The sequence below is a fragment of the Streptomyces sp. TRM68416 genome (genome assembly GCF_014596915.1).
Taxonomy (GTDB): Bacteria; Actinomycetota; Actinomycetes; order Streptomycetales; family Streptomycetaceae; genus Streptomyces.
On record NZ_JACVWU010000010.1, the window covers coordinates 223379 to 280654 of the forward strand.

The window sequence follows — 57276 nt, forward strand, 5'->3', positions numbered from 1 at the left end:
GTTCTCCTCCAGGCCGTAGACGCGGTCGTGGCCGGTGTCGGAGGCGAGGCGGAGCGCGCGGCCCTCGCGACCGTAGGCGCCGGTGTGGGTGTCGACGAGCCCTGAGCGGAGGAAGCCGAAGCCGCCCTCGGGGAGGTGGCCGAGGCGGGTCGCGTCGTCGAAGTAGCCGGGAGCGCTGCCGTCCCTGAGCCCCTCGTACGACTCTCCGCCGGTGACCATGTTGGGGCCCGAGGCGATCTGGGCGCCCGCGGAGGACCCGGCGACGACGGCGCCCCGGGCGAGCTTGGCGCGGATGGCGGCCAGGACCTTGGAGTCCCGGTGCGCGTCGCCGCGCAGCAGGGTGGTGACGTAGCGGTACTGGTCGCCGCCGCCGAAGAAGAAGCCGGTCATGGAGTTGACCTGTGCGACGACGGCGTCCGAGTCGGCGTTGGCGACGTGGTCGATGTCCAGGGGGATCCACTGGGCGTCGGCGGCGCCGTGCCGTTTGAAGACCTCGGCGTAGTACGCGCCGTTGCAGGCGGAGTTGCTGCACCGCTCGGGGTCGCCGGCGTGGGGGTCCTGCCGCTCGGGTACGGAGGCGGCCGTGATGATCCCGATGCGGGCGCCGGGGCCGCCGGCCCGCTTGATGATCTCGCCGTAGACCTGGGTGTTGCTCTCCTTGAGGGCTCCGCCGATCAGGACGAGGGACCCCGCCTGGGTCCGGGCCCGCGGGGCGTCGGCCAGGGCGGAGGAGGAGACCGAGAGGAGGGAGACGGCGAGGGCGCCGGCGAGGACGGTGCGGCGTGCGGGTGCGGAAGGGACGCGCATGGTGCCTCCGTTGAGGGTCGGATGGGTCGCGGGACGGTGCGAGGGGCGGGGCGCGTGGCCGGGGCCCGGGGCGGGCGCCTCCCCGGCGTACCCGGGGCGGAGGGGAGCGGGGCTTGCCTCCGCCGCGCGTCGGGGTCGGCGTCGAGGTGGCACCGGCGTCGTTCAGGTGGTGCCGGCCGTGCCCAGGGAGGCGATCAGATCGGCGAGGAGGGCGATGCGCTGCGGGACGCTGGTGACGTCGAGCCACTCCTGGGGCGTGTGGTCGGCGCCGCCGACCGGGCCCAGGCCGTCGAGAACGGGGATGCCCGCGCCGGCGATGAAGTTGGCGTCCCCCACGCCGCCGGTGGCGGCGGCGCCCAGCTCGATGCCGGCCGCCCGGGCGGCGGCGCGCGCGTGGTCGAACATCCGCCGGGAGGCGGGGGTGTCCTCCATCGGGGGGCACAGGTCGAGTTGCTCGACCTCCACCGTGACCCCGGGGACGCCCGGCTGGTCGGCGGCCTCCCGGATGGCCCGCGTGACGCGCTGGATGTCGGCCGTCGTGGCGGCGCGCACCTCGATGCGCAGTTCCGCACGGGGGCAGACGATGTTGGCGCGGGTCCCGGCCCGGACGACGCCGACATTGACCGTCACGTCGTCCCAGTGGCCGTTGAGGGCCTGGAGGGCGACGGTGAGGTGGGCGGCGGCGAGGGCGGCGTTGGCGCCGCGCTCGGGCTCGATGCCGGCGTGTGCGGCCCGGCCGGTGACGGTGAGGCGGAAGTCGGCGACGCCCTTGCGGGCGATGACGAGGTCACCGTTCTCCCGGGCGCATTCGAGGCCGAGCCCGAAGTGCACGCCGGCGGCCGTCGCCTCGATCAGCGGCCGGCTGGCGGGCGAACCGATCTCCTCGTCGGGGGTGGCGAGCAGGACCAGCTCGTCGTACGCGTCGGCGCCCAGGTCGCAGAGGATCTCCAGGGCCGTGAGTCCGGCGAGCAGGCCGCCCTTGTCGTCGCTGACGCCGGGGCCGTACGCCGTGGAACCGTCGATCCGGAAGGGGCGGGCGGCCGCGGTGCCGTTGTCGAAGACGGTGTCCATGTGGCCGGCGAGGAGGATCCTGCGGCCGCCCTCCGACTCGGGCAGCGTGCCGCGTCGGCGGCCGACGAGGGCGTCGCCGGTCCGGTGTCCGTCGGGGGGCGACGGCAAGCGAACGCGTTCCACGGTGAATCCGATCCGTTCGAGCCTGCGCTCGATCCAGTCGGCGACCTCGTTGACACCTTCGGCGCTGTAGGAGCCGGAGTCGACGGAGACGAGCTCCTCCAGGTCGTGCAGGTAGTCGGCGCCGCGGGCGCGGGCCAGGTCCAGGAGGTCGTCGAGCCTCTCCTGGCGGCGGGTCGGGGCGCTCACAGGACCTTGGACAGGAAGGCGCGGGTGCGCTCCTGCTCCGGGTCAACGAGCACCTGGCGGGGGTCGCCCGCCTCCACCACGACGCCCTCGTCCATGAAGACGGCGGTGTCGCCGACCTCGCGGGCGAAGCCGATCTCGTGGGTGACGACGACCATCGTCATGCCGTCCGCGGCGAGCTGCCGCATGACGTCCAGGACGTCTCCGACGAGTTCGGGGTCCAGGGCGGAGGTCGGCTCGTCGAAGAGCATCAGCTTGGGCTTCATGGCGAGCGCCCGGGCGATCGCCACGCGCTGCTGCTGCCCGCCGGACAGCTCGGCTGGGTAGTGGTGCCCACGGTCGCCGAGACCGACCTGGTCGAGGAGGGCGTGGGCGTGCTCCCGCGCGTCGGCGCGGGAGACGCCCGCGACCTTGACGGGGGCCTCCATCACGTTCTCGACGGCCGTCATGTGCGGGAAGAGGTTGAAGCGCTGGAAGACCATGCCGATGTCGCGGCGGCGGTCGGCGACCTCGCGTTCACGCAGTTCGTGGAGCTTGTTGCCCTGCTGGCGGTAGCCGACGAGCTCCCCGTCGACGGTGAGCCGGCCGCCGTCGACCTTCTCCAGGTGGTTGATGCAGCGCAGGAAGGTGGACTTCCCGGAGCCGGAGGGGCCGAGGAGGCAGCAGACCTGACCGCGCTCCACGGTGAGGTCGATGCCCTTGAGGACCTCCAGCCTCCCGAAGTGCTTGCGTACGCCTTCGGCGCGCACCATGGGGGTGCTCATCGGTTCTGCTCCTTGCTGTTCTTGCCGAGCCGCTCCACCGTTCCGCCGAGGAGGCGCCGGAAGGGCGAGACGTGCCCGGCGCGGGTGGTCCCGCGGCCGTAGCGCCGCTCCAGCCAGGCCTGGGGCACGCTGAGGAGGGTGACGAGGGTCAGGTACCAGATGCTGGCCACGACCAGCATGGGGATGACCTGGTAGTTCTGGGCGTACACGTCCTGGATGTTCGACATCAGGTCGTGGGCGGAGATGACCGAGACGAGCGCGGTCATCTTGAGCATGTTGATGGTCTCGTTGCCCATCGGCGGGATGATCACGCGCATGGCCTGCGGCAGGACGACCCGGCGCATCGTGAGCGCGGGCCGCATGCCCAACGAGTGGGCGGCCTCCGCCTGGCCGGGGTCGACGGACTGGATGCCGGCGCGGACGATCTCCGAGGCGTAGGCCGCCTCGTTCAGGCCGAGGGCCAGGAGGGCCGCGATCGCCGGTGTCAGCAGCGCGTTGGTCTCGGCCTGGAAGAACGTGATGTCGGTGAAGGGGATGCCGATCTTGACGTACTGGTAGAGCGCGGCGGCGTAGCCCCAGAAGATGATCTGGACGAGTAGCGGGGTGCCGCGGAAGACCCAGACGAACGCGTTGGCGAGTCCGTACAGCACGGGGCTGGACGAGAGCCGCATGACGGCGATCAGCGTGCCGAGGGCCAGACCGAGCAGCATGGCGGCGGCGGTGAGCCAGAGCGTCGTCGCAAGACCGTCGAAGATGAGGTCGGCGAAGAGGTAGTCACCGACTACGTCCCAGCGCAGGTTGTCGTTCTTGGCGAGGGAGCCGATCAGTCCGACGAGGGCGAGGACCGAGGCGACGGCCGCGATCCAGCGCGCGTAGTTGCGGACGGGGACGATCTCGAGTTCCCCGGTGGGGGGCTGGTCCGTGGTGGTGGTGCTCTGCGGGACCTTGGTCGTGCCGGCCATCTTCAGTCCACCGCCGCGTTCTTGGTGGCTTCCTTCACCGCGATGGACGGGACGCCGTACTTGTCGTAGATCTTGATCAGGGTGCCGTCGTCGATGAGGGACTGCAGCGCCTTCTGGATGGCGTCCGTCAGCTCGGGCAGCTGCTTGCTGACCGCGATGCCGTTGGGCGAGGCGTTGTAGCCGCCCGGGGCCGCGGGGTCCTCGACGAGGTCGAAGGCCTTGCCGCTGTCGGCCGTCTTGGCGACCCAGCCGGCGGCCGGCTTGGTCAGCACCTGGGCGATCACCTTGCCGGAGCGCAGCGCGAGCTGGGCGTCGGAGTCCTTGGGGAAAGTCTGGATGTCGATCGTGCCCTTGCCCGCGCCGGAACAGGCGGCCTGGTGGGACTTGAGCAGGTCGAGCTGGTTGGTCGCGGCCTGGACGGCGACCTTCCGTCCGCACAGGTCGTCGAGGGTGGTCACCTTCGCAGGGTTGCCGTCGCCGACGAGGATGCCGGAGCCGGACTGGGAGTAGTCGACGAAGTCGACGACCTTCTGGCGCTCCTTGTTGTCCGTGATCGCGGACATCGCCACGTCGAACTTGCCGGCCTGGATGGCGGGGACGATGCCGTCGAACTTCTGGGGGGAGAAGGCGAAGGTCACGCCGAGCTTGGCGCCGAGGGCCTGGCCGAGGTCGTAGTCCAGACCGGTCAGCTCGGTCTCGCCCTCCTTCACGTACATCTCGAAGGGCGGGTACGGCACGTCCGTCGCGACGCGCACCTCGCCGGCCTTCTTGATCTTCTCGGGGAGCAGGTCGTGCAGCTTCTGGTCCTTCACGATCTCCACGCCGCCGATGACGACCTTGCCCGACGGGGCGGCGGGCTCGTCACCGCCGCAGGCCGACAGGGACAGGAGCAGGGTCGCCGCGACGGCGGCGGCCGCGGGGCGCGCGATAGGAGCGTTCATCGCCTGGAACCTCTCGGTGGTTATCTGCCGACGGAGTCTGACCGCCCGGCACTGCTGCGAAATTACAGAGGAACCCATGCGATGGCTAGATGTAAGTCCCATTACGTTCATGTAACGAGAGTTCCGGCCTTGCTACTGGGGTGATTTGGGCATTTTTGACGCACCCTCGTGGCTCAATCCCGGCGGTTGCGGCGCTGCCCCGGACTTACATCTTCCCCATCAAAACCATTACTTGTATGTTCCGCTACCAATCCCGCAGCCCTCGTCCGACGGCCGCGGCATCGGATCAGCCCCTTTCCAGGAGTACACATGACACACCGCCCCTTCACGCCCCCGGCAGCGGCCGCCGTCGTCCTCACCGCGATGGCCTCCGTGCTGATGGCCCATCAGCCGGCGCAGGCGGCGGCCGACCGCATCCGGCTCGGCAGCGCGTCCGACGTCAGCCGCAGCACGTGGAACGGTCCGGCGTTCACGATGAACGGAGCCGGCGGCATCGTGACGGCCTCGATGACCCGGGCCATCGACGAGATCCGCGGCGGCACGGGTAGCCTCGACGTGGTCGTCGTGGCCGGTTCAGCGCCGACGTCGGGCAGCAAGACTCCGGAGTGCGACACGATCACGGGGCTGACCGGCGTCAACTCCTGTACGACGTGGACGCTGACGACGGCGTCCGACGGCAACAACAGCCAGATAAACACCGACGTCCGCAACGCCGAATTCGTCTACTTCGCCGGCGGCGACCAGTGCCGCTACGCCGCCTGGAAGGGCACCGCCCTGGAGGCCTCCGTCGAGTCGGTCGTCGCCAAGGGCGGCGGTTCCGGCGGCGGCAGCGCGGGGCACCACATCAACAGCCCGATCGTCTACGACGCCTGCAACGGCAGCGTCACCAGCGCGGAGGCCCTCGCCAACCCGTACGACCGGTACATCAGCTTCACCACCGGCATGTTCGAGTGGGCGAACTACGGAGCCGTCATCAACGACTCCCACTTCGTGACCCGCGACCGCATGGGCCGCACCATGTCCTTCCTGGCGCGCGCCGTGAAGGACGGCCTCGCACCGGGCGGCTCCGCCTGGGGCGTCGGCGTGGAGGAGGGCGGCGGGTCGCTGTTCCTCGACCGCAACGGCATGGCGACGCAGTACGGCAAGGACGCCTACGTCGTCCTCGCCGACCATCAGCCGGAGCAGGCCGTCGGCAGGAAGCCGCTCACCTACAGCGGCTTCAAGATCTGGCGTCTGAGACCGGGCTCCACCTTCGACTTCAAGAACCGCCCCACCTGCGGCTACTACCTGCGCAGCGTCACGGACGGCGTGACCGACGCCAACCTCTACAACGGGACGCCCCTGACCGACTGCGGCACCCAGGGCGGCGGCGGGTCCACGGTCGCGGAGAGCGAGCCCAACGACACGCGTGACACGGCCGACGACGCCACCGCGCTCGCCTCGCCCGGCACCCTCACGGGCAGCATGAAGTCGACGAGCGACCGCGACTACTTCAAGGTCTCCGTGGCGGCCGGTCAGACCGTCTCGGTGAACTGCGCCGTGCCCACCGCCTACGACGCCGACGTGTACTGGCTCGACGCGAACGGCAGTACCCTGACCCGCTCCGTGAACGACGGGGCGGGCACCGACGAGTCCCTGTCGTTCACCAGGACCGCGACCGGAACGGGCACCGGCACCTACTACCTCGACGTGGAGGCCTACAGGGGCTCCGGCACGGCCACCTACGCCTGCACCCTCACCAGAAGCTGACGCCCCCCGCGGGGCCCCGCCCCGCGGGCATCCCGTTCCGCACCTGACGTACCGCACGTGAGGTCCCGGCCGGGACTCCGCCTCGCCGGACTACCACGTGCGGGCAAGGCGCCACGGGTCGAGCAGCTCGTCGAGTTCTCCTTCGGTCAGCAGCCCGTCACGGGCCGCCAGCTCGCGGACAGGCACCCCCGACGTGCGGCACTCCCTGGCCAGGGCTGTGGACCGCTGGTAGCCGATGACCGGATTCAGCGCGGTGGCGAGGCCGGCGCTCCGCTCCACCAGGGCGCGCAGGCGCTCCTCGTCGGCCTCGATGCCGAGGACGCAGCGCTCGGCCAGGATCCGACAGGCGGCGGTGAGCCGGTTCGCCGAATTGAGCAGGTGGTGGACCATCAGGGGTTCGAAGGCGTTCAGCTGGAGCTGCCCCGCCTGGGCCGCCGCGCAGACGGCGGCGTCCGCGCCGAGGACATCGAAGCAGACCTGGTTCACGGCCTCGGGCATCACCGGATTCACCTTGCCCGGCATGATGCTCGACCCCGCCTGGAGCTCCGGCAGCCGGATCTCGCCGAGGCCCGCCCCGGGACCCGAGGCGAGCAGCCTGAGATCGTTGCAGATCTTGGACAGTCGTACGGCGAACTGGCGGAGGGCGCCGGAGAGCCGGACGAATCCGCCGATGCCCTGCGTGCTCTCCACCAGGTCTCGGGCGGGCCGGACCGGCACGGACGCGACGGTTTCGAGGTGGGTGACGGCCAGCCGGGCGAAGCCCTCGTCCGCGTTGAGCCCGGTGCCGATCGCCGTGCCCCCCAGGTTCACCTCCAGGAGGGAGGCGGCGGCCAGGCCGATGAGGTCGGCGTCGTCCCGTACGGTGAGGGCGAACGCGTCGAACTCCCGGCCCAGCGTCATCGGCACGGCGTCCTGGAGCTGGGTGCGCCCGAGCTTCACCGTCTTCGCGAAGTGCCCGCCCCGGTCGCCGAAGGCGTCGCGCAGCACGGTCATCGCGTCGAGCAGCCGGCCCGCGGAGGCGTACACCGCCAGCTTGGCCGCCGTGGGATACACGTCGTTGGTGCTCTGGGAGCGGTTCACGTCGTCGTTGGGGTGCAGGTGCTCGTAGCGGCCGCGCGGGTGGCCCAGGATTTCGAGTGCCCGGTTGGCGACGACCTCGTTGGCGTTCATGTTGGCCGAGGTGCCCGCGCCGCCCTGGAAGACGTCCACGACGAACTGGTCGTGGAGGCGGCCCGTGCGGATCTCGCGGCATGCCGCCACGACCGCCTGGGCCCGCTCCTCGGGAAGGGCCCCCAGCTCCAGGTGGGCCAGCGCGGACGCCTCCTTCACCGCGGCGAGCGCGACGACGAGTTCGGGGTGCGACGAGAGCGGTATGCCCGTGAGGGGGAAGTTCTCCAGCGCGCGCAGGGTGTGAATGCCCCAGTACACGTCGTCCGGCACTTCTCGCACACCGATGAGATCGCGCTCTTCGCGTCGCATGTCCGCCCCTCACTGTCGGTACAGGCGACTCGCACGCCACCCGCCATGAAGTATCGAGCATTACAGATCAGGCATGCAACCGCTTCTTCGAATCATTTGTTACGACACAAGGCGCACCTCGACGACCGCACCGGGCCGCCGCAGGTCACCCGGCGTAGGTACCCCGGACGAGGCTTTCACCGGAGTGGTCGGGTTTGCCGTTGTACGGCTGGACGGAGACGTCCACGACGGAGTACTCGCGCAAGTCGATGGTGTCCGGGACCGGCAGAACGGCGCGGCCGTCGGGGCCGAGGACACCCATCGAGACGAGTTTCGTGTGGCTGCTGTCCATCAGCCACACCTCGAAGTAGCCGGAATTCTCGGGCAGCCCCTTCACGGTGATCTCAAGGGACCGCCGCCCGCTGTCGTTCGTCAGTCCGGCGAAACCGGCCGAGCCGGTGCGCAAGGTCTGGAGGCGCTTCCCTTCGGCGACGGTGCTCACCCGGGCGGTCTCGCTCCGGGTCATCCACCAGGTGATCGCGCTTCCCGCCGCAGCGCCGAGGAGGGCGGCGCACGCCGCGAGGGCGACGGCGAAGCGGCCGAAGCGCCGTGGCGCCCGGGGGCGGGGTTGGGCCGCAGGGGCGGGCGCGGGCGGGCGCAGGGGGGCGACCGCACGGCTCTGGAGGCGGAGTTCGGCGGCGATGGCGTCCCACGTATCGTCCGGCGGGGCGATCAGCTCACCGTCCGGGGGGACGCCGGGCGACGCGGCGACGACACGGCGCAGGCTCTCGAACTCGCGGCGGCAGGCGTCGCATTCGTTCAGGTGGAGGGAGGCCGAGGGGTCGGTTTCCTCTCCGAGGGCCATCATCGCCAGCGTCTCTTCATCGGTGTGCTTCACCGTCCACCTCCAACCGCTTCTTGAGACGCATCAGACCACGCCGTGTGTGCGTTTTCACCGTTCCGAGCGGAAGTCCGGTGCGCTCGGCGATCTGGGACTGGGACAGGTCCTCGTAGAAGGCCATCCTGAGCACGATTCGCTGGTGGTCGGTGAGTTCTTCCATCTCCCGCGTCAGCACGACGTAGTCCACCACCGACTCGGCCGCGAGGGCCGACGGCTGGGCCGAGCCGGCCAGCGAGGCGAGGGCTTCGATGTCCCGTGCGTCGCGCGAGCGGCGGGTGAGCGCGTCGGCCACCTTCTTGTGGGTGATGCCCAGCAGCCAGGTCTTGAGCGCTCCGCGCCGCGGGTCGAAGTTCTCGCGGCTCCGCCACGCCCCGACGAACACCTGCTGGGTGACGTCCTTCGCCTCCTCCGCGTCCCCGAGCTTGCGCGCAGCGACCGTGTGGACGAGGGCGCCCCATCGGCGGTACGCCTCTTCGAGGGAGGACTCGTCGCCTTCGGCGAACCCTTCGCCGAGTCTGTCCTCCGGCATCGCGGTCGGGGCCGGGGCACCGGCCGGGAGGACCCGGGCTCCGCTCCACCTGGCGGTCATCGGGGCACCTCCACGGCCGTGACGACGAGGTTGTTCTGGTAGCCGCCCCTGTCGGGCAGGTAGGGGCCGGCGCACGTGACGAGGTTCAGTACCGCGGGCCCGTCCCGGTCGAAGACCGCGCTGCTCACCAGGGCCGCCTTGCCGAGGGTGCGGCGAGCGGTGATCTCGTACGTGAGGGTGGTGCCGTCGTCGCGCGCCACCCGCACCCGGTCGCCCTGCCGGACCTCGGTCAAACCGAACAGCACACCGAGGCCCAGGCCCTTCGCGTCGACGTGCCCGACGACGACCGAGGAGCCCCGGTCGGCCCCCGGAGCGGGTGAGTAGCGGTACCAGCCCACCCGGTCCGGATCCTTCGGGACCTCCATCTGCCCGTCGTCGGCGACGCCCACCGGGTCGATCGGGGCCCGGAGGCCCAGCCGGGGGATCACGAGCTCGCGCGGCGCCGGGACGGTGGACGCGGCCGGAGCGGCCGGGCCCGCGGCAGTGCGGGAGGGCGCGGGGCTCGCGGTCTGCTGCGTCTTCGGTGCAGCGGTGGCGGTCGGCGCGGTCCCGAAGTCGCCGGTACCGGCGGCACGGTCGGCCCGGGCACCGGCCAGGAGGAGCGCCGCCACGGCGAGGACGATGCCGAAGAGAGCCATGACGGCACCGAGGAAGGTGCGGCGTTGCGCGCGGGCCGTGCCCATGTCCGGCCTTTCCGGTGAGGCGGTCGTCCGGTGCGGTCAGCCACACGGGCTGACCGCACCGGACAACCGACGGGAGTCGGGGCAGGTACTACCGGCTCAGGCGGCTTCGTGGCGGCGGCGCAGCAGGTAGCCGGAGGCGCCCAGCGCGACAAGTGCGCCCAGGGACAGGGCGCCCAGCACGCCTTCGTTGTGTGCGACCGCGGCCTCTCCGGTCTCCCCGGCGGGTACGCCGCTGGGCGCGGAGTGCATGCCGGTGATGCTCTGGGTCTTGAGCGCGAGGTTCTTGTCGGTGGCGCTGCCCCAGGCGTAGACGACGGTGTTGCCGCCCTCGGCCAGGTCCAGGGTCGCCGGACCGATCGCCACCGTGTCCGTACCGGCCAGGACGACGTCGGCGGAGACCGACCCGGCCGCCACCTCCCCCTTCGCCTCCTTCGGGTTCTCCAGGTTCTTGAAGACCGCGGTGCCGTCGGCGCGGACGTCCACCGCGGGGGCGGCGGCGACGTGGCGGACGGTCACCCGGGCCTTGCCGGCGGGAACCTTGGACGTGTCGTTGACGAAGGCGTCGAGTGCGGGCTTGCCGTCGGCGGTCAGATGGGCGACCAGCGTGGCGTCGGCCCCGGCGGGGACCTCGACCGTCTTCTCGATGGCCGGGGTGCCCTTCGGGCCCTCGCCGTCCTTGAAGACCTTGATGTCGTAGGAGCCCGGGTCCAGCTTCAGCGGGTCGGTGAGCGTGCCCGGGGCGAAGTCGGGGAGCAACTCCTTGTCACCCGCGTAGACGTCCACGGTCAGGCCGGGAACACCGTGGAACACCGACACCGTGGCCTGCTCTCCGGCAGCCTGCGGCTGGGCGAACGCGGTAGCGGCGGCGGTGGCGGTCAGGGCGACGGCGATGCCGGCGGAGAGAACGGCACCAGCAGAACGAGTGTTCATGACGTTGATTCCGATCGTCCGGTCGAGAAGGGTCTCGATCCCTCTGGGTGAGGAGGTATTCCGCCGACTCCTCCCGATCGGTTTCACCCGCACTCGAATCCCGTCGCGGAAACGGGCCGCCCACCCCCTGACGGCGGCACGCCCGTCCGCACGGCTTTCACCCTCCGTAAGGAACTTTCACCTGGTTGTCGCAGGTCGCGGTAGTGACGGAAGGTGTGGAAGCCTCTGCTCATGGTCACGGGAGAGCCGTCGGCCAGGATCGTCCGCCATCCGGTCGGGCGGTCTCACGGGGGGCCACCCCCTCGTACACGGTGTCGCGCGCGCCTCGCTCGGCAGGCGCAAGAAGGATCGGGGATCACACCAAGGACGATCCTGATCGGCTCGATCAGCCCAGAAAGCTCAACCGCACCTGACGGTTGGCATTGTCTTTATTGGTGTCGACCAGGCACACCGACTGCCACGTCCCCAGCTCCAGCCGTCCGCTCACCACCGGCAGCGTTGCGTGCGGGGGAACGATCGCGGGGAGGACGTGGTCGCGGCCGTGGCCGGGGCTGCCGTGGCGGTGCTGCCAGCGGTCGTCGGCGGGGAGGAGGGTGTGCAGGGCGGCGAGGAGGTCGTCGTCGCTGCCGGCGCCCGTTTCGATGATGGCGATTCCGGCTGTGGCGTGGGGGACGAAGACGTTGAGCAGGCCGTCGCGGCCGGAGGCCGCCTCCCGCAGGAATGCCTCGCAGTCGTGGGTGAGGTCGACGATCCTCTCCGTGTTGCCGGAGGCGATGTTCAGAACTCGGGTGGTGAAGGTGTCTGACATGTCCTCCATCCTCGCCTATCCGGCCGTCGCGGGGCGCGAGCCGCCGCCCGGAGTGTGACGCGCGCGTGAAGTTCGGCGAAGGGGCGTTGACCAGGGGAAGGGCGCCTCGTTACGTTCGGCCGCATGTTGCGTTCAGCCCTGCTCACCACGCGCGGTCACATCGACCTGCTGCGGGTGGTCTCCGCCGCGTGTCGTCGCGGCCGCTGACGCCTTTCCCCCTTCTCTCGTGCGCGCGCCGAGGCGCGTTTCCCTCCTGATCGGCCGCTCGCCGCCTCCGTGGAGTACCCATGAGCATCAGTCATGCCCCGCCCAGCTCTCCCAGGCCGGATATGTCCCTGAAGTACGGCACTGAGGAAGCCATCGATCTCGTTCCGCTGCGTCCCGCTTCCTCCCGTCGCGCTTCCCTCCCCCGCTGGCTGCGCCGCACCGCCGGCCCGCTGCTGCTGCTCGCGCTGTGGCAAGTCCTCAGCGGTACGGGTCTGTTGGCCGCGGACGCCCTCGCCTCGCCCGGGCGGATCGCCGAGGTGGGGTGGGGCCTGGTCGCCGACGGGTCGCTGACCTCCGCCATGGGCACCTCGCTGCGGCGCGTGGCCGCCGGGCCGTCGCCTTCCAGGCGCCGCGGCTGATGCCGTGGAAGAAGGTGTGGCGCAATGTCGTGCTCGGACTGCCCGGAAGGCCCGAACGCGCCCTCGCCGAGCGGGCGCTGGAGGAGGTCGGCCTCGGGCACCGGTCGGCCGCCTGGCCCCGGACGCTCTCCGGCGGCGAGGCCCAACGCGCCTCCCTGGCACGGGCATTGGTGCGCGAGCCCGATCTGCTGCTGCTCGACGAGCCGTTCGGCGCGCTGGACGCGCTGACCCGTATCAAGGCCCAGCGTCTCGTGGGCGAGTTGTGGCGGCGGCGCGGCTGCGCGGTCCTGCTCGTCACGCATGACGTGGAGGAGGCCGTACTGCTCGCCGACCGCGTGCTCGTGATGGACCGCGGTGCGATCGCGCACGAGCAGCCGATCGACCTCGACCGACCCCGTGACATCACCGATCCCCGGTTCGCCGAGCTGCGCGCCGAGCTGCTGGAACGGCTCGGTGTCGACACCGCCGCCGAAGCCGCCTGAAGCCACCTGAAGCCGCCTGAACCCTCCGCGAGACCCGAGAACGGCCCCCTCATGCGACGACGCCTCGTCCCCGCCGCCCTGCTGCTCCCCCTCGCCCTGCTCCTCACCGCGTGCGGCGGGAGCCCGGCCGCCCGGAGCTCCTCGGACACCGACGGCCGGGGCTCCCTCACCCTCAACGTCGGTGATCAGAAGGGCGGTTCGGAGGCCGTCCTGCGTGCCGCGGGAGAGTTGAAGAACCTCGACTACAGGATCAAGTGGTCCACCTTCACCTCCGGCCCGCCGCTGCTGGAGGCGGTCAACGCGGGGGCCGTCGACATCGGTGGCGTGGGCAACACCCCGCCCGTCTTCGCGGCCGGGGCCGACTCGAAGATCACGGTGGTGGCCGCCTGGCACGGCACGAGCAAGGGCGACGCCATCCTCGTACCGGAGGGCTCGCCGTTGAAGGAGCCCGGGCAGTTGAAGGGCAGGTCCGTGGCCGTGGCGCAGGGTTCGTCGGCGCACTACCAGTTGGTCGCCTCGTTGAGGAAGGCCGGGCTGGGGCTGGGGGACGTGCGGGTGAAGTACCTTCAGCCGGCCGACGTGCTCGCCGCGTTCACCTCCGGCCAGGTCGACGCGTGGGCGGTGTGGGACCCGTACACCTCGCAGGTGCTCCGGGCGAAGCAGGGGCGGGTGCTGACGACCGGGGAGGGGGTGACCAACGGGCTGACCTTCCAGGTGGCGGCGCCCTCCGCGCTGAAGGACCGGAGGAAGGCCGCGGCGATCGAGGACTACCTGGAGCGGCTGCGGCGCGCCGACGACTGGGTGCACGGGCATCAGCGGGAGTGGGCGCGGGTGTGGACCGAGGAGACCGGGCTGCCGTACGAGGTGGCGCTGGCCGCGGTGGGGCGCTCCTACGCCTCCCGCGTGCCGGTCGCGGTCGACGCGCCGCTGATCGCGTCCGAGCAGGAGATCGCGGACACGTTCACCGCGCTGAGGCTCATCCCGCGCAAGGTCGACTTCGCGAGGTTCGCCGACCCCGCGTTCAACGGGAGTCTGCCGCCCTCCACGACCGCGCCCCGCACCTCCTGGGGCGGGAAGATCCACGGCCTCGGTGCGGTTAGTAGAAGCGTGAACAACATCGAGGTAGTCGTCATCGGTGCCGGTCAGGCCGGACTGGCCGGTGCCTATCACCTGCGCCGGACCGGGTTCGAGCCGGAGCGCGACTTCGTCGTCCTCGACCACTCCCCCGGGCCGGGCGGCGCCTGGCAGTTCCGGTGGCCGTCGCTGACGTACGGCAAGGTGCACGGCATGCACGCGCTGCCCGGGATGGAGCTGACCGGCGCCGATCCGGCGCGGCCGTCCGCCGAGGTGATCGCCGAGTACTTCGACACCTACGAGCGGACCTTCGACCTGCGGGTACGGCGACCGGTGGACGTGCGGGCCGTACGGGAGGGCACGGACGGGCGGCTGCTCGTCGAGACCTCGGCCGGGGTCTGGTCGACGCGGGCGCTGATCAACGCGACCGGCACCTGGGACCGGCCGTTCTGGCCGCGCTACCCGGGGCAGGAGACCTTCCGCGGACGCCAGCTGCACACCGCGCAGTACCCCGGACCCGAGGAGTTCGCCGGACTGCGGGTCGTGGTGGTGGGCGGGGGTGCCTCGGGGACGCAGCACCTGCTGGAGATCGCCCCGTTCGCGGCCGCCACCACCTGGGTCACCCGGCGGCCTCCGGTCTTCCGCGAGGGGCCCTTCGACGAGGAGGCGGGCCGGGCGGCGGTCGCGCTCGTCGAGGAGCGGGTGAGGCGAGGGCTGCCGCCGAAGAGCGTGGTGTCGGTGACCGGGCTGCCGCTCAACGACGCGGTACGGCAGGGGATCGCGGACGGCGTCCTGGACCGGCGGCCGATGTTCGACCGGATCACCCCGGACGGCGTGGCCTGGGACGACGGCCGCCGGGTGGACGCCGACGTCATCCTGTGGGCGACCGGGTTCCGGGCGGCCGTCGACCATCTGGCGCCGCTGCGGCTGCGCGAGCCGGGCGGCGGCATCCGGGTCGAGGGGACGCGGGCGGTCGCCGATCCGCGGGTCCACCTCGTCGGCTACGGGCCGTCGGCGAGCACCATCGGCGCCAACCGCGCGGGGCGCGCGGCCGTTCGGGACATCAGGCGGCTGCTGGCCGGGGAGCCGGTCGCCGCGTGATGTCCCGCCCGGCTACTTGGCCTTCTGCTCTGCTTGCTGGTTGCGGTTGAACTCGGCGACGTTGCGCTGGTGTTCCTCGTAGTCCGCCGTGAAGCGGGTGTCGCCGGGCTTGACGGTGACGAAGTACAGCCAGTTGCCCGGGGTGGGGTTGATCGCGGCGCGCATCGCGTCCTCGCCCGGGTTGTCGATGGGGGTCGGCGGCAGTCCCATGCGCTGGTACGAGTTGTAGGGGCTGTCGATGCGGGTGTCGGCGTCCGTCGTCCGCAGTGTGGAGCGGTTCAGCGCGTAGTTGATGGTGGAGTCCATCTGGAGCGGCATGCCGCGCTCCAGCCGGTTGAAGACGACCCGGGCCACCTTGCCCATGTCGGCCTTGGTGGCGGCCTCGGCCTGGACGATGCTCGCGATGGTGACGGCCTGGTAGACGTTCATGGCGTTGCGCTGGGCGCCGGCCGCGATCGGCGCCCCGTTGAACTTCTTGTTGGCGGTGTCGACCATGTACGACAGCAGCGACTCGGGCGTCGCCTTCTTGCCGTTGTGTTCGAGCGGGTAGGTGGCGGGGAAGAGGTAGCCCTCCGGGTTGCCCTCGGCATCGTTCGGCAGCTTCAGATCGGCCTTGCCCAGGGACTTCTTGGTCGTGCCCGGCGGCAGGGCGAGGCTCTTGTCGACGGCTTCGTAGACCTGGCCGGCGCGCCAGCCCTCCGGGATGAGCAGGGTGGTGGGCTTCTTCTCCTCCTCGCTCTGCAGGCTCAGCAGCGGCACCGCCACGGCGGTGCCCGCCACGACGGCCCCGGTCGCGATGAGGACGAGACGGCCCCGGCGCGTCAGACGAATCGCGCTCCGTGGCGGAGTGTTCATGTGCATGCGGGCACGTTAACCCGTAAATCATCCTAATCCCGGCATATCGTCATCTTGTCGGCTCCAGTCGGGCGTCCCGGCGGACCAGGGCCGCGTAGCGGCCGTCCCGCTCCAGCAGCTCCTCGTGCGTACCGCGTTCGACGGCCCGCCCGGAGTCCAGGACCACGATCTGGTCGGCGCCCCGGACGGTGGACAGGCGGTGCGCGATGGTGAGCGTGGTCCGGTCGGCCGAGAGCGCGTCGATGGCCTCCTGCACCGCGCGTTCCGTACGGGTGTCCAGAGCGCTGGTCGCCTCGTCCAGGACGAGCACCGGCGGGTCCCGCAGGATGGTGCGGGCGATGGCCAGGCGCTGCTTCTCGCCGCCGGAGAACCGGTGGCCGCGCTCGCCCACGACCGTGTCGTAGCCGTCCGGCAGGGCGGCGATGTGGTCGTGGATCTGGGCCGCCTTCGCCGCCTCGTGCAGTTCCTCGTCGGTGGCGTCCGGCTTGGCGAAGCGCAGATTGTCAGCGACCGAGGCGTGGAAGAGGTACGTCTCCTGCGAGACGACGCCGACCGCGCGGGCGAGGGTGTCGAAGTCGAGGTCGCGGACGTCGACGCCGTCGAGGGTGACGCGGCCGCCGGTCACGTCGTACAGGCGTGGCACGAGGTGGCCGAGTGTGGACTTGCCCGCGCCGGTCGGGCCGACGATCGCGAGGCTGCCGCCCGCGGGGACGGTGATGTCGATGCCGTCGAGGATGGGGGCGCCCTGGCCGTCGTAGCCGAACTCGACCTTCTCGAAGCGGACCTCGCCCTTGACCCGGTCCAGGTGGACGGGGTTGTCGCGCTCGGTGATGTCGATCGGCAGGTCGAGGTACTCGAAGATGCGCTGGAAGAGCGCCAGCGAGGCCTGGATCTGGACGCCGGTGCCGAGCAGGCTGACGGCCGGGCGGAACAGGCCCTGTTGGAGGGAGACGAAGGCGACGATCGTGCCGATCGAGACCTGCGGGCCGCCGAGTTGGAGGGCCAGGCCCGCGGTCCAGTAGATGACGGCCGGCATGGCCGCCATGACGATCGTGATGACGGCCATGCGCCAGCGGCCCGCCATGTTCGAGCGCACCTCCAGGCCGACGAGCTGCTCGGACTCCGCGGCGAAGGCGCGGGTGAGCGAGTCGGAGCGGCCCATGGTGCGGCCGAGCAGGATGCCGCTGACCGAGAGCGACTCGGTCACGGTGGCGGCCATCGCGGCCATCTGCTTCTGGCGCTGGGTGGTGATCTTCCTGCGCTCGTTGCCGACGCGGCGGCTGATCCACACGAAGACCGGGAGCAGCAGGAGCGAGACGACGGTCAGGCGCCAGTCCAGGGCGATCATCGCGGCGATCGTGGCGACCACGCTGGTGAAGTTGGCGACGAGCGAGGTGGCGGTGGAGGTGACGGTGGCCTGCATGCCGCCGATGTCGTTGGCGATGCGGGACTGGACCTCGCCGGTGCGGGTCCGGGTGAAGAAGGCCAGCGACATGCGCTGGAGGCGGCCGTAGACGGCGGTGCGCAGATCGTGCATGACCCGTTGGCCGACGGTGGTCGAGATCAGGGTCTGCAGCACGCCGAAGACGCTGGTCAGGACGGCGCCGACGATCATGCCGAGCGCGAGCAGGCTGAGCAGGCCGGTGCGGCCCTCGGGGATCGCGACGTCGAGGATCTCCTTCAGCAGGAAGGGGGTCGCGACGGAGACGAGGGAGGAGGCGGCGACGAGCAGGCCGACGACGGCCAGGCGTCCGCGATAGGGGCGGAACAGGCGCAGGATGCGGCGCACCTGCCGGGGTTCTTCCTTGGTGTCTTCCGGCGGTGTCCAGTCGGGGGTGTGATCGGGATGCATGGGCTCCTACGGGGAGGTGAGGCTTCTACGGAGAGGTGAGGCTTTTACGGGGATGCGGCTTCTACGGGGGTGCGGCTGAAGAAGGGCTGACGGAGCTTAGCTCATTGTTACCTATGCTCACAATGAACATCATCCTGATATTGTTCCCGCATGACCACCCCCGATCCCGACGGCCTGCTCGCCGAGCAGTTGCTCCGCCTCACCCGGCGCGTGCACCGCATCCAGAAGCGGCACATCGAGCAGTCCGGCCTGGGCGTCACCCCGGCCCAGTCCCGGCTGCTGCGCACCCTCGCGCACTACCCGGCGCCGCCCCGGATGGCCGACCTCGCCGAACGCCTGGAGGTGGTTCCGCGCGCGGTGACGACGCTGGTCGACGGTCTGGAGGCGAGCGGCAAGGTGCGGCGGGTGCCGGATCCGGCGAACCGGCGGGTGATCCGTATCGAGCTCACGGACGACGGGGTCAAGGCGCTCCGGGAACTGCACGGGGCGCGCCGGTCGGCCGCGCAGGAGATCCTGGCGCCGCTGACGGGCGAGCAGCGCGAGGTGCTCGGGGACCTGCTGGACACGCTGGTGGACGGCGAGCGGCGCTGCTGATTCTCGGGGCTGGTGATGCGCTGTCGGCGCACGCGGAGCGGGCCGCGACCACCGGCAAGTGGTCGCGGCCCGCTCCGTAGGGGATCTCAACTCGTCTCGGAGACCGGTTCCTTTTCCTTGGCGGGCTGCTGCGCCGGTGCGGGTTCCTCGCCGCCCAGCACCTTCTTCGCCTTCTCGATGTCCAGCGCGCCCTCCCAGCGCGAGACGGCGAACACGGCGACGCAGTTGCCGAGGAGGTTCGTCACGACCCGCATCGAGTCCATGATCCGGTCCACGCCCAGCAGCAGCGCGACGGCACCGGCCGGGATGGCTCCGAGCGACGAGGCGGTCGCGGACAGGGCGAGGAAGGCCGAACCGGGGATGCCCGCCATGCCCTTGCTGGTCAGCATGAGGACCAGGATCACGGTGATCTGCTGGCCGAGGCTGAGGTCGACCCCGACGGCCTGGGCGACGAACAGGGTGCCGATGGAGAGGTAGAGCGAGGCGCCGTCGAGGTTGAAGGAGTAGCCGGTGGGCAGGACGAGGCCCACCGCGTCGTCGCGGGCTCCGGCCTTGCGCAGCTTCTGCATCACGCGCGGCATGACGGACTCGGTGGACGCGGTACCGAGTGCGAGGAGCATCTCCTCACGGATGTAGCGCAGGAACTTCCAGAGACTGAGCCCGGTGAGCAGCTTCAGGGCGACGGCGAGCAGCACGATGAAGAACGCGGCGGCCGCGTAGCACAGAACGATCAGCTTGGCGTAGGTCTCGACGACACCGAGGCCGTAGTTGCCGATCAGGACGGCCATCGCGCCGAACACCGCGAGCGGGGCGAGGCGCATCACGAAGCCGACGATCGCGAAGATGACCTCCTGGGCCTGCTCGATGGCGGGCAGCACCTGCGGGACCTTGGTGTGGCCGAGGTGCAGCAGTGCGGCGCCCACCAGGCAGGCCAGGATCAGCACCTGCAGGAGGGAGTTCTCGGCGAAGGCGCCGATGAAAGAGGTGGGCAGGGCGTGCAGCACGAACTCCGTCGTCGACGGCAGCGAGCCGCCGCCCGTCTTCTCGTCCACCGCCGCGGAGTCCAGCGTGGACGGGTCGACGTTCATCCCGGCACCGGGCTGGACAACGTTGGCGGCGAGGAGCCCGATGATCAGCGCGAGCGTGCTCGCGACCTCGAACCAGATCAGCGCCTTCAGCCCGATCCGGCCGAACGCCTTGAGATCGCTGGCCTTGGCGATGCCGACGACGACCACGCAGAACACGAGCGGGGAGATGATCGTCTTGATGAGCCGGATGAAACCGTCGCCGAGCGGCTGGAGGTCCGCTCCGAAGCCGGGCCACAGCTTCCCGACGACGATTCCGAGCACGAGCGCGCAGGCGACCTGCGCGAAGAGTGAGGTACGCAGCAAGCGTGCGACGCGTCGCGGCAGGGACGGGACGGACGGCGGCACGGGCACTCCTTGGGGGGACGGTGGTACACAGAAGCCGGGACGGGACTTCTGCAGGACTTCTCTGTCTCGTTCAAGGACTCCCAAGGACTCCCAAGGACTTCAGGACTTCCAAGGGCTTCCAGGGCTTCCAAGGACGTCTGCGAGCCCCTGGAAGTCCCTGGACGAGACTTCTGCGATACGGAAAGCGCCTTCCGTGCGGATCACTTTCCCGGCGCTGTGGATCCCGTACGCGACCGCCGTGTTGCCACCGTGTAAATCACGCCCCGCGTGACGCATCGCACACCGCGCCCCCCTCAGCAGCGACTGCGATCCTCCGTCAGCACGCCTTGGGCGGTGGCCAACTCGCGGTCGTAGCAGCCCTCGGAGCCGTACAGCCGGTAGCGCTCGCGTGAGGTGCCGACCGCGTGCCGCTGGTCGCGCGGCACGTTCACCGTCCAGGTCGCGTCGCCCGCGTAGGTGTCGTCCAGCCGTAACCAGAAGGTGCGCCGCCCGTCCCGCGTCACGTCGAGCGCGGCCCGGTCGCCCAGCGTCAGCACGGTGCGCAGCCGGTCGTCCGTGCCGAGCGTGGTCGTGCCGTCCATCGTGTACGTCCGGTTCGTGCGCGTCGTACGGGCCGGACGCGCACGACGGTCGTCGACGGTGACCGACTCGTCGTCCCGCCAGGTGGCGTCGAGTGCGTCGGTGGTCTCGCCGTCGGTCCACCGGTGGACGGAGTCGTGCGCCAGCGAACGGCGGACGGTGGTCCACACCCGGCCGTGCGAGGTGTCGACGTATCCGGCCACGGTCAGGCGGTGCGCGCTCCGGGTGTCCACGCGGTGCGCCTCGGAACCCGGTGTGTACGTGGAGGAGTTGGCCAGGCCCCCGTCCCTGTGGGCGGTGAGTTCGCCGGAGACGTGTGCGCGTCCCTCGTCCTGCCAGACGAGGATGTTCACGGGGGCGCTCCAGCCGGGCCGCCCCTCGGGAAGCCCGGCGACGGAGACCTCCACCCGGTGCGGACGGCCGTCGTTGAGGATCCCCGCGAACGGCGTCAGGTCGTATTCGATCGGCTTGACGTCGAAGGCGCGCGGTCCCGGAACGACGTACCAGAGGAACGGGTTGGACCAGCCGCCGGTCCACACGTGCGGGAACGGCGCGGCGATACCGGCCAGTTGTCCGTCGACGCGGATCTGCACCTCCCGGTTCGGGCCGTCGGCGGCCTGGCAGGAGTACGGGGCGGTGTCCGGCACCGAGAGGTACCAGTACTCCTCGCAGCCGCCGCCGGATCCGGTGGCGTACACCTCGGCGACGATGCGTTCGCTGTTGCGCGGGGTGGTGAGGGCGCCGTCGTCGAGGGTCAGGATCCGGTCGGGAACGGTGGCGGGCCTGCCGGTGTGGAAGGTCAGGGTCACCTTTACGTCGATGATGCCGGTGAAGGTGTCGTCGACGACGTTCCCGATGAGCATCTCGACGTCCTGGCCGGTGCGGAGGGTGTCGCTGTAGCGCGTGACGTCCTTCTCGACCGACCACTCGATGCCGTCGGGCGAGGGCTGCGGGGTGGAGGTGCGGAAGATCTCGACGCCGCCGACGCTGACGTGGCCGAGGCGGTCGTACTGGCGGCCCTTGACCTTGCCGTCGAGCCGCAGCACCACCTTGCTCCAGCTGTCGCCGCAGCCGTGGGGCGGTGTGTATCGGCCCCGGTAGGGCGTGAAGTCGCGGAACTGCGCCTCCGCCAGGGTGACCCGGCAGGAGGGGGTGCCCGGTGCGGTGACGGGCGGGGCGGCGGTGACCGGGTCGTGCCAGTCGCTGCCGAACTCGGCGGGGACTTCGGCGGCCGCGGCCGGGCCGACCCCGAGAAGGGTGCTCGCCAGGAGGGTCGCTCCGGTGAGCATGGACATGATTAACCGGCGTGTCATGCGGGTGTTCTACGGGGAGTCGGCCCCCGCTCGCAATGGGGCACCGGAGCACGCGTGGGGCGGGCAGCCGGATCCGTTCGCCCGTGTGGAAAACCGTTTGCTTCCGACCGTGCCGCGACGCGAACCTGTCACGGTTTGCTGCCGCCGCGCGCGGCTTTCTCCTTGCCCCCTCCTTCCTTCTTCCGACCTCGTTCTTCCGTCTTCCGACCGCCTTCTTCCGACCTCCGTCTTCCGTCCTCCTTTCCCCTTCCCTTCTTTCTCCTTCCTCCTGACACGAGCCAGTGGGACGTCATGCAGATTCAAGACCTTCCGTACCCCGACCCGGGCGTGCCGGACGCCCGTTCGGGCCCCCGATTGCTGTGGTGGCTCTTCCGCAACCAGTTGGACGGGCAGTTGAAGTCGCTGGCCTGGGGCCTGCTGCACTTCGTGTCCGTCACCGCGCTGCCCTTCGGCGTGGGTCTCGCCATTCAGGCCGTCGTCGACCGCTCCGGCTCCCGACTCGCCCTCGCGGGCGGGCTGATGGCGCTGGCCGGCGTGGGCGTCGCGCTCGGGGACACGTTCCTGCACCGCGCCGCCGTCACCAACTGGATCACCGCGGCCGCCCGCGTCCAGCAACTGCTCGCCCGCAAGGCGGCGCTGCTCGGCTCGGCGCTGACCCGGCGGGTCGCGGCCGGCGAGGTCGTGGCCGTCTCCACCGGTGACGTCGAGAAGATCGGCTGGTTCGTGGAGGCCGTCTCCCGGTTCACCGCGGCCGCGGTCACCATCGTCCTGGTCTGCGTCGGCCTGCTGCTCTACCAGCCCGCGCTCGGCGTCGTCGTCGCCGCCGGCCTGCCGGTCCTGGCCCTCGCCGTGCTGCCGCTGCTGCCGCGCGCGACCCGGCGCGCCGACTTCCAGCGCGAGAAGGCGGGGCGCGCCACCGAGCTGGCCTCGGACACCGTCGCCGGACTGCGCGTGCTGCGCGGCATCGGGGGCGAGGAGCTCTTCCTCGACCGGTATCGCAGCGCCTCCCAGGACGTCCGGCACGCCGCCGTGCGCAGCGCCCGCATGTGGGCCCTGATCTCCGCGATCCAGGTGCTGCTCCCGGGCCTGCTGCTGATCACGGTCGTCTGGTACGGCGTGCACCTGGCCCGCCAGGGCCGCATCGAGATCGGCGAACTGGTCACCGTCTACAGCTCGATCATGGTCCTCACCTACCCGCTGCGCCATTTCGAGGAGATCGCGATGGCCTACTCCTTCTCCCGGCCCTCGGCGAAACGGGCCGCGCGGGTCCTCAGACTGGAGCGGGCCACCGACACCGGAGGGTCACGCGCGGCGGACCTGCCCTCGGGGGACCTGTACGACCCGGCCACCGGTCTGCTGGCGCCCGCCGGCCGCCTCACCGCCGTGGTGTGCGGCGACCCCGACGCGGCCGGGGTACTGGCCGAACGGCTGGGCGGCCACCCCTCGGAGGCCGGCACCTCGGCGCTGCTCGGCGGGGTGCCGCTGGACGAACTGCCGCTCGACGCCGCCCGCACGGCCGTCCTCGTCCAGGACAAGGACCCGGTGCTGCTGTCCGGGACGCTGCGCGAGCTGCTCGACGTGCCCAAGTCGGGTGAGGTGGGAGCCGCCGAGGCGCTGTCGGCCGCGCAGTGCGAGGACGTCCTGGCCGCCCTGGCCCAGGGCTCGCTCGACGCCGCCGACCCGATGGACGCCCGCATCACCGAACGCGGCCGCTCCCTCTCCGGCGGCCAGCGCCAGCGCCTCGCCCTGGCCCGGTCGCTGGTCACCGACCCCGAGGTGCTCGTCCTCGACGAACCGACCTCCGCCGTCGACTCGCACACCGAGGCACGCATCGCCACCGGACTGCGGGAACTGCGGGCCGGACGCACCACCGTGGTGTTCACCTCCTCACCGCTGCTGCTGGACCGCGCGGACCGGGTGGTGCTCCTCCACGAGGGCGAGGTCGTGGCGGTCGGCGTGCACCGCGAACTGGTGCACAAGGAACCGCGATACCGCGCGGTCGTGACCCGCGAGACCGACGAAGAGGCGGCGCGGCACAACGCGAACCGCCTGGACGAACTGCACGAGATCGAGGAGACCGCATGATCGGCGTGGCGCCCCCGGCCTACGACCCCGCGGCCCCGACAACGGCGCACACGCTGCCCGTCGGAGCCCCGGCCACCGTACGCGCCTACGTGACCGAGCTGTTGCGCCGGCACCGCCGTGCCTTCCTGCTGCTCGTCGCCGTCAACACCGCCGCCGTGGTGGCCTCCATGGCCGGGCCGTGGCTGCTGGGCGGCCTGGTCGAGCGGGTGGCGGACGGATCGCGGGAACTCCATCTGGGGCTGACCGTCTCGCTGTTCATGGTCGCCCTCGCCGTCCAGGCGGTGTTCGTACGGGAGGTGCGGCTGCGCGGGGCGATACTCGGCGAGCGCATGCTGGCCGACCTGCGCGAGGACTTCCTCGTCCGGTCCGTCGGGCTGCCGCCCGGCGTCCTGGAACGCGCCGGGACGGGCGACCTGCTCTCCCGGATCACCACCGACATCGACCGGCTCGCCAACGCCATGCGCGAGGCCGTGCCCCAACTGGCGATCGGCGTGGTGTGGGCGGCCCTGCTGCTGACCGGGCTCGTCGTCACCGCGCCGCCGCTGGGGGCCGCCGTGCTGCTCGCCGTGCCGCTGCTGGTGGTCGGCTGCCGCTGGTACTTCAGGCGGGCACCCGCCGCCTACCGCTCGGAGGCCGCCGGCTACGCGGCCGTGGCCGCCGCGCTGGCCGAGACCGTGGACGCGGGCCGCACCGTCGAGGCCCACCGCCTCGGCGACCGACGGATCGCACAGTCCAAGCAGCGGATCAAGGAGTGGACGGCCTGGGAGCGCTACACGCTGTGGCTGCGCTCGGTGCTCTTCCCGGTCGTCAACATCACCCATGTGACCGTCCTCGCCTCGGTCCTGGTGCTCGGCGGCGTCTTCGTGCTCCAGGGCTGGATCGGCGTCGGCCAGCTCACCACCGGCGCCCTGATCGCGCAGATGCTCGTCGACCCGGTAGGGCTCATCCTGCGCTGGTACGACGAACTGCAGGTGGCCCAGGTCTCCCTGGCCCGGCTGGTCGGGGTACGGGACATCGAGCCGGACGCCGGCGACGCCTCGCTGACCCCCGACGGACGCGACGTGCACGCCGACCGGGTGCACTTCGGCTACGTCGAGGGCGTGGACGTGCTGCGCAAGGTCTCCCTGGAAGTGGCCCCGGGCACCCGGCTGGCGCTCGTCGGCCCCTCGGGCGCGGGCAAGTCGACCCTCGGCCGCCTGCTCGCCGGCATCTACGCACCCCGCGACGGCCGCATCGCCCTCGGCGGTGCCGAGCTGTCCCGGATGCCCGCCGAGCGCGTCCGTGAGCACGTGGCCCTCGTCAACCAGGAACACCACGTCTTCGTGGGCTCCCTGCGCGACAACCTGCTGCTCGCCCGGACCGACGCGGCCGACGCCGAGCTGTGGGCGGCCCTCGGGGCGGTCGACGCGGACGGCTGGGCGCGCGCCCTCGACGACGGCCTGGACACGGAGGTCGGCTCGGGCGGCTTCTCGCTCACCCCGGCCCAGGCCCAGCAGATCGCGCTGGCCCGCCTGGTGCTGGCCGACCCGCACACGCTGGTCCTGGACGAGGCGACGTCCCTCCTCGACCCACGAGCCGCCCGGCACCTGGAACGCTCCCTCGCCCGCGTCCTCGACGGCCGCACCGTCGTGGCCATCGCCCACCGCCTGCACACCGCCCACGACGCCGACGTCATCGCCGTCGTCGAGAACGGACGCATCAGCGAGCTGGGCAGCCACGACGAACTCGTCGCAGCCGACGGAGCATACGCGGCACTCTGGCGGTCCTGGCACGGGTGAGACAGGGATGGGGACAGAGCTGGAGCTCGGCCATGTGGGTGAGTGGTCGGTCGGAGGGCTTGGCGGGCGGGGGCGGGTGGCCGGCTCGGGGCCGGAGGTCGGCGTCGGGGGTGCTTCCGCGGGCGGGCGTGTTTGCTCGCGGGTGGCATCGGCTCGGTGAGGGGCCGTGCTCGCCGCGGGAGTGGTACGGGCCACCGGAGTGCTTGCGGCGTGGGTGAGCGCGCTCGGCGTGGCGGCGCTTGTCGCCGCGGTCGGCCAAGTGCTGCGGTGTCCGGCAGCGGGCCTCCACCCGAACGCCCGCGTTCGCGCGGGACCGCCCCGTTTCCCAGGCCGAGGCCTGCTCAGCGGGGTGGGTCCGTACCCGGCCCGGCCCCGTGGCGTTGCGCGCGGGTGAAAAGGGATGGAAGGCTGGATAGCGGCACCGGTTCGGGGAGCGCCCGGAGGCCATGCGGTCAGCGCCGGGCGCAGCCTGTGCCCCGCGCGCCGGCCCGTCGCCGATCGCGGTGACGGCGGGCCCGTCCCCACCACCTGGAGGTACCCGTGAACAGCGCCGACGGATGGGGAGACGACGTCTACCAGCCCGACGCGTCCGAGATCCAGGACGACGCGGGTCTGCTCGACGCTGAGGACACCCTGGACAACGACGGTGTCGGCGACCCCCTGGACCGTGGCTGGTCCCCGCCGGAGAGACCGTGGGCGGTGGAGCACACCGGTGTGACCGCGGCGGAGCGCCAACAGGGTGAAACGCTGGACCAACGGCTCGCCGAGGAGCAGCCCGACATCTCCGTGCCGGACGGCGACGGCATCGGCGACTGCGACGGCACCGACGGCGAACTCCTGGACAACGAGGTCGGCGCCGTCCGCTCCGGCCGTCTCGTCGCCCCCGACGAGGGGGCGCACGAGGACCGGGAGAGCGCGCTCGTCGCCAGGGACGTCGGCATCGACGGTGCCGCGGCCTCGGCCGAGGAGGCCGCCATGCACATCGTCGACGAGGACGCCCTGTCCGGCTGACGCCGCCGTCCCACCCGCTCGCAAGGAGCCTTCATGCAGCAGGACAAGCACCCCGACTACCACGCGGTCGTCTTCCGGGACCGCGCCGCCGGCTACGCCTTCCTCACCCGGTCCACCGCGACCAGCGGCGAGACCATCCAGTGGGACGACGGCGAGACCTACCCGGTCGTGGACGTGGAGATCTCCTCGGAGAGCCACCCGTTCTACACCGGCAAGGCACGGACGGTGGACTCGGAGGGCCGCGTCGCCCGGTTCGAGCGGCGGTACGGCGGGACGGGGCAGGGCACAGACGGAGCCTGAGCGCACCGCGCCGCGCCGGACCCGGCCGCCGCACGGCGAGCGTCCGCCCGGCCGCAGCCGCGCGCGTTCGCTCAGATGAAGTTGAGGGCCGCCGCGCCGCCCACTCCCCCGAGCAACATGAACGCCGGCATCAGCACCTTCAGCTCCACCCAGCTGCCCGCCCGGAACCGCAGGGCCTTCGGCGGGCCCACGGGGTACCAGCGCTTGCGGCCCACCGGGATCGGCCACAGGATCGGGCAGCCCGACACGGTCAGCGAGTCCCCGATGTCGTGCACCAGCGCGCCCAGCACGATCGGCAGCCCCAGCCACAGGTACTCCTGGCCCGGCGCGGTGAACAGCCAGTCCGAGCCGTTGCCCGGCTTGTCCAGCACACCGGCGAGGATCCAGGCACTGGTCGCGGCCAGCAGCCAGACCAGCACGTCGCTGCTGGACCCGCGGGCCGCCCGCCACAGCAGTCCCTCGATGGCCAGCACCATGTGCGCGAAGAGGATGCCGAGCACCGCCCAACGGCCGCCCGTGATCGCCAGCACCGAGGCTCCGGCGCCGATGAGCACCGCCCACAGCCAGGTGTGCGTGAGCGTGCGGTGCCCACCCGAGCGGCGCGGGTCGCCCTGCTTCCGGGTGGCCTTGTAGACCGCGTAGGAGAGCTTGTCGACGATCTCGCACAGCCATCGCGAGAGCGGCCCGAAGGCCCGCGAGATGGTGGCGGCCTTGTGGTCCAGGTCCGGGGCCAGCGCCGCTCCGGCGCAGATCAGCGAGCCGACCAGGACGACGGGCCAGGGCATCGGATGTCCGGCCGCGGCGGCCGCCGCCCCGACGCCGAGCCAGGCGGCGGCGCCCGACAGTGAGTGTGCTGGTCCCATCATGGCCGTTGCCCGCCCCATTCCTCGTGTGCCGCTGTCCAGTTGACGGTGTGCGCTGACGCGTCGTCGGCGACACAGCGTAGCGTTCGCGATCTTCATACGGGGATCCGATTCCCCCGTCGGCCGGGACGCCAGGCAAGATGGGTGGGTGACCCTCATCGATCAGCTGCCGCCGACCGCCGACCCCGACGCCCTCTACGAAGCCTTCGAGTCGTGGGCCGAGGAGCGCGGTCTGACTCTCTACCCCCACCAGGAGGAGGCGCTGATCGAGGTGGTCTCCGGCGCGAACGTGATCGTGTCGACGCCCACCGGCTCCGGCAAGAGCATGATCGCGGCGGCCGCGCACTTCGCCGCCCTGGCCCGCGACGAGGTCACCTTCTACACGGCCCCGATCAAGGCGCTGGTGTCGGAGAAGTTCTTCGAGCTGTGCAAGATCTTCGGCACCGAGAACGTCGGCATGCTCACCGGCGACGCCTCCGTGAACGCGGACGCCCCCGTCATCTGCTGCACCGCCGAGGTGCTCGCCTCGATCGCCCTGCGTGACGGCAAACACGCGGACGTCGGCCAGGTGGTCATGGACGAGTTCCACTTCTACGCGGAGGCGGACCGCGGCTGGGCCTGGCAGATCCCCATCCTCGAACTGCCCCAGGCTCAGTTCGTCCTGATGTCGGCCACGCTCGGCGACGTCTCGATGTTCGAGAAGGACCTCACCCGGCGCACCGGCCGCCCGACCGCGGTGGTGCGCTCGGCGACCCGCCCGGTGCCGCTGTCCTACGAGTACCGGCTCACCCCGCTCACCGAGACCCTCACCGAGCTGCTGGACACCAAGCAGGCGCCGGTCTACATCGTGCACTTCACGCAGGCGCAGGCCGTGGAGCGGGCGCAGGCGCTGATGAGCATCAACATGTGCACGCGCGAGGAGAAGGACCGGATCGCCGAGCTGATCGGCAACTTCCGTTTCACCACCAAGTTCGGCCGCAACCTCTCCCGGTACGTGCGGCACGGCATCGGTGTGCATCACGCCGGCATGCTGCCCAAGTACCGCCGCCTGGTGGAGAAGCTCGCGCAGGCCGGCCTGCTGAAGGTCATCTGCGGCACGGACACGCTCGGGGTGGGCGTCAATGTGCCCATCCGTACGGTGCTGTTCACGGCGCTGACCAAGTACGACGGCAGTCGCGTCCGCACGCTGCGGGCCCGCGAGTTCCACCAGATCGCCGGGCGCGCCGGGCGGGCGGGCTTCGACACGGCGGGCTTCGTCGTCGCCCAGGGCCCCGAGCACGTCATCGAGAACGAGAAGGCGCTGGCCAAGGCCGGCGACGACCCGAAGAAGCGGCGGAAGGTCGTCCGCAAGAAGGCACCGGAGGGCTTCGTCGGCTGGACGGAGAACACCTTCGAGAAGCTCATCGCCTCCGAGCCGGAGCCACTGACCTCCCGCTTCCGGGTCACGCACACCATGCTGCTGTCGGTGATCGCGCGGCCCGGCAACGCCTTCGAGGCGATGCGGCACCTGCTGGAGGACAACCACGAGCCGCGCAAGGCGCAGCTGCGGCACATCCGGCGGGCCATCGCGATCTACCGTTCCCTGCTGGACGGCGGCATCGTCGAGAAGCTCGACCAGCCGGACGCCGAGGGCCGCGTCGTCCGTCTCACCGTGGACCTGCAGCAGGACTTCGCGCTGAACCAGCCGCTGTCCACCTTCGCGCTGGCCGCCTTCGAACTGCTGGACCCGGAGTCGCCGTCCTACGCCCTGGACATGGTGTCCGTCGTGGAGTCCACCCTGGACGACCCGCGCCAGATCCTGGTCGCCCAGCTCAACAAGGCGAAGGGCGAGGCCGTCGCGGCGATGAAGGCCGACGGCGTCGAGTACGAGGAGCGCATGGAGCGGCTCCAGGACATCTCCTACCCCAAGCCCCTCGAAGAGCTGCTCTCGCACGCGTACAACACGTACCGCAAGAGCCACCCCTGGGTGGGCGACCATCCGCTGTCGCCGAAGTCCGTCGTCCGGGACATGTACGAACGGGCGCTGTCCTTCACGGAGTTGGTGTCGTTCTACGAGCTGGCGCGGACCGAGGGCATCGTGCTGCGCTACCTGGCCAGTGCCTACAAGGCCCTGGACCACAACATCCCGGACGATCTGAAGTCCGAGGACCTGCAGGATCTGATCGAGTGGCTCGGCGAGATGGTCCGCCAGGTCGACTCCAGCCTGCTGGACGAGTGGGAGCAGCTCGCCAACCCGGAGGAGATGACGGCCGAGGAGGCCCAGGAGAAGGCCGACGAGGTCAAGCCGGTCACCACCAATGCGCGCGCCTTCCGGGTGCTGGTGCGCAACGCGCTCTTCCGGCGTGTGGAACTCGCCGCCCTCGACCAGGTCGAGGAGCTCGGCGAACTGGACGGTGACTCCGGCTGGGACGCGGACGCCTGGGGCGAGGCCATGGACAAGTACTGGGACGAGTACGACGACCTCGGCACCGGTCCCGACGCCCGCGGCCCCAAGCTGCTGCTGATCGAGGAACAGCCGGAGCACGGTTTGTGGCGCGTTCGCCAGATCTTCGACGACCCGAACGGCGATCATGACTGGGGCATCAGCGCGGAGGTCGATCTCGCGGCCTCCGACGCGGAGGGCCGTGCGGTCGTCCGTGTCACCGACGTCGGCCAGTTGTGAACACAGGAGAAGCGCATCCATGACGAACCCGGCAGAGAGACTTGTCGACCTGCTCGACCTGGAGCAGATCGAGGTCAACATCTTCCGCGGACGCAGCCCGCAGGAGTCCTTGCAGCGGGTCTTCGGCGGCCAGGTCGCGGGCCAGGCACTGGTCGCCGCCGGACGCACCACGGACGGGGAACGTCCGGTGCACTCGCTGCACGCGTACTTCCTGCGTCCGGGCATCCCGGGTGTGCCGATCGTGTACCAGGTCGAACGGGTCAGGGACGGGCGGTCGTTCACGACCCGCCGGGTCACCGCCGTGCAGCAGGGCCGCACGATCTTCAATCTCACCGCCTCCTTCCACAGGCCTGAGCAGGGGAGTTTCGAGCATCAGCTGCCGCCGGCCCGCGAGGTGCCGGACCCGGAGTCGCTGCCGACGGTGTCGGACGAGATCCGGGAGCATCTCGGCGCGCTTCCCGAGCAGTTGGAGCGGATGGCACGCCGGCAGCCCTTCGACATCCGCTATGTGGACCGGCTGCGCTGGACCCCCGACGAGGTCAAGGATGCCGAGCCGCGCAGCGCGGTCTGGATGCGCGCGGTCGGCCCCCTCGGCGACGATCCGCTGGTGCACACCTGCGCGCTGACCTACGCCAGCGACATGACGCTCCTGGACGCCGTCCGGATCCCGGTCGAGCCTCTGTGGGGGCAGCGGGGCTTCGACATGGCGTCGCTGGATCACGCGATGTGGTTCCACCGGCCGTTCCGTGCGGACGAGTGGTTCCTGTACGACCAGGAGTCGCCGATCGCCACGGGAGGTCGCGGTCTGGCCCGTGGGCGGATCTACGACCTTCAGGGGCGTCTGCTGGTGTCCGTCGTCCAGGAAGGGCTGTTCCGGGCGCTGTAGGTCAGGCGTTTCTGCGGCGCAGCCAGCCGAGGAGCCGACGCGTCCGCGGTTCCCCGTGGGTCGGTGGCACGGGATGCGCCCGGTCGGAGGCCTGCGTGGTGCGGCGGGTCGGGTCGAGGGCCGGAACGGTGCGGTGCACCGGGTCGAGCACCGGAACGGTGCGGTGCGCCGCATCGGAGCCCGGCGTGGTGCGCCGCGCCGGGCCGGGGGTCCGGCGTGGCGCGGGGCGTGGGGCGGGTCGATGTGCGCGTGCCTCCTGTACCGCCCGTGCGAGGTCGGCCCTCAGCCAGCCGATCTCGTCCGGGTCGTCCGCCGTCATGAGCTGTTCGGCGAGGTGGGAGGCCGGTGAACCCGGTGCCCCGTGCGCGGGCGGCCTGGGCCGGAAGCGGTGGAGATGCGAGCGCTCGTAGGGGTCGGTGACGATTTCCGCGATCTGGACGGGGTCGAGGAAGGCGGCGACGGCCCCGGCCTGCTGCCAGGGGTCGTCGGCCTGGCGCAGCAGGAAGCCCAGGTGGCGTCCGCGCCAGTTGCGCGGCCGCAGGTCCAGGCCGGCCGCCAGCCGGTCGCGCAGCTCTTCGGGGGTACGCGCCTTCAGCAGCCGGGCGTTCTCCTCGTCGGATGCGAACTGCCGTAGTTCCTCGGCCAGGTACAGCCAGACGACGGTCCGGTAGCGATTGAGGTAGAAGTCGACCGGCACCAGCAGGCCCAGGCGGGCGAGGCGGGCGAACCGGCCGGAGGAGATCTCCATGAGGTCCGAGCCTTCCGTGGTGCCCACGGCCCTCACGCGGCCCCGAAGAGCCTCGGGGTGCCCCGGCCCGGAGCGCAGCCGCTCGATCTCGGCGCCGGTGACGCGGCGGCCCCCGCCCCCTTCGTCGGGCACGGTCCGGATGAGCCCGAGGTGGACGGCGAGGTCGAACTCGCGTCGCTTGAGCCCCAGTTCCCTGGCCGCCCGGCCGGCCGAGAAGGTGTGCTGGCGGGGCTGGGTGATGGTGTCGCCTGGCATGGCCGGTCTCTCCCGTGGAGTCGTCGCTCACGCTGTGTGCGTTCGCCGTGACAGAAATGTAACCGGTCCGGCGGTTCTCGTGGCGGGCCTGTGGATAACTCCACGGGAGAGTCCGAACGTGCTGGTCAGAGCTCTGTGGTCGGGGTCCGCTCGGGCTTGCGCGGGTCCACGCCGAGGTGCTCGCCGACGCGGTTGACGAGGAGGGTCATCTCGTAGGCGATCTGGCCTATGTCGGCTTCCGCGCCGCTGAGCACGCACAGGCAGCTGCCGGTGCCCGCGGCGGTGACGAACAGGACGGCGTCGTCGAACTCGACCATCGTTTGGCGCACTCTGCCGGCGCCGAAGTGGTGTCCGGAGCCCTTGGCAAGGCTGTGCAGTCCGGACGAGACGGCGGCGAGATGCTCGGCGTCCTCGCGGCGCAGTCCCGTGCTCGCCCCCGTCACCAGGCCGTCGTTGGACAGGACCAGCGCGTGCCGTACGTGGTCCACACGCTCCGTCAGATCGTCCAGTAGCCAGCCGAGTCCCTGGTTCTGCCCCATGTTCCCGTCTCCCCGTGTGGCGGCTCCCCCCTGGCCGGGGGATCTCTTTCGCCAGCCTTCCCGACAATCCGGGCTCCGGGCAAGGAGGATGGGGGCATGGCACAGAAGATGACCGACACGGAATGGCGGGAGTTCGTCTCGTACGGCACCCGTACCGCAAAGCTGTCGACGGTGCGGGCCGACGGCAGTCCGCACGTAGCGCCGATCTGGTTCGTGCTCGACGGGGACGAGGTGGTGTTCAACACCGGCGGCGCGACCGTGAAGGGGCGCAATCTCGTCCGGGACGGCCGGGTGGCCCTGTGCGTGGACGACGACCGGCCGCCGTTCGGGTTCGTGGTGATGCAGGGCAGGGCGGAGATCTGGGAGGATCCCGAGCAACTGCGGCACTGGGCCGGGCGCATCGGGGCGCGGTACATGGGCGAGGACCGCGCCGAGGAGTTCGGGGCGCGCAACGGGGTGCCGGGCGAACTCCTCGTCCGGGTAAGGATCGACAAGGTGCTGGCGCAGAAGGGCGTGGCGGACTGAGGCCGGTCCGCGCCCCTTGGCTCCTGGTCAGCCCACGGAGTCGAGCAGCCGGGCGGTGTGCATCCGCCCGGCGTACTCGACGAGACGGATCAGCACCTCCTTTCCCGAGTCGCGGTCACGGGCGTCGCAGAGCACCACCGGGGTTCCGCCGTCGAGGTCGAGGGCGCGGGAGACGTCCTGGGCACCGTAGGTCCGGGAGCCCGCGAAGCAGTTGACGGCCACCACGAACGGGATGCGCCGGTGCTCGAAGTAGTCGACCGCGGGGAAGCAGTCCTCCAGGCGCCGGGTGTCGGCGAGGACCACGGCACCGAGGGCCCCCTGGGACAGTTCGTCCCACAGGAACCAGAAGCGGTCCTGTCCCGGCGTGCCGAAGAGGTACAGGGAGAGGCCGGACCGGATGGTGATGCGCCCGAAGTCCATGGCCACGGTGGTGGTGACCTTCTGGTCCACGCCACCGGTGTCGTCGACCAGCTGGCCGGCCTCGCTGAGCAGTTCCTCGGTGCGCAGCGGCCGGATCTCGCTGACCGCGCCCACCAGGGTGGTCTTGCCCACGCCGAATCCGCCGGCGACCAGGATCTTCAACGCGAGGGCGGCCGTCTCGCCGCCCTGGTCCTCGGAAGTCTGGGGGACCATCGATCACTTCTCTCGGGAGTGCCGGCCATGGTCGGCGTCGTTGCGTGTGCACCGCGCTCTCACGGAACGTGTGTGCGCGGCTCCGGTACGTGTGTGCGACGTCAGCATGATGACGACTCCGGTGCCCTCTCGGCGGGGGCGACCGTTTTTGTCCGATGCGGGTGGCTCGCGGTACGCCGGTGTTCGAGGCGATGCGCAAGTCGGCGCCGTACGGGACCGGCTGGTTCTTGAACTGTCATCTACAGCGCCCGCAGCCCTTCGATCACTTCGCGCAGAATCCGTTCGTCGGGGAGCTGCGCGGGCGGTACCGGGCGGCTGACGGTGACGCGGCCCAGTTCCAGGAGGTCGCCGAGGAGCACCCGGACCACGCCGACGGGCAGGTCCGCTCCCGCGGCGAGTTCCGCGACCGACTGGGTCTCGGGACGGCACAGCTCGATCAGGGCCCGGTGTTCCGGCCCGAGCGAGCTGCCGTCGTCGACACCGGGCGCGGCCGGGTCCAGTGTGACGAGGGCGATCAGGTCGAAGCGGACCCCGCTGGGGCCGGGCCTGGTGCGCCCGCCCGTCATGGCGTACGGGCGGACCAGGGGCCCCGCCTCGTGGTCGTACCACTGGCTGCCCTGCTCCCGCGGGACAGCCCTCATGTCGTCGGTCATCTGTACGGACCTTCTCGCCTCAGCCTGCGGCCGGTGGCCGCGCGGCAACGCGCGGCGCGGTGTAGAGGTGCTCGCCGACACGTTTCACCAGACGGGCCATCTCGTAGGCGACGAGGCCGATGTCGGCGGTCACGGCGGTGAGGACGGCGAGGCAGGAGCCGTCCCCGGCGGCGGCCACGAACAGGAAGCCGTCGTCCATCTCCACCATGGTCTGGCGCACCCCGCCGGCCCCGAAGTGCCGGCCCGCGCCCTTGGCCAGGCTGTGGAAGCCGGACGCGACGGCCGCGAGGTGTTCGGCGTCCTCGCGGCTGAGATCGGTGGACGCTCCCACGGCCAGCCCGTCATTGGAGAGCACCACGGCGTGGCGCACCTCGCCCACGCGCAGCACCAGGTCGTCCAGCAGCCAGTCGAGTTCGCCGGACCTCCCCCACTCGCGGCTTCGCTCGCGCGGGGGGACCCCCACGCCGTCCCTCATGCCGGGGTCCTGGATCATGCGGGGTCTCCTTCGCTGCTGTCGCTGCGCACTGCGGATTCCGGGGCGGCCGCGCGGCCGGGGTGCCGCCCGCCGCCGCGCACCCAGCCGTCGCGGTACGCCGCCATACGGTCCCGAACGAGCTCGGGGGTGCGTGGGTCGTCGCCCTCGGGGGTGGATGTCTGTGCCTGCTGCTCGGCGTGCCGCTCGCGCAGTTGGGGAGCGAGGCTCGCCTGCCGGACCCGGCGGGGGAGGTCGTCGGACCCGTCGGAGTCGTCCGGTGGGCGGTGCAGTCGCAAGGCGGTGACTCCGGGGGGTGGGGTGTCGGTCGTGGTCTTCGCCGCCGCCGGCGCGGAGGCCACCAGGGCGGGCCGGTCCGCGGGTGCCTCGACCGGCTCCTGGCGTGGGGCGGGCACGCGCGTGTGCTCGGGTCCGGGCGGCTCGGGTGCCTCGGCCCGCCTGCGGGCAGAACGTTCCGCCACGCCGCTGTGCAGCAGGGCGGTCGGCAACAGGACGACGGCGGTGGTGCCGCCGTAGGGCGAGGTGCGCAGGTGCACCTTGATGCCGTGGCGCGCGGCGAGCCTGCTGACCACGAAGAGGCCGAGCCGGTCGCTGTCGAACAGGTCGAGTGCCTCGGACTGCTCGATGCGACGGTTGGCCTCGGCGAGGGTCTCCTTGCCCATGCCCAGCCCGCGGTCCTCGACCTCGACGGCGTAGCCGTTGCCCACGGGTTCGCCGGTGACGCGCACCCGCGTGTGGGGCGGCGAGAACTGGGCGGCGTTCTCGACGATCTCCGCCAGCAGGTGGGTGAGGTCGGCCACGGCGGTGCCGACGACGGACGCCTCGGGCAGCTGTCGTACCTCCACGCGCGCGTAGTCCTCGACCTCGGAGACGGCCGCGCGGACCACGTTCGTCAGGGAGACCGGCATCCGCCAGGCCCGGCCGGGTGCCGCGCCGGAGAGGATGATGAGGCTCTCGGCGTGGCGCCGCATACGGGTGGTGAGGTGGTCGAGCCGGAAGAGGTCGCTCAGTTCGTTCGGGTCCTCGGAACGGCGTTCCATGCTGTCGAGGAGGCTGAGCTGACGGTGGACCAGGACCTGGCTGCGGCGGGCGAGGTTCACGAAGACGCCGGAGATGCCGCTGGCGAGCTCGGCGCGCTCCACGGCGGCCCGCAGCGCGGCCCGGTGGACGGTGCCCAGGGCCTCGGCGACCTGTCCGGTCTCGTCCTCCGCGGGCGGTCCCGGAGGGGCTTCCGCCCGGATGTCGATCTCCTCGCCCGCGCGCAGTTTCCGCATCGCCTCGGGGAGTTTGCGGCGGGCGATCTCCAGTGCGCTGTTGCGCAGGCTCACCAGCTCGACGACCAGGCCGCGGCCGATGCGCACGGAGATCACCAGGGAGGCCACGACAGCGGCGAGGCCGAAGAGGACCGCGGCACCGGCCGGGGTGAGCAGGCCCCGGGTGAACGGGTCGGCCCGGTCGGCCACTTCGCGTCCGGCGTCGGCCTCGATCGTGCGCATGCCGTCCTGCACGCGCGTGTGCGCGCTGTCCCAGACCGTCCGCGGGGCGGCGGCGAGAGCGCGTGCGCCGGGTGCGGCGGTGAGGAGCTTGTCCTCCGCGGTGCCCAGGGCGGCGTAGTCGCTGCCCTCGGCGAGCTCCTGCCAGGCGGTGCGTTCGGGTCCGCGCAGGTCGGCGACGGCGGACTCGGTGAGGGCGCGGCGCGTCTCCACGGCGCCGGTGAACAGCCGCAGCCGTTCCCCGTCGAGCCGCCCGGCGAGTCGGGCACCGACCAGGACCGCGTCCTCCTGGGCCAGGGCCTCGGCCGCACGGGAGAATTCGAGCAGCACGCGCGCGTCGGAGCCGAGTTCGGCGTCCTGGATCCCGGTGAGCGCGCCGCCCACCGAGAAGGCGGCCGCGATGGTCCTCGTATACCGGCCGTACGTCTGGTCCCAGCCGGCCCGGTGCTCGATTACGGCGGTGCGCAGGGGGCCGAGCTTCTCGGCGCCGGTGACGAACTGCTCCAGCCGCTGGGCCACGCCGGCCGGCAGCTCCTCGCCGTCGGCCACGGTGTTGCGGTCGCCGAGTCGTAGGGCGGCCACGGCTTCGTCGGTGCGTTCGGCGAGCTTCTTGTAGTCGCCGCTCTGTCCGGCCGAGGGGTCGGTGGCCAGGCGCACGGCGGTCGCGCGCTCGGCCTGGAGGGCGGCCACGGCCTGCGCGACGGGGGTACGGATCTCGGCGTCCACGCGCTGGAGCTGGCGCAGCCTGGAGACGTCCTGCGCGGTGGTGACCGTGGCGTAGGCCCACAGGGCCAGCAGGGAGACGACCGGCACCATCAGCAGGCAGACGATCTTGGCTCGGACGGTGCGCGGTCGTATGCGCCAGCTCCCCGCGCGCGGGGCTATGCCTTCCGCGGGCTCGTCCGGGCCTTCGTCGGCCGGCGGTCCGGCGTGGGCGCGGCGTCCGCGCGCGGGCGGCGGGGGCGGCGTCTCGACGCCGGATGCGGTGGTCCTACGGGGTGTGCGCATGGCCTCCTCGCTCGGAAGTGGTGGTCGGGGCGTGCCTGCCGGGCCGGGACGGCCGGGGCCCGCGGCCGGCGGCTAGCGGGCGACGCTCTCGACCGGCCGCTGGGCGGAGGCGGATGCCTGCCGCTCCCCCGTCGTCGGGGACAGGGCGACGAAGGCCGAGGTCAGGAAGAGATAGGACCCGAGGCCGACGGCGAGGGGGAAGATGAACTGCATCGCCGTGGCCCCGGGCAGGGCCTCGCCCGAGGGCGTGACCCGGACCCCGACCGCGAACATCCCGGTGTAGTGCATGCTGCTCACCGCGGCGCCCATGATGAGCGAGGCGATGGTGACAGCGACCGGTGACTTGATGTTGAGCGCCGCCCACAGGGCCGCGGTCGCGGCGACGACGGCGATCAGCACGGAGAGGCCGACCAGCATCGGGTCGTAGTCCACGTGGCCGTGGAGGCGGACCGCCGCCATGCCGAGGTAGTGCATGCTCGCCACGCCGAGGCCGGTGGTCAGTCCGCCGAGGAAGAGCGCGCGGGTGCGGTCACGGCTGTAGCCGACGGCGAAGACACCGGCGCAGACGACGGTCATGGCGACGAGCAGGCTCGCGATGGTGAGCGGCACGTCGTAGCGGATGTCGGTGCCGCTCACGCTGAAGCCCAGCATGGCCACGAAGTGCATGGTCCAGATGCCGGTGCCGATGGCCGAGGCCGCGGTGAGCAGCCAGTTGCGGCGCGAGCGGCCGGTGGCGCCGAGCGCACGCACGGTGCAGCGCAGGCCGAGGGCGGCGCCGATGCAGGCCATCACGTACGACAGCGCGGGGGTGAGCCACCCGAGGGCGGCGTGGTCCAGGTGTCCCATGGCCACGGGACGCTAGGGGGGCATGGGCGCACACAGGGGGCGCGTTTCGAAAGGTGCTGGAATGTGACGCAGAAACGTATCTGAACGATCGCCTCCCGCTCGAACGTGTGCGCTGCGGCATCATCCGCAGCGGTGACAGCGTCCTCCGTGCCGGTGAGGGATCATGCGGAACATGAGCGACAACCACACACACGTCCAGGAGTTCTTCACCGCCCGCGCCGCCGACTGGGACCGCAGGTTCCCGGACGACGGTCCCGCCTACGCGGCCGCGGTCGCCGAGCTCGGGCTGCGCGCGGGCGACCGGGTGCTCGACGCCGGGTGCGGCACCGGACGCGCCCTGCCGCCCCTGCGTGCGGCCGTGGGGCCCACGGGAGTGGTCGTCGGGGCCGATCTGACCCCGGCCATGCTGGAGGCCGCCGTACGGGCCGGACGGGACTGCGACGGTCGGTTGCTGCTCGCCGACGTCGCCGCTCTGCCGCTGCGTTCCGAGTCGCTGGACGCCGTGTTCGGGGCGGGCCTCATCGCGCATCTGCCCCATCCGGCCGAGAACCTGCGCGAGTTGGCGCGCGTCGTGCGCCCCGGCGGGACCCTGGCGCTGTTCCATCCGATCGGCAGGGCGGCGCTCGCGGCGCGGCAGGGACGGCAGATCACCCCGGACGACCTGCGCGCCGAGCCCAACCTCCGTCCGCTGCTGGCCGGTTCCGGGTGGCGGATGACTACGTACGTCGACGAGGACGCCCGGTTCCTGGCCCTTGCCGTGCGGGACGCCTGAGCCGTCACACGCGCCCGGCGACCGCCGCCACGAAGGCGTCCGGGTTGTCGAACATGACGTTGTGTCCGGCGCCGGACACGGTCACCACGCGCACGCCCGCCGCCTCCAGGGCCTGCCGGCCCGCGAGTTCGCCGCTGAGGTCGCCCTGGAGGTACACGCGCTCGACCGGAAGGGCTTCGAGGATGTCGCGCATGACGGGCCGCGATCCGCGGACGAGCCCGACGGCGGTGCGGTGCAGCGCGCGCGGGTCGGCCAGGCGCATGGTCGCCGCCCACTGCGGCCCGACCCTCTCCAGCACGCGCGCGTGGCCCTCGTCGACGAACACGTCCTCCTCGTAGGTCGCGATGCCGCTGCTCCCGGCCGTGGGCGGCGGGTCGGCGTCGAGGTTGGCCTCCGTCAGGACCAGACGGGAGACGAGGTCGGGGCGCCGGTGGGCGAGCACGAGGGCCACGGCGCCGCCCATGCTGTGGGCGATCAGTTCGGCACCGGTCAGGCCCGCCGCGTCCAGGGCCGCCGCGAGGGCGTCGGCGTGGTCCTCCAGGGTGTAGCCGAAGTGCTGCGGCCGGTCGCTGATGCCGTGCCCCGGCAGATCCACGAACAGGCTGCGCCGTCCCGCGAGTTCGGGACGGGACGCGATGTGCGCGTGGTACACGGACGACACCGACCCCAGCCCGTGCACATACACGCGCGCGGGTTCCTCGCCCGGGGATTCCGTCCACCGGATGCAACTGCCTCGACCGTCGAACTCCGCCTGCCTCATCGCCTGCTCCCCGTGTGTCGCCTCACCCCAGGACTATACATCGAGACCGATGTATCAACGCATCGCTGTATCAACGCATCGATGTATAGGGGGAGCGATGTACAGCGTGAGTACGCGAGAATGCGGTCATGCTGGAACTCGCCATCCTCGGATTCCTCTACGACGCCCCCCTGCACGGCTACGAACTGCGCAAACGGATCACCGCGCTCACCGGACACGTGCGGCCGATCGCGGAGAGCACCCTGTACCCCGCGATCAAGCGTCTGGAGAAGGCGGGCCTGCTGGAGCGCGCGACGGAGCCCGGTGCCGTCGCGGCCCCGCGTCATGTCCTGACCCTCACCGAGGAGGGCAGAGGGGAACTGCGCCGCCGACTCGCCGCACCCGAGCAGCGCGACATCACGGACGAGAACCGCTGGTTCACGGTGCTGGCCTTCCTCCGGCACCTGGAGGACGCCCCCGCCCAGACGGCCGTACTGCGCCGCAGACTCGCCTTCCTGGAGGAGCCCGCGAGCTTCTTCTACGACGGCGACCGGCCGCTGAGCGCCGAGGAGATCGACGATCCCTTCCGGCGCGGCATCCTCACCATCGCGCGCGCCACCTCCCGCGCCGAACTCACCTGGCTGCGGGAGACCGTCGCGTCGCTCGGCGGCTGATCTCGCTCAGGCCGCCGGTTCCTCCGGTGCCGTGGGCGGCTCGGTGGGCGACGGCAGGGGCGGGCGGAAGAGGACGGCGCGGGCCACCGGCGGGGCGAACAGGGCGGAGACCGGTTCGGCGAGAGTCAGCACGGCGCGGAAGGCGCGCCCCACGACAGGGTCGCCCGGGGCCCGCTCCTGGACCCGGCGCAGGTACCAGCCGGCGACCTGGTCCGCAGGCCCGCCGTCGACGGCGCTGCCGACCGCGCCCGGCATCTTGCGGTCCGCTCCGGCGGAGATGTCCCACGCCTGCCGGGATGCCGCGAGAAGCGCCTGCTGCACCCGCCGCGTCGTGGGGGTGCGGCGCCGGTCGGCCAGTGCCTCGCGCAGGGCGACGGCACTCATCGCGGCCACGGCCATGCCCTGCCCGTAGATGGGGTTGAAGGTGCACAGGGCGTCGCCGGTGGCGAGGAAGCCCGCCGGGGTCCCGGGCAGGTCGTAGCGGCGGCGGATGTTCGCGGTCCGCCGGTAGCCGAATGCCGGGGAGAGCGGCTCGGCCTCGCTCAGCCAGCGGTGCAGCAGTGGGTGCGGCAGCCTCTTGGTGTACGTCACGAACTCGTCGTCGTCGGTGGGCGGTTCGTCCCCGCGCAGCCCCGAGACGATGACCAGATGTGTGCCGTCCTCCAGCGGCAGCGCACCGCCGGCGTGGACCTGTTCGGGGTCGGGGTAGGCGTAGTAGCCGCGGGTGTCGCCGTCGAGGGTGCCCTTCGCGCCGCGGTAGATCCGGGAGGCGTAGGCGAGCCCCGTGTCGATGGTCTCCTCCTGCGGCGTCCCGGCGCCGATCGTGGCGAGCCACTGGGCGGCCTTGGTGCCGCTGCCGGAGGCGTCGACGACCAGGTCGGCCGCCAGTTGCCGGGGCTCCGCGCGGGCGTCACCAGAGCGGTCGCGCACCAGCACGCCCCGCACGCGCGAGGCGTCGCCGAGGAGCCCGACGACATCGGCGCCCTCCGCCGTGCTGATCACCGGGTTGGCAAGCACCCGTCGGCGTACCAGCTCTTCGAGTTGGGCGCGGGACCCGGTGTAGATGTGCGTGGTCGCGGGCACCCGGCGGAACCAGCGGCCGGTCTGCCACAGCACCATGTCCGACGGCATGCCCACCCGGGGCGCCCCCGCTTCCCCCAACTCCGCCAGAAAACCGGGCAGCAGCGACTCCAGAGCCACCTGTCCGCCCTGCAGCAGGACGTGCGGATGCCGGCCCTGCGGCACACCGGGCCGCGGCTTGGTGCCGTCCGGGAACCGGTCACGCTCGAGGACGGTGACCCGATCGACGTGTGCCGCCAGAACGTGCGCCGCGAGGAGCCCGGCCAGGCTCCCGCCGACAACTACGGCATGCCGCCCGCCCCGGCCGACATCCTCGCTCCAACGGTCCTTCTCTCCGGCAGACTTCACCGTTGCACTCCCCTGGTCGCGACCTCGCAAGAAGACCCAAGTATCCAGCTTCGCAGAGCTGGTTGATCACTTTCCGGCCCTTCGCCCATGGCTTCCGGGGCGCTCGCGCGCACAGCGCTTCACGGCGCGCTCCCCCTTCTGCCGCCGGAGCTCCAACCCTAGGTTGAGTAGCAGGTGACGAACGAGCTGCCATGGCAACCACGCAGGGGGAAGGCGGTCAGCATGTTCGACAGGTTCCGCGAGTCCTGGACCAGACTCTTCGGCGCCTCGCGCGCGGGGGCGGGTTCCGACCGGGACAAGCGCACGCACAATCTGTTCGAAGCGGCCGCCGCGTACGTCTCGGCCTGTGCGGAGGACGACCAGGAGCGCATCGACGAGGCCGCGGGCTGGGTGTCGCCGGAGGCGCTGTCGTTCGGCGTGAACGAGCTCGCGTGCCGGGCCGTCATCGCGCTGGCACGGGAGCGGGACGAGTCTCCGCGGGCCGTGGCCCGGTCACTGCTGGGGCTTCCGGCGGCCTGACCGGGTCCCATCAGCCCGATTTCACCCCCTCCAACCGGAAAACTGCAGCTCCGGGTGGGCTGAGGAGTCGTGACAAGCGCCTTCCGGTCGCACTAGGGTGCGCGCCGTTGGACGAACCGATGGGGAGGCTGGGATGGCCGGGACGGACGAGGACGCCGTCGCCGCCGAGGACGACGCGCTCTATGTGCTCACGGCGGTGCTGCTGACGCCTGCGAAGTTCCCGAGCGTGCTCGGCGACGACTATCCGGAGGCCTGTGCGGCGCTCGGCCTCGCGCCGCTCGCCGAGGGCTACGGCCTGGTGCTCGGCCAGGACGGGGAGGGTGCCCGCTGGACGGTGGTCATCGACGACGTCTCGCTGGTCGCGGTGGCCATCGCCTCCTGGGACTGCGGGATGGAGTACGACCTCTCGCCGGACGAGCGCACGGTCGTCGCCGCCCTGCCCGGCTGGCCCCTGGCGGTCGCGGTCGCCGCACCCAACGTGCCCGCGCCGCACGATCCCGGGCCCGACGTGGCGGACGGGCCGCCACTGGCGCCGCCGGACACTTCTGTCTGGGGCCCGGCCCAGCGGCGGCTGGGCGCGGACGAGATCGCGCTCCAGTGGGCGCTGTGGCGCGAGCAGATCGACGACGCGGACTTCGCCGACCCGGCGAGCCCGGCGGACCTTCCGGGCGCCGCAGGCGGGTCCGGGGCGGCCGACAGGCAGACGAGGGCCCCGGCCGACTCCGGGGCGACGGACGGCCTGGAGACGGCCGTGGACAGCCCCAGGGTGACCGGCAGCCCGGTGCCGGCCGCAGACGGCTCCGGGGCGGCCGGCAGCCGGGCGGCAGCATCAGTCGGCGGGGCGACCGACAGCCAGGAAGCGGCCGCAAGCAGCCCCGAGGCGGCTGAAGGCCGGAAGCCGGCGCAAAAGACCCCGGAAGGCGAGGCGCGGTCGAAGGGCCACAGTGGTATCCGCCGCGTCCTCGCCGAAGCGCGCGCGTACGTCGACACACCGCCGCCGCTCGGGCGGGTCCGGTCGTCCTTCGCCTCCGGGGACGCACGGACCCTGCGCGCCGACGGCCCGGGCTGGTCGCTCGTGGCCAGGACCGACGACATCGCGTTCGTGCTGCTCGATGACGAGCCCGGTGAGGTTCTGCCGGTCGGCCGCGGGCCGGAGTTGCCGGGACTACTGGAAGCTCTCGACAGGATGGCCGTACGCCCGAGCTGAGGCCGGGCGGCCCTCGGCCGGTGCAGTCAGCGGCCTGCGGGGCCTGGTGGGCTGTGTCCGGGCGGGCGGCGGGGCGTCACGCCGCCCGCTGACCGTGCCGTCGGCAGGCCCGCGGGCGGCGACGGCGTCGACTCCGGCCCGCCGCCGGACGCCCGGCCGGCGGCCCGGTGTCTCAGCGGCCGAGTTCCCGGCGGGTGGAGCGGCGCAGCCTGCGCCGCTGTGAAGGGTCGAGTGCGAGGTAGGCGGCGGCCGGGACTCCCAGGACGATCAGGAGCGCTGCCCACCAGGGCAGCCAGATCAGCAGAATGATCCCGGCCGCCACACCCCCTGCGGCGATCTTGGCGTTCTTCGACATGTATGTCGCCTCCTCCGCGGCCACTGCCGCTCTCTGCTCTGAAAACGGGCCCGCGCTTCCCGCGGTTCCGGACCGCGACCCTGAGACGTCCCTGATGTCTTCCCCCTACTGGTCCTCCTACTGATCCTCCTGGCCGGTCCTCGCACCGCACACCCACCCTCCCACGGAGTGACGCAGAACACAGCACTGCCATCACGGGATGACAAGGATCATGATGTATCCTCGGCAACTCCGAACCGGTAGTCAAATTTGAGGAATACGTCATCGCTGCGCAGAGCACTCCTGCACCCCTCCCCACCGAGATCCCCGAACTCGCCCGCTGCTGCGCCGTCTTCGTGCCCGGCGACCCGGCGCGCGCAGGCCGGGTCGCCTTCTGGCGGCCCGACGGCGAGGCACCTCCCGCGCTCGACGCGGGATCGGCCGAGGCCCTGGACGTCGTCCTGCCCGGCGACCACGGCGTCGAGGCGGCGCGCGTCCCCTGCGTGACACTGCCCGTGCGCGCCGCACTGCCGGTCCTGACGCGCGCGCGTGCCTGCGCCGACGCGCACCGGGCGTCGGTGTTCTGGGGCTCCGCGGGCCTGCTCGCCCTGCAACTGCTCGCGCGCGGACTGCTGTTGCCCGGCCTCTCCGCCGCCGACCACGACGCCTGGCGCGTCGGCCCCCTCGACGGCGAGGACATCGAGCGCGTCCGTCGCCTGGCCGCGGCGATGCCGCCCGAGGCCCAAGCGGTGCCGTTGAAAAACTCCGTCCCCCCGCGGCTGCCCGACCCGGAGGGCCTGCTCCGCGCCTTCCTGGACGCCGTCGCCGACACCTTGCCCCGCTCCCCCGCCGCGCCCTTGGTCACCGGCGCACCCGCGTACGCCGCCGCGGAGCCGCAGCACCTGCCCGGGCATCGCGCGTGGGCCTCCGACATCGCCGCAGGGCATGACGCGGGCGTGCGCCTCTCGCTGCGGGTCGAGGTCCCCGGCCTGACCGCCGCCGCGCCGGACGACACAGCGCTGTCGTTCCGTGCCGTGCTCCAGGTGCACGGGGTGCACGATCCCGCGCTCGTCGCGGACGCGGCCCAGGTGTGGGCGGGGGCTGCCGCGTTCGGCCCGCGTGCGACGTTGGACGCCCTGCTGGCGCTGCGCCGCGCGGCCCGGGCGTGGCCGCCGCTGACGCCTCTGCTCTCGGCGGCCGTGCCGGACGCCGTGGAACTGGCCGACGAGGAGGTCATCGACCTGCTGACGGCAGGCGCCCGGGCCCTGGCCGGTGCGGGGGTCGACGTGCACTGGCCCAAGGGCCTGGCGCACAGGCTGACCGCCCGCGCGGTGGTCGGCCCGGACGACGAGTCGGCGGCCGGGAGGGCACTCTCGGACACGCCGTCGTTCCTGTCCGCCGACGCCCTGCTCGCCTTCAACTGGCGGTTCGCGCTGGGCGAGCAGCGTCTCACGCGCGAGGAGCTCGACCGCCTGGCCGAGGCGGGCCGGCCGCTGGTGCGGCTGCGCGACCAGTGGGTTCTGGTCGATCCCGAGGAGGTGCACCGGGCCCGCGCCCAGCAGGACCGCAAGGTGACGCCCGTCGACGCGCTGAGCGCTGCCCTGACGGGCTCGACCGAGGTCGACGGCCGCAGGGTCGAGGTGCAGCCCACGGGATGGCTGGAGACACTGCGGGAGCGGCTCGCGGAGCCCGAGGGCCAGGAGCAGGTCCCGCAGCCCGCGGCCCTCGCGGCCACGCTCCGCGACTACCAGCGGCGCGGCCTGAGCTGGTTGGCCCGGTTGACCTCCCTGGGCCTGGGCTGCTGCCTCGCCGACGACATGGGGCTGGGCAAGACGATCACCCTGATCGCGCTGCATCTGCACCGGCAGACCGACCCCGCGTCCGCCGGTCCCACGCTCGTGGTGTGCCCCACGTCCCTGATGGGCAACTGGCAGCGCGAGATCGAGAGGTTCGCCCCCGGCACGCCCGTGCGCCGCTACCACGGTTCCCGGCGCGGCCTGGAGGCCCTGGCCGACGGGGAGTTCGTGCTCACCACGTACGGCACCATGCGCCTGGACGCGCGGCGGCTCGCTGAGGTGCCGTGGGGCATGGTCGTGGCGGACGAGGCCCAGCATGTGAAGAACCCGTACTCGGCGACCGCGCGTGAGCTGCGTTCCATCGGGGCACGCGCACGCGTGGCGCTCACCGGCACGCCGGTGGAGAACAACCTCTCCGAGCTGTGGGCGATCCTCGACTGGACCACGCCGGGCCTGCTCGGCCGGCTCGGCACCTTCCGCAGCCGGTACGCGCAGGCCGTCGAGAGCGGCCGGGATCCGGCCGCGGCCGACCGGCTCGCGCGGCTGGTACGGCCGTTCCTGCTGCGCCGCCGCAAGTCGGACCCCGGGATCGCGCCGGAGCTGCCGCCGAAGACCGAGACCGACCGCGCGGTGTCGCTGACGAAGGAGCAGGCGGGCCTGTACGAGGCGGTGGTGCGCGAGACGCTCGCGGAGATCGCCGAGGCCGACAGCATGGCGCGCCGCGGGCTGATCGTGAAGCTGCTGACGGGCCTGAAGCAGATCTGCAACCACCCGGCGCAGTACCTCAAGGAGGAGCGGCCGAGGATCGCCGGACGCTCCGGGAAACTGGAGCTGCTGGACGAGTTGCTGGACACCATCCTGTCCGAGGGGGCGGGCGTGCTGGTCTTCACGCAGTACGTGCGCATGGGGCACCTCATCCAGGAGCACCTGGCGGCCCGCGGCGTGGCCTCGCAGTTCCTGCACGGCGGGACCCCGATCGCCGAGCGCGAGCGGCTGGTGCACCGGTTCCAGAACGGTGAGGTCCCGGTCTTCCTGCTGTCGTTGAAGGCGGCGGGCACGGGCCTGAACCTCACCCGCGCCGAACACGTCGTGCACTACGACCGCTGGTGGAACCCCGCCGTGGAGGCGCAGGCCACCGACCGCGCCTACCGCATCGGCCAGACCCGGCCGGTGCAGGTGCACCGGCTGATCGCCGAGGGAACGGTCGAGGACCGCATCGCCGACATGCTGAGCCGCAAGAAGGAACTGGCCGACGCGGTGCTCGGTGCCGGGGAGGCGGCCCTCACGGAACTGACGGACGCGGAGCTGGCCGATCTGGTGGAGCTGCGAGGGGGCGCGTGATGAACCGGTACGAGGGATACGAGGGAGAAGAGGGGTCGGAGCGCACGTTCGCCGCGCTGCCGCCCGCGCGCGGGAGGGGTTTCGCGCAGACGTGGTGGGGCCAGGCGTGGCTGAAGGCGCTGGAGGACACGGCGCTGGACGCGGCGCAGCTCAAGGCGGGCCGCAGGCTCGCGCGCGCGGGTGGCGTGGGCGCGGTGTCGGTGCGCCCGGGGCGCATCACGGCTGTCGTACAGGGCCACGACGGTACGGCGCACCGGGCCGACGTGCTGCTGGCGCAACTGTCCGACGAGCAGTGGGAGCGGTTCGCGGCCATGACGGTGGAGCGGGCCGGTCACGTCGCGGCGCTGCTGGACCGGGAGATGCCGCCGCACCTGGTCGAGGACGCCGCGACCACCGGCATCGAACTGCTGCCGGGGCTGGGCGACCTGGAGCCCGCGTGCGACTGCGACGCCTGGGACCACTGCGCACACACGGCGGCCCTGTGCTACCAGGTGGCGCGGTTGCTGGACCAGGATCCGTTCGTGCTGCTGCTGATGCGGGGCCGCGGCGAACGGGCCCTGCTCGACGACCTGCAGGCCCGCAGTGCAGCGCCGGCCGAGGTGGTGGAGGCACCAGAGGGCGTGGATGCCGCGGAGGCGTACGCGGCCGGGGACATCCTGCCCTCGCTGCCGGATCTCCCCGAGCTGCCCGGGGAGCCGGGTGTGCCGCCGTCCCTGGACACCGAGACACCTGCCCCGGCCGGGACCGACCCGGCCGCGCTGGAGTTTCTCGCCGCCCGGACCGCGGTGGAGGCCCACCGGCTGCTGGCCGACGCCCTGCTGGCGGGTGTGGAGCACCGTGCTTCCGGAGCGGAGCTGACTCCGGCCGAGGACGCGGTCCGGCTCGCCGCCGGCGGCCCCGTGCCGACGGTTGCCGAGCGGCTCGCCACGGGATCGGGGCGCACCCGGGAGCGGCTGACGCTGGCCGTACGGGCCTGGGAGACCGGCGGGGCGGCCGCCCTGTCCGTACTGGAGGAGGAGTGGGCCGTGGCGGGTGAGGCGGCGGCACGCGCGCGTGCGGCGCTGGCATCGGCCTGGGACGAGGACGAACGGCCGCCGCTGCGCGCGCAGGGCAACCGGTGGACGGTCGTCGGTGCGCCGAGCCAGGTGCGGCTGGGACGGGACGGCCGCTGGTGGCCGTACCGGAAGGAGAGGGGCCGCTGGGTGCCGGCCGGCGGACCGGCCCAGGACCCGGCCACGGCCCTGGCCTCGGCGGAGGAGCCGGTGCCCGAGCGGGAGTCCGCCCAGGAGTGAGGGCGCGTCAGCGGGGCGGCCGTCCATGAGGCACCGTGGAGAGGAGAACCTCACCCCGGCCGACGAGCTCACCGGGAGGGACGTCGGCCTGGGGAGGATCGCCGGGGTGTTCGGCACGACCGAGGGCCGCACGCGCGCGTGGCCCGCGCCCCGGGTCACGGCAGTTCGATGTTCCCGAGGTCCGGCAGCAGTGACTCGATCTCGCTGGGCAGTTCGCTGGGGAACTCCGACGGCAGGGACGAGGGCAGCCCGCTCGGCAGTCTGCTGGGCAACTCGCTGGGCAGCTCGGTCGGGATGCTGAACGACGGCGAGGCCGAGCTGCTTTCCGCGGACGGCTTCTTGTCGGGCGAGTCGTCGTCACCGCCCGAGGCCATCAGCACCACGAGGGCGACGGCCCCGACGGCCACGACCACGGCGAGCAGGACGAACAGTGGGTTCCGGCGCCTTCCCGGTCCCCCGCCCGGCCCGTCGGGCGGCGGCCCGCCGTACGAAGGCGGTCCGAACCCGCCGGTGGGCGGTCCGAGCCCGCCCCCGGCAGGCGGCGTGTTGCCCGGCGGCCCGGGCGGCTGAGGCGGTACGGGCGGGGTGGCCATACCGTCCAGAGTCACCTCGTACCTGGCACGATGCGAGCCCTTCGGGGAACTTGGTACCGCCCCAGGCCATGGACCGTACGATTCCGGAGCAATCCGCCCTGACGTGCGCCGGAGCGCCCGCCCGGCACGCCGGAGCACCCGCCCGGCACGCCCCTGTGGGCGAGCGCCTGTGCGCCTGCCCGCCGTGTCCCCGATGAGCGAACGCCGGAGCGCCTGCCCGGCATGCCCCCGATGAGCGAAGCCGGAGCGCCCCACCCGCCACACCCCGTCAACGAGCGCCGGAGCGCCCCGCCCCGCACACGCCCGTAGGGGAGCGCGCGGCACGCGGGGCGCTCGTGGTGGGTCAGCGTGCGCCGAGGAGGTGGTCCATGGCGAGCTGGTCGAGCCGCTCGAAGGCCATGCCGCGCGCGCCGGCGGCCTCGACGTCGAAGTCCTCGAACGCCGTCCGGTCCGCGAGCAGCGCCTTCAGACCGTCCGCCGCGGTGGGCTGCGCCAGCTGGTCCAGCCGCGCGGCGCGCAGGGCTTCCTGGACCTCGGGGTCGGCACGGAAGGCGGCCGCGCGCTCCTTGAGGATCAGGTAGTTGCGCATGCAGCCGGCCGCGGAGGCCCACACGCCGTCCAGGTCCTCGGTGCGCGGCGGCTTGAAGTCGAAGTGCAGCGGGCCCGTGTAGCCGGCCGACTCCAGCAGGTCGACCAGCCAGAACGCGGAGCGCAGGTCACCGGCGCCGAAGCGCAGGTCCTGGTCGTACTTGATGCCGGACTGGCCGTTGAGGTCGATGTGGAAGAGCTTGCCCGCCCACAGCGCCTGCGCGATGCCGTGCGGGAAGTTCAGGCCGGCCATCTGCTCGTGGCCGACCTCCGGGTTGACGCCGTACAGCTCCGGGCGCTCCAGGCGCTCGATGAACGCCAGCGCGTGGCCCACGGTGGGCAGCAGGATGTCGCCGCGCGGCTCGTTGGGCTTGGGCTCGAGGGCGAAGCGCAGGTCGTAGCCCTGCTCGGTGACGTACTCGCCGAGGAGGTCGAAGGCCTCCTTCATCCGGTCGAGGGCGACGCGTACGTCCTTGGCGGCGCCGGACTCCGCGCCCTCCCGGCCGCCCCAGGCGACGTAGGTCTGCGCCCCGAGTTCGACGGCCAGGTCGATGTTGCGGATGGTCTTGCGCAGCGCGTAGCGGCGTACGTCACGGTCGTTGGCCGTGAACGCGCCGTCCTTGAAGACGGGGTGGTTGAAGAGGTTGGTCGTGGCCATCGGGACCTTCATGCCGGTGGCGTCGAGGGCCTCCCGGAAGCGCTTGATGTGCGCCGCGCGCTCGGTGTCCGTGGACCCGAAGGGGATCAGGTCGTCGTCGTGGAAGGTGACCCCGTGGGCGCCGAGCTCGGCCAGGCGCTGCACCGTCTCGACCGGGTCGAGCGCGCGGCGGGTGGCGTCGCCGAAGGGGTCCCGTCCCTGCCAGCCGACGGTCCACAGGCCGAAGGTGAACCTGTCCTCGGGGGTGGGCTGGTAGTTCATACCGCGACTCCTTGCTCGCTTACGGCTGCTCGCTCTGACTGCCTGCCACGACTACGCGCTGCGCCTATTTCGTCATGGCGGTTTACAAATTAGTATGCCCACGCGTCTCAGGGAAGAGACAAGGTGTCTCCGGCGGGAGACACGTGCCGCACACAAGGGAGAGCGCGATGTCAGCAGCCGAGGGTCCGCTCGTCGTCGGCGTGGACACGTCCACGCAGTCCACGAAGGCGCTGGTCGTCGACGCGGCCACCGGGCAGGTCGTCGCGAGCGGCCAGGCCCCGCACACCGTGTCCTCCGGAGCGGGCCGCGAGAGCGACCCAGGTCAGTGGTGGGAGGCCCTGTGCGAAGCCCTGCGCCAGTGCGGTGACGCGGCCCGCGAGGCCTCCGCGGTATCGATCGGCGGACAGCAGCACGGACTCGTCACGCTGGACGAACGGGGCGAGCCGGTGCGCCCCGCGCTGCTGTGGAACGACGTGCGCTCGGCGCCGCAGGCCCAGCGGCTGACCGAGGAGCTGGGCGGCGCGAAGTTCTGGGCCGAGCGCACCGGAAGCGTCCCCGCCGCCTCCTTCACCGTCACGAAGTGGGCGTGGCTGGCCGAGAACGAGCCGGAGGCGGTCCGCGCCACCCGGGCCGTACGCCTCCCCCACGACTACCTCACCGAGCGCCTGACCGGCCAGGGCACCACCGACCGCGGCGACGCCTCCGGCACCGGCTGGTGGGCGTCGGGGACGGAGTCGTACGACTCCGAGATCCTCGCCCATGTGGGGCTCGACCCCGCGCTGCTGCCCCGCGTGGTGCGGCCCGGCGAGGTGGCCGGTACCGTGCGCGAGCACCCCGAGCTGCCGTTCTCCAAGGGCACCCTGGTCGCCCCCGGCACCGGCGACAACGCGGCCGCCGCGCTCGGACTCGGCCTGCGCCCCGGGACCCCGGTGCTCAGCCTCGGCACCTCGGGCACGGTGTACGCCGTCTCCAAGCGGCGTCCCGCCGACCCGACCGGCACCGTGGCGGGCTTCGCCGACGCGCACGGCGACTGGCTGCCGCTGGCCTGCACCCTGAACTGCACGCTCGCCGTCGACCGGGTCGCCACGCTGCTGGGCCTGGACCGCGAGGCCGTGGAGCCCTCCACCGGCGTCACCCTCCTGCCGTTCCTGGACGGTGAGCGCACCCCGAACCTGCCGAACGCCTCCGGCCTGCTGCACGGCCTGCGCCACGACACGACCGCCGGACAGCTCCTGCAGGCCGCCTACGACGGCGCCGTCCACTCCCTGCTCGGCGCCCTCGACCTGGTCCTCGACGAGGACGCGGACCGCTCGACCCCGCTGCTGCTGATCGGCGGCGGCGCGCGGGGCACGGCCTGGCAGCAGACCGTGCGCCGGTTGTCGGGGCGCCCGGTCCAGGTCCCGCAGGCCAAGGAGCTGGTGGCGCTCGGCGCAGCCGCTCAGGCGGCCGGCCTGCTGACCGGCGAGGACCCCGCCGCGGTCGCCCGGCGCTGGAACACGGCCGCCGGTCCGGTGCTCGACGCCGTGGAACGGGACGAGGAGACGCTGGCGCGGATCACCGGGGTACTCTCCGACGCGGCCCCGCTGCTGGAACGGGCAACCCGGTGACGGCCCGGCCCGCGTGACGGCCGCCGCCGACCGACCGACACCGACCGAGGACTGACGGAGGCATGACCGCACCGCTGAACGATGCCCATCCGGCCGGTCCCGGACGCGCGCTGCCCGACACCCAGCAGGGCATGCGCCGCCGCAATCTGGCCCGGGTGATGCACACCGTCAGCGCCCAGGGGCCGCTCTCCCGCGCCGCGGTGGCCTCGCGGATCGGACTGACCCGGGCGGCGGTGTCGAGCCTCGTCGACGAGCTGATCCGATCCGGGCTGATCGAGGAACTGGGCCCGGAGCGGCCGGGCCGCGTGGGCCGGCCCGGCTCCGCGCTCGCCGTCAGCGGTCACGGCCCTGCCGGGATCGGCGCGGAGATCGGCGTCGACCACCTCGCGGTCTGTGCCGTCGACCTGCGCGGAACGGTCCGCTCCCGGACCGTGCGCTACGGCGCGAACCGCGGACGTGCGGCGGCCCCGGTGATCCAGGAACTCACCGGGCTGGTACGCCGGGTCGTCGCGGAGGCACGGCAGGAGGGGCTGTGGCCGGCGGGGCTCGCGGTGGCCGTGCCGGGCCTGGTGGCGCGCGACGGCCGTACGGTGGTCCGCGCCCCGAACCTCGACTGGCACGACACCGACCTCTCGGCCCTGCTGCCCGACGAGATCCCGCTGACCGTGGGCAACGAGGCCAACTTCGGCGCCCTCGCCGAACTCTGGCTCGGCGAGGGCACACCACGCGACTTCCTGCATGTCTCGGCGGAGATCGGCATCGGTGCCGCGGTCGTCGTGGACGGGCACCTGCTGCGCGGCACGCGGGGCTTCGCGGGCGAGCTGGGCCATGTGCCGGTCCGCCCGGAGGGGCCGCCGTGTCCGTGCGGGGGTCGCGGGTGCCTGGAGCAGTACGCCGGCGAGGAGGCGGTACTGCGGGCCGCCGGCCTGGAACCGGGCGAGGACCGCGTCGGCCTCCTGGCCACGCGAGCCGCCGAGGGCGACGAGGACGTACGGCGGGCGCTGCGCGACGCGGGCACGGCGCTCGGCGTCGCCCTCACCGGTGCGGTCAATCTGCTGGACCCCGAGAGTGTGGTGCTCGGAGGTGCCCTGGCCGGGCTCGCGCCCTGGCTGCTTCCCTCGCTGGAGGACGAACTGGACCGCCGTACCGCGGGCCCGGCCTGTCCGGTGGCAGTCTCCCGACTCGGCTCCGAAGGCCCGCTACTGGGCGCCGCGCACTCGGTGGTACGTGGGGTGCTGGACGATCCCGCGGGGGTGGCGGTGCGGGGCTGAACCCCGCAGGGGTGGCGGGGCGGCACGGGAGGGCCGGGACGCCCGGGATCGGCAGGCGACCCGAGACCGGCGGGACGACCCAAGGGCGGCGGGACGCCCCGGGAGCAGCAGACGACCCAAGAGCAGCCGGACGCCCCGGAACCAACAGACGACCCAAGAGCAGCCGGAGAACGCTGAACCCCGTAGAGGCGGCAGGCGGGCCCGAACCCGCGTCATTCCGGGGCGGCTTCACAGACAGCGCTGTCACCGAATCCGGTCGGCGCCCCCTTCCGGATGATCGAGATATCCACAGACGCCCGGCCGTCCACGGAACCGCGGCACTCCCCTACGCCCCACTCGACGGCGCCGTACCGTGATCCACGCGAGGCGCAGCCCCCGGTCGCGACCGCGAACGGCTCGCCCCGCCTCCGGCCCCCGCAGGCCCTTCGTTCGGGTGACCCCGGTCGAAAAGGTTGTCCGCGCGCGTACCCGGAGTGACGATGTCCCCAGCCGCATCGCCTTCCCGGGAGGCCGAGTTGACCGATCCTTGGGTGGCCCTGGAACCGGGGGCCGACCCTGCCGAGCGGGCGCGCACGCTGCGTCGCGCGCACGAGACGTTCACCGTGGCCGGCACCGTGCCGCAGCCGGTGCGGGCCGTGGTGGCCGACTCGTGGCGGCGTTCCGCGCGGGCGGGCGTCGGGCCCGACGGCACGGCGAGCGTGGAGCTGGCGGACGCCGACCTCGGTGCCTACCGTGCGGAACATCCACTGGCGCGGGTGATGCCGCTGGTGCGTGAGCTGATGGGCACGTTCGCGGCCGACGGCGAGCACCTCCTCGCGGTGTGCGACGAGCACGGCCGACTGCTGTGGGTGGAGGGGCATCCCGCGACCAGGCGGCAGGCGGGGCGGATGAACTTCGTACCGGGTGCCCGATGGTCGGAGACCGCGATGGGCACGAACGCGCCGGGGACCGCGGTCGCCGTGGGCCGGCCGGTGCAGGTGTTCACCGCCGAGCACTTCATACGGCAGGTCCAGCCCTGGACCTGCGCGGCGGCACCGGTCCACGACCCGCGCACCGGGCGGGTGCTCGGCGCCGTGGACATCACCGGCGGCGACGGGCTGGCCCATCCGCACAGCCTCGGATTCGTCCAGGCCGTGGCACGGGCGGCCGAGTCGCAGCTGGCCCTGCTCACCCCGGAGCGGCCGGCCGTCGACACGCCCGAGCTGACCGCGCTGGGCCGGGACGAGGCCCACCTGCTCGCCGGCGGCCGCAGGACCCGCCTCAGCCGCCGCCACAGCGAGATCCTCGTCCTGCTCGCCCGCCACCCGGAGGGCCTGACCGGCGACGAACTGTTGTGCGCGCTGTACGAGGACGAGTCGGTCACGCCCGTGACCCTGCGCGCCGAACTCGCCCGGCTGCGCCGGATTCTCGGCCCCGCGCTGCTGGCTTCACGGCCGTACCGGCTGACCGTCCCGGTCGAGTCCGACGTGGCCGTCGTCGAGCGACGGCTGGAGACGGGGGCGGTGACGGCGGCGGCGACGGCCTACGCCGGTCCGCTCCTGCCGGCCTCCCAGGCGCCGGCGGTGGTGCGGCTCAGGCGGCGGCTGGCGGACGGGCTCCGTACGGCCCTGATCGCCCGGCGCGACCCCGACCTGCTGGCGGACTGGGCACACGCCCCTTGGGGCGAGGACGACCTCGACGTGTGGCGGGCACTCGCGGCGGTACGCCCCACCCCGGCGGTACGGTCCCGGCTCGCCGCGCTGGAGTCGGAGCTGGCGCTTCCTGCCCCCCGTCCACGCTGAACGCCGGTCCGCACGGACGGCGCTGCGCGTTCGCGGCCGGTCGCGGAGCCCCCCGCCTACCATCGGACAACCGCCGTCAAGCGCTTCCCACCCGCGGCACGATCAGCGCTCCCCTCCCGAGCGCCGGCACCGCTGCCGCGCGCCCGTCGAGCGCAACGTGGCTGCAACCTCCCGCGCCCTAGCCTCGCGCCGAGAGCTGCCCAACGGCGGGCAGCGCTTCTGCAGGGAGGCAGAGCAGCATGACCCGATACGCGGCGCCCGGCACCGAGGGCGCGATCGTCTCCTACCAGGCGCGCTACGACCACTTCATCGGCGGGGAGTACGTGCCGCCGATCCGGGGGCAGTACTTCGAGAACCCCTCACCGGTGAACGGGCAGCCGTTCACCGAGATCGCGCGCGGAACGGCGGAGGACGTGGAGCGGGCGCTCGACGCGGCGCACGCGGCCGCCCCGGCCTGGGGCCGTACGTCGGTGACCGAGCGCTCCGACGTCCTGCTGAAGATCGCCGACCGTATGGAGGCGAACCTGGAGCAGTTGGCCGTCGCCGAGAGCTGGGAGAACGGCAAGCCGGTGCGGGAGACGCTGGCGGCCGACATCCCGCTGGCCATCGACCACTTCCGCTACTTCGCGGGCGCGATCCGCGCGCAGGAGGGTTCGCTCGGCGAGGTCGACGACGACACGGTGGCCTACCACTTCCACGAGCCGCTGGGCGTCGTCGCCCAGATCATCCCGTGGAACTTCCCGATCCTGATGGCGACCTGGAAGCTGGCCCCGGCGCTGGCGGCGGGAAACGCGGTGGTCCTCAAGCCGGCCGAGCAGACCCCGGCGTCCATCCACTACTGGATGGGCCTGGTGGCCGACCTGTTGCCGCCGGGCGTGGTGAACATCGTCAACGGCTTCGGCGTGGAGGCGGGCAAGCCGCTGGCGTCCAGCTCTCGGGTGGCCAAAGTGGCGTTCACCGGTGAGACCACGACCGGCCGGCTGATCATGCAGTACGCCTCGGAGAACATCACCCCGGTGACCCTCGAACTCGGCGGCAAGTCGCCGAACATCTTCTTCGAGGACGTCTGGGGCGCGGACGACGACTTCCGCGACAAGGCGCTCGAAGGCTTCACGATGTTCGCGCTCAACCAGGGCGAGGTGTGCACCTGTCCGTCCCGCGCGCTCGTCCAGCGGGGCCACTACGCCGAGTTCATGGAGGCGGCGGTCGCCCGCACCGAGCTGATCAAGACCGGTCACCCCCTCGACACGGACACGATGATCGGCGCGCAGGCCTCCAACGACCAGCTGGAGAAGATCCTCTCCTACCTGGACATCGGCCGCCAGGAGGGCGCCAAGGTCCTCACCGGCGGTGAACGCATCGAGCACGAGGGCGAGTTGAAGGGCGGCTACTACGTCCAGCCGACCATCTTCGAGGGCGACAACCGCATGCGGATCTTCCAGGAGGAGATCTTCGGGCCGGTCGTGTCGGTGACGTCGTTCGACGACTTCGACGACGCGATCAAGATCGCCAACGACACTCTGTACGGCCTCGGGGCCGGCGTGTGGACGCGCGACATCAACACCGCGTACCGCGCGGGCCGCGCGATCCAGGCGGGCCGGGTGTGGACGAACTGCTACCACGCCTACCCGGCGCACGCGGCGTTCGGCGGCTACAAGGGCTCGGGCATCGGGCGCGAGACGCACAAGATGATGCTGGAGCACTACCAGCAGACGAAGAACCTCCTGGTGTCGTACTCGCCGAAGAAGCTGGGCTTCTT

Annotated in this window: 49 protein-coding genes and 1 pseudogene (1 of these 50 running past the window's edge); 22 read left to right on the forward strand and 28 right to left on the reverse strand. The window is 72.2% G+C overall.

The features are described 5' to 3' along the window. The 5 genes from ICC28_RS18425 to ICC28_RS18445 form a co-directional block, all read right to left on the reverse strand. Positions 1–807 carry the 5' portion of a cyanophycinase gene (locus tag ICC28_RS18425; RefSeq protein ID WP_188289684.1) on the reverse strand. Its footprint begins 483 nt before the window's first position, so 807 of the gene's 1290 nt are visible here — the first part of the coding sequence; the start codon lies at positions 805–807; the stop codon falls past the left edge of the window. Positions 808–969: 162 nt separating this feature from the next. Continuing rightward, on the reverse strand, positions 970–2187 hold the full coding sequence (locus ICC28_RS18430) for a M20 family metallopeptidase (protein WP_188289685.1): 1218 nt from the start codon (positions 2185–2187) through the stop codon (positions 970–972). Further along, positions 2184–2948 carry an amino acid ABC transporter ATP-binding protein gene (locus ICC28_RS18435; protein ID WP_411158606.1) on the reverse strand — a complete coding sequence of 255 codons (765 nt, stop codon included), beginning with the start codon at positions 2946–2948 and terminating at the stop codon, positions 2184–2186. Before ICC28_RS18435 ends, ICC28_RS18430 begins: the two co-directional genes overlap by 4 nt. Continuing rightward, positions 2945–3910, reverse strand: coding sequence for an amino acid ABC transporter permease (locus ICC28_RS18440; protein WP_188289686.1), 966 nt, complete (start codon positions 3908–3910; stop codon positions 2945–2947). Before ICC28_RS18440 ends, ICC28_RS18435 begins: the two co-directional genes overlap by 4 nt. Before the next feature lie 2 nt (positions 3911–3912). After that, positions 3913–4851: an ABC transporter substrate-binding protein gene (locus tag ICC28_RS18445; RefSeq protein ID WP_188289687.1), complete on the reverse strand. Its 939-nt coding sequence runs from the start codon at positions 4849–4851 to the stop codon at positions 3913–3915. A 309-nt stretch (positions 4852–5160) separates the two neighbouring features. Here ICC28_RS18445 and ICC28_RS18450 point away from each other — a divergent pair, with 309 nt between their 5' ends. After that, positions 5161–6600: a pre-peptidase C-terminal domain-containing protein gene (locus ICC28_RS18450; RefSeq protein ID WP_223189035.1), complete on the forward strand. Its 1440-nt coding sequence runs from the start codon at positions 5161–5163 to the stop codon at positions 6598–6600. Between the two features lie 90 nt (positions 6601–6690). Here ICC28_RS18450 and ICC28_RS18455 read toward each other — a convergent pair whose 3' ends face one another. The 6 genes from ICC28_RS18455 to ICC28_RS18480 form a co-directional block, all read right to left on the reverse strand. Continuing rightward, positions 6691–8079 carry an aspartate ammonia-lyase gene (locus tag ICC28_RS18455; protein WP_188289688.1) on the reverse strand — a complete coding sequence of 463 codons (1389 nt, stop codon included), beginning with the start codon at positions 8077–8079 and terminating at the stop codon, positions 6691–6693. A gap of 145 nt (positions 8080–8224) precedes the next feature. Further along, positions 8225–8956, reverse strand: a complete 732-nt coding sequence (locus ICC28_RS18460; RefSeq protein WP_188289689.1) for an anti-sigma factor domain-containing protein — start codon at positions 8954–8956, stop codon at positions 8225–8227. Further along, positions 8940–9548, reverse strand: coding sequence for a sigma-70 family RNA polymerase sigma factor (locus ICC28_RS18465; protein ID WP_188289690.1), 609 nt, complete (start codon positions 9546–9548; stop codon positions 8940–8942). The genes ICC28_RS18460 and ICC28_RS18465 overlap by 17 nt, the downstream gene beginning before the upstream one ends. Continuing rightward, positions 9545–10231, reverse strand: coding sequence for a class F sortase (locus ICC28_RS18470; RefSeq protein ID WP_223189036.1), 687 nt, complete (start codon positions 10229–10231; stop codon positions 9545–9547). The genes ICC28_RS18465 and ICC28_RS18470 overlap by 4 nt, the downstream gene beginning before the upstream one ends. A 96-nt stretch (positions 10232–10327) precedes the next feature. Then, a complete protein-coding gene (locus tag ICC28_RS18475) occupies positions 10328–11161 on the reverse strand; it encodes a DUF4397 domain-containing protein (protein ID WP_188289691.1) in 834 nt (277 codons plus the stop codon). 385 nt (positions 11162–11546) lie between these two features. After that, entirely contained in the window at positions 11547–11969 is a 423-nt protein-coding gene (locus ICC28_RS18480; protein WP_188289692.1) for a secondary thiamine-phosphate synthase enzyme YjbQ, read from the reverse strand. 412 nt (positions 11970–12381) lie between these two features. Between ICC28_RS18480 and ICC28_RS18490 the strand changes: the two genes are divergently transcribed. The 3 genes and pseudogenes from ICC28_RS18490 (at position 12382) to ICC28_RS40620 (ending at position 15252) form a co-directional block, all read left to right on the forward strand. Beyond that, positions 12382–13077, forward strand: a complete 696-nt coding sequence (locus ICC28_RS18490) for an ABC transporter ATP-binding protein (RefSeq protein ID WP_411158609.1) — start codon at positions 12382–12384, stop codon at positions 13075–13077. Positions 13078–13128: 51 nt separating this feature from the next. Beyond that, positions 13129–14085: pseudogene (locus tag ICC28_RS40615) on the forward strand (ABC transporter substrate-binding protein); the annotation flags it as partial. A gap of 99 nt (positions 14086–14184) precedes the next feature. Next, positions 14185–15252 (forward strand): NAD(P)-binding domain-containing protein, encoded by a 1068-nt coding sequence (locus ICC28_RS40620; protein ID WP_317454043.1) that lies wholly within the window; start codon positions 14185–14187, stop codon positions 15250–15252. Between the two features lie 12 nt (positions 15253–15264). On the opposite strand, the gene mltG is transcribed toward ICC28_RS40620, so the two are convergent. Together mltG and ICC28_RS18505 are read right to left on the reverse strand one after the other, a co-directional pair. Beyond that, positions 15265–16113: an endolytic transglycosylase MltG gene (mltG, locus tag ICC28_RS18500; protein WP_188289694.1), complete on the reverse strand. Its 849-nt coding sequence runs from the start codon at positions 16111–16113 to the stop codon at positions 15265–15267. 43 nt (positions 16114–16156) lie between these two features. After that, positions 16157–17959, reverse strand: coding sequence for an ABC transporter ATP-binding protein (locus ICC28_RS18505; RefSeq protein ID WP_188289695.1), 1803 nt, complete (start codon positions 17957–17959; stop codon positions 16157–16159). A gap of 150 nt (positions 17960–18109) precedes the next feature. Between ICC28_RS18505 and ICC28_RS18510 the strand changes: the two genes are divergently transcribed. Next, complete coding sequence (locus ICC28_RS18510; protein WP_188289696.1) at positions 18110–18553, forward strand: MarR family winged helix-turn-helix transcriptional regulator; 444 nt, start codon at positions 18110–18112, stop codon at positions 18551–18553. 86 nt (positions 18554–18639) lie between these two features. Here the strand turns inward: ICC28_RS18510 and ICC28_RS18515 are convergent, their stop codons facing one another. Both ICC28_RS18515 and ICC28_RS18520 read right to left on the reverse strand, forming a co-directional pair. Further along, complete coding sequence (locus tag ICC28_RS18515; RefSeq protein WP_188289697.1) at positions 18640–19986, reverse strand: cation:dicarboxylate symporter family transporter; 1347 nt, start codon at positions 19984–19986, stop codon at positions 18640–18642. A 293-nt stretch (positions 19987–20279) separates the two neighbouring features. Next, positions 20280–21878 carry a peptide-N4-asparagine amidase gene (locus ICC28_RS18520; RefSeq protein WP_188289698.1) on the reverse strand — a complete coding sequence of 533 codons (1599 nt, stop codon included), beginning with the start codon at positions 21876–21878 and terminating at the stop codon, positions 20280–20282. A 291-nt stretch (positions 21879–22169) separates the two neighbouring features. On the opposite strand from ICC28_RS18520, the gene ICC28_RS18525 reads away from it, so the two are divergent. The 4 genes from ICC28_RS18525 (at position 22170) to ICC28_RS18540 (ending at position 27052) form a co-directional block, all read left to right on the forward strand. Further along, the gene (locus ICC28_RS18525) at positions 22170–23963 is read left to right on the forward strand and encodes an ABC transporter transmembrane domain-containing protein (RefSeq protein WP_188289699.1); all 1794 of its coding nucleotides are present in this window, start codon (positions 22170–22172) and stop codon (positions 23961–23963) included. Continuing rightward, a complete protein-coding gene (locus ICC28_RS18530; RefSeq protein ID WP_188289700.1) occupies positions 23960–25741 on the forward strand; it encodes an ABC transporter ATP-binding protein in 1782 nt (593 codons plus the stop codon). The genes ICC28_RS18525 and ICC28_RS18530 overlap by 4 nt, the downstream gene beginning before the upstream one ends. A 540-nt stretch (positions 25742–26281) precedes the next feature. Continuing rightward, the gene (locus ICC28_RS18535; protein ID WP_188289701.1) at positions 26282–26752 is read left to right on the forward strand and encodes a DUF5709 domain-containing protein; all 471 of its coding nucleotides are present in this window, start codon (positions 26282–26284) and stop codon (positions 26750–26752) included. Between the two features lie 33 nt (positions 26753–26785). Next, positions 26786–27052, forward strand: coding sequence for a type B 50S ribosomal protein L31 (locus ICC28_RS18540; protein ID WP_188289702.1), 267 nt, complete (start codon positions 26786–26788; stop codon positions 27050–27052). Positions 27053–27123: 71 nt separating this feature from the next. Here ICC28_RS18540 and ICC28_RS18545 read toward each other — a convergent pair whose 3' ends face one another. Next, entirely contained in the window at positions 27124–27918 is a 795-nt protein-coding gene (locus ICC28_RS18545) for a metal-dependent hydrolase (RefSeq protein WP_188289703.1), read from the reverse strand. A gap of 145 nt (positions 27919–28063) precedes the next feature. On the opposite strand from ICC28_RS18545, the gene ICC28_RS18550 reads away from it, so the two are divergent. Further along, positions 28064–30577 (forward strand): DEAD/DEAH box helicase, encoded by a 2514-nt coding sequence (locus ICC28_RS18550; RefSeq protein ID WP_188289704.1) that lies wholly within the window; start codon positions 28064–28066, stop codon positions 30575–30577. A gap of 19 nt (positions 30578–30596) precedes the next feature. After that, positions 30597–31463 (forward strand): acyl-CoA thioesterase, encoded by an 867-nt coding sequence (locus tag ICC28_RS18555; RefSeq protein ID WP_188289705.1) that lies wholly within the window; start codon positions 30597–30599, stop codon positions 31461–31463. A gap of 1 nt (position 31464) precedes the next feature. Here ICC28_RS18555 and ICC28_RS18560 read toward each other — a convergent pair whose 3' ends face one another. Beyond that, positions 31465–32466, reverse strand: coding sequence for a DUF6397 family protein (locus tag ICC28_RS18560; protein WP_188289706.1), 1002 nt, complete (start codon positions 32464–32466; stop codon positions 31465–31467). Positions 32467–32591: 125 nt separating this feature from the next. Beyond that, positions 32592–33005 carry a roadblock/LC7 domain-containing protein gene (locus ICC28_RS18565; protein WP_188289707.1) on the reverse strand — a complete coding sequence of 138 codons (414 nt, stop codon included), beginning with the start codon at positions 33003–33005 and terminating at the stop codon, positions 32592–32594. 96 nt (positions 33006–33101) lie between these two features. On the opposite strand from ICC28_RS18565, the gene ICC28_RS18570 reads away from it, so the two are divergent. After that, on the forward strand, positions 33102–33530 hold the full coding sequence (locus ICC28_RS18570) for a PPOX class F420-dependent oxidoreductase (RefSeq protein ID WP_188289708.1): 429 nt from the start codon (positions 33102–33104) through the stop codon (positions 33528–33530). A 27-nt stretch (positions 33531–33557) separates the two neighbouring features. Here the strand turns inward: ICC28_RS18570 and ICC28_RS18575 are convergent, their stop codons facing one another. From ICC28_RS18575 to ICC28_RS18595, 5 genes are all read right to left on the reverse strand, one after another. Next, the gene (locus ICC28_RS18575) at positions 33558–34163 is read right to left on the reverse strand and encodes a GTP-binding protein (RefSeq protein ID WP_188289709.1); all 606 of its coding nucleotides are present in this window, start codon (positions 34161–34163) and stop codon (positions 33558–33560) included. Between the two features lie 239 nt (positions 34164–34402). Next, on the reverse strand, positions 34403–34816 hold the full coding sequence (locus ICC28_RS18580) for a DUF742 domain-containing protein (protein WP_188289710.1): 414 nt from the start codon (positions 34814–34816) through the stop codon (positions 34403–34405). Positions 34817–34835: 19 nt separating this feature from the next. Then, entirely contained in the window at positions 34836–35309 is a 474-nt protein-coding gene (locus tag ICC28_RS18585) for a roadblock/LC7 domain-containing protein (protein WP_411158607.1), read from the reverse strand. Next, positions 35306–37810 (reverse strand): nitrate- and nitrite sensing domain-containing protein, encoded by a 2505-nt coding sequence (locus tag ICC28_RS18590; RefSeq protein ID WP_188289711.1) that lies wholly within the window; start codon positions 37808–37810, stop codon positions 35306–35308. The genes ICC28_RS18585 and ICC28_RS18590 overlap by 4 nt, the downstream gene beginning before the upstream one ends. A gap of 72 nt (positions 37811–37882) precedes the next feature. Then, complete coding sequence (locus ICC28_RS18595) at positions 37883–38656, reverse strand: MHYT domain-containing protein (protein WP_188289712.1); 774 nt, start codon at positions 38654–38656, stop codon at positions 37883–37885. A 172-nt stretch (positions 38657–38828) separates the two neighbouring features. Here ICC28_RS18595 and ICC28_RS18600 point away from each other — a divergent pair, with 172 nt between their 5' ends. Then, positions 38829–39428, forward strand: coding sequence for a class I SAM-dependent methyltransferase (locus ICC28_RS18600; RefSeq protein WP_188289713.1), 600 nt, complete (start codon positions 38829–38831; stop codon positions 39426–39428). 4 nt (positions 39429–39432) lie between these two features. On the opposite strand, the gene ICC28_RS18605 is transcribed toward ICC28_RS18600, so the two are convergent. Next, positions 39433–40188, reverse strand: a complete 756-nt coding sequence (locus tag ICC28_RS18605) for an alpha/beta fold hydrolase (RefSeq protein ID WP_188289714.1) — start codon at positions 40186–40188, stop codon at positions 39433–39435. Positions 40189–40316: 128 nt separating this feature from the next. Here ICC28_RS18605 and ICC28_RS18610 point away from each other — a divergent pair, with 128 nt between their 5' ends. Beyond that, on the forward strand, positions 40317–40841 hold the full coding sequence (locus tag ICC28_RS18610; RefSeq protein ID WP_188289715.1) for a PadR family transcriptional regulator: 525 nt from the start codon (positions 40317–40319) through the stop codon (positions 40839–40841). A gap of 6 nt (positions 40842–40847) precedes the next feature. On the opposite strand, the gene ICC28_RS18615 is transcribed toward ICC28_RS18610, so the two are convergent. Beyond that, positions 40848–42269: an FAD-dependent oxidoreductase gene (locus tag ICC28_RS18615; RefSeq protein WP_411158608.1), complete on the reverse strand. Its 1422-nt coding sequence runs from the start codon at positions 42267–42269 to the stop codon at positions 40848–40850. Between the two features lie 222 nt (positions 42270–42491). On the opposite strand from ICC28_RS18615, the gene ICC28_RS18620 reads away from it, so the two are divergent. Beyond that, positions 42492–42788, forward strand: a complete 297-nt coding sequence (locus ICC28_RS18620) for a hypothetical protein (RefSeq protein WP_188289716.1) — start codon at positions 42492–42494, stop codon at positions 42786–42788. A gap of 133 nt (positions 42789–42921) precedes the next feature. After that, positions 42922–43995 (forward strand): hypothetical protein, encoded by a 1074-nt coding sequence (locus tag ICC28_RS18625; protein WP_188289717.1) that lies wholly within the window; start codon positions 42922–42924, stop codon positions 43993–43995. A 172-nt stretch (positions 43996–44167) separates the two neighbouring features. Here the strand turns inward: ICC28_RS18625 and ICC28_RS18630 are convergent, their stop codons facing one another. Further along, entirely contained in the window at positions 44168–44350 is a 183-nt protein-coding gene (locus ICC28_RS18630) for a hypothetical protein (RefSeq protein ID WP_188289718.1), read from the reverse strand. A 263-nt stretch (positions 44351–44613) separates the two neighbouring features. Here ICC28_RS18630 and ICC28_RS18635 point away from each other — a divergent pair, with 263 nt between their 5' ends. Further along, complete coding sequence (locus tag ICC28_RS18635; protein WP_188289743.1) at positions 44614–47466, forward strand: SNF2-related protein; 2853 nt, start codon at positions 44614–44616, stop codon at positions 47464–47466. Next, on the forward strand, positions 47466–48758 hold the full coding sequence (locus ICC28_RS18640) for an SWF or SNF family helicase (RefSeq protein WP_188289719.1): 1293 nt from the start codon (positions 47466–47468) through the stop codon (positions 48756–48758). Before ICC28_RS18635 ends, ICC28_RS18640 begins: the two co-directional genes overlap by 1 nt. 155 nt (positions 48759–48913) lie before the next feature. Here ICC28_RS18640 and ICC28_RS40625 read toward each other — a convergent pair whose 3' ends face one another. Together ICC28_RS40625 and xylA are read right to left on the reverse strand one after the other, a co-directional pair. Further along, on the reverse strand, positions 48914–49351 hold the full coding sequence (locus ICC28_RS40625; RefSeq protein WP_223189037.1) for a hypothetical protein: 438 nt from the start codon (positions 49349–49351) through the stop codon (positions 48914–48916). Between the two features lie 343 nt (positions 49352–49694). Beyond that, positions 49695–50858, reverse strand: a complete 1164-nt coding sequence (gene xylA / locus ICC28_RS18650; RefSeq protein WP_188289720.1) for a xylose isomerase — start codon at positions 50856–50858, stop codon at positions 49695–49697. A 167-nt stretch (positions 50859–51025) separates the two neighbouring features. On the opposite strand from xylA, the gene xylB reads away from it, so the two are divergent. From xylB to ICC28_RS18670, 4 genes are all read left to right on the forward strand, one after another. Then, positions 51026–52465, forward strand: a complete 1440-nt coding sequence (gene xylB / locus ICC28_RS18655) for a xylulokinase (RefSeq protein WP_188289721.1) — start codon at positions 51026–51028, stop codon at positions 52463–52465. A gap of 62 nt (positions 52466–52527) precedes the next feature. Then, positions 52528–53736: an ROK family transcriptional regulator gene (locus ICC28_RS18660; protein ID WP_188289722.1), complete on the forward strand. Its 1209-nt coding sequence runs from the start codon at positions 52528–52530 to the stop codon at positions 53734–53736. A 515-nt stretch (positions 53737–54251) separates the two neighbouring features. After that, positions 54252–55517 (forward strand): GAF domain-containing protein, encoded by a 1266-nt coding sequence (locus tag ICC28_RS18665; RefSeq protein WP_188289723.1) that lies wholly within the window; start codon positions 54252–54254, stop codon positions 55515–55517. A gap of 239 nt (positions 55518–55756) precedes the next feature. Further along, a partial coding sequence (locus ICC28_RS18670; RefSeq protein ID WP_188289724.1) for an aldehyde dehydrogenase family protein occupies positions 55757–57276 on the forward strand: 1520 nt, incomplete at its 3' end.

Bases quoted from the DNA above. Each gene is read 5' to 3' on its own strand.
- ICC28_RS18660 (WP_188289722.1), top strand. From the start codon at position 52,528: ATGACCGCACCGCTGAACGATGCCCATCCGGCCGGTCCCGGACGCGCG.
- ICC28_RS18580 (WP_188289710.1), bottom strand. From the start codon at position 34,816: ATGACCGACGACATGAGGGCTGTCCCGCGGGAGCAGGGCAGCCAGTGG.
- ICC28_RS18530 (WP_188289700.1), top strand. From the start codon at position 23,960: ATGATCGGCGTGGCGCCCCCGGCCTACGACCCCGCGGCCCCGACAACG.
- ICC28_RS18590 (WP_188289711.1), bottom strand. From the start codon at position 37,810: ATGCGCACACCCCGTAGGACCACCGCATCCGGCGTCGAGACGCCGCCC.
- ICC28_RS18640 (WP_188289719.1), top strand. From the start codon at position 47,466: ATGAACCGGTACGAGGGATACGAGGGAGAAGAGGGGTCGGAGCGCACG.
- ICC28_RS18450 (WP_223189035.1), top strand. From the start codon at position 5,161: ATGACACACCGCCCCTTCACGCCCCCGGCAGCGGCCGCCGTCGTCCTC.
- ICC28_RS18520 (WP_188289698.1), bottom strand. From the start codon at position 21,878: ATGACACGCCGGTTAATCATGTCCATGCTCACCGGAGCGACCCTCCTG.
- ICC28_RS18545 (WP_188289703.1), bottom strand. From the start codon at position 27,918: ATGATGGGACCAGCACACTCACTGTCGGGCGCCGCCGCCTGGCTCGGC.
- ICC28_RS18480 (WP_188289692.1), bottom strand. From the start codon at position 11,969: ATGTCAGACACCTTCACCACCCGAGTTCTGAACATCGCCTCCGGCAAC.
- ICC28_RS18570 (WP_188289708.1), top strand. From the start codon at position 33,102: ATGGCACAGAAGATGACCGACACGGAATGGCGGGAGTTCGTCTCGTAC.
- ICC28_RS18565 (WP_188289707.1), bottom strand. From the start codon at position 33,005: ATGGGGCAGAACCAGGGACTCGGCTGGCTACTGGACGATCTGACGGAG.
- ICC28_RS18440 (WP_188289686.1), bottom strand. From the start codon at position 3,910: ATGGCCGGCACGACCAAGGTCCCGCAGAGCACCACCACCACGGACCAG.
- ICC28_RS18505 (WP_188289695.1), bottom strand. From the start codon at position 17,959: ATGCATCCCGATCACACCCCCGACTGGACACCGCCGGAAGACACCAAG.
- ICC28_RS18510 (WP_188289696.1), top strand. From the start codon at position 18,110: ATGACCACCCCCGATCCCGACGGCCTGCTCGCCGAGCAGTTGCTCCGC.
- ICC28_RS18445 (WP_188289687.1), bottom strand. From the start codon at position 4,851: ATGAACGCTCCTATCGCGCGCCCCGCGGCCGCCGCCGTCGCGGCGACC.
- xylA (WP_188289720.1), bottom strand. From the start codon at position 50,858: ATGAACTACCAGCCCACCCCCGAGGACAGGTTCACCTTCGGCCTGTGG.
- ICC28_RS18455 (WP_188289688.1), bottom strand. From the start codon at position 8,079: ATGCGACGCGAAGAGCGCGATCTCATCGGTGTGCGAGAAGTGCCGGAC.
- ICC28_RS18595 (WP_188289712.1), bottom strand. From the start codon at position 38,656: ATGGGACACCTGGACCACGCCGCCCTCGGGTGGCTCACCCCCGCGCTG.
- ICC28_RS18630 (WP_188289718.1), bottom strand. From the start codon at position 44,350: ATGTCGAAGAACGCCAAGATCGCCGCAGGGGGTGTGGCGGCCGGGATC.
- ICC28_RS40625 (WP_223189037.1), bottom strand. From the start codon at position 49,351: ATGGCCACCCCGCCCGTACCGCCTCAGCCGCCCGGGCCGCCGGGCAAC.
- xylB (WP_188289721.1), top strand. From the start codon at position 51,026: ATGTCAGCAGCCGAGGGTCCGCTCGTCGTCGGCGTGGACACGTCCACG.
- ICC28_RS18435 (WP_411158606.1), bottom strand. From the start codon at position 2,948: ATGAGCACCCCCATGGTGCGCGCCGAAGGCGTACGCAAGCACTTCGGG.
- ICC28_RS18605 (WP_188289714.1), bottom strand. From the start codon at position 40,188: ATGAGGCAGGCGGAGTTCGACGGTCGAGGCAGTTGCATCCGGTGGACG.
- ICC28_RS18470 (WP_223189036.1), bottom strand. From the start codon at position 10,231: ATGGGCACGGCCCGCGCGCAACGCCGCACCTTCCTCGGTGCCGTCATG.
- ICC28_RS18560 (WP_188289706.1), bottom strand. From the start codon at position 32,466: ATGCCAGGCGACACCATCACCCAGCCCCGCCAGCACACCTTCTCGGCC.
- ICC28_RS18475 (WP_188289691.1), bottom strand. From the start codon at position 11,161: ATGAACACTCGTTCTGCTGGTGCCGTTCTCTCCGCCGGCATCGCCGTC.
- ICC28_RS18585 (WP_411158607.1), bottom strand. From the start codon at position 35,309: ATGATCCAGGACCCCGGCATGAGGGACGGCGTGGGGGTCCCCCCGCGC.
- ICC28_RS18610 (WP_188289715.1), top strand. From the start codon at position 40,317: ATGCTGGAACTCGCCATCCTCGGATTCCTCTACGACGCCCCCCTGCAC.
- ICC28_RS18555 (WP_188289705.1), top strand. From the start codon at position 30,597: ATGACGAACCCGGCAGAGAGACTTGTCGACCTGCTCGACCTGGAGCAG.
- ICC28_RS18620 (WP_188289716.1), top strand. From the start codon at position 42,492: ATGTTCGACAGGTTCCGCGAGTCCTGGACCAGACTCTTCGGCGCCTCG.
- ICC28_RS18525 (WP_188289699.1), top strand. From the start codon at position 22,170: ATGCAGATTCAAGACCTTCCGTACCCCGACCCGGGCGTGCCGGACGCC.
- ICC28_RS18600 (WP_188289713.1), top strand. From the start codon at position 38,829: ATGAGCGACAACCACACACACGTCCAGGAGTTCTTCACCGCCCGCGCC.
- mltG (WP_188289694.1), bottom strand. From the start codon at position 16,113: ATGCACATGAACACTCCGCCACGGAGCGCGATTCGTCTGACGCGCCGG.
- ICC28_RS18625 (WP_188289717.1), top strand. From the start codon at position 42,922: ATGGCCGGGACGGACGAGGACGCCGTCGCCGCCGAGGACGACGCGCTC.
- ICC28_RS18575 (WP_188289709.1), bottom strand. From the start codon at position 34,163: ATGGTCCCCCAGACTTCCGAGGACCAGGGCGGCGAGACGGCCGCCCTC.
- ICC28_RS18540 (WP_188289702.1), top strand. From the start codon at position 26,786: ATGCAGCAGGACAAGCACCCCGACTACCACGCGGTCGTCTTCCGGGAC.
- ICC28_RS18465 (WP_188289690.1), bottom strand. From the start codon at position 9,548: ATGACCGCCAGGTGGAGCGGAGCCCGGGTCCTCCCGGCCGGTGCCCCG.